The sequence below is a fragment of the Brachybacterium sp. SW0106-09 genome (assembly GCF_001293905.1).
Lineage (GTDB): Bacteria > Actinomycetota > Actinomycetes > Actinomycetales > Dermabacteraceae > Brachybacterium > Brachybacterium conglomeratum.
Window position 1 is genome coordinate 1 of record NZ_BCAK01000019.1, and the last position, 55226, is coordinate 55226.

51 protein-coding genes, 2 tRNA genes and 2 pseudogenes (1 of these 55 running past the window's edge) are annotated in these 55226 nt (G+C 73.0%); 17 read left to right on the forward strand and 38 right to left on the reverse strand.

The genetic code is table 11. The annotated features are described in order from the left end of the window. Window positions 1–123 precede the first annotated feature (123 nt). Window positions 124–822, reverse strand: a complete 699-nt coding sequence (locus tag Y09_RS09540) for a demethylmenaquinone methyltransferase (RefSeq protein ID WP_053917503.1) — start codon at window positions 820–822, stop codon at window positions 124–126. Window positions 823–981: 159 nt separating this feature from the next. Between Y09_RS09540 and serC the strand changes: the two genes are divergently transcribed. Further along, window positions 982–2151: a phosphoserine transaminase gene (gene serC, locus Y09_RS09545; protein WP_053917504.1), complete on the forward strand. Its 1170-nt coding sequence runs from the start codon at window positions 982–984 to the stop codon at window positions 2149–2151. A gap of 302 nt (window positions 2152–2453) precedes the next feature. Here the strand turns inward: serC and Y09_RS09550 are convergent, their stop codons facing one another. From Y09_RS09550 to Y09_RS09605, 12 genes are all read right to left on the reverse strand, one after another. Continuing rightward, on the reverse strand, window positions 2454–2903 hold the full coding sequence (locus tag Y09_RS09550) for a MarR family winged helix-turn-helix transcriptional regulator (protein ID WP_053917505.1): 450 nt from the start codon (window positions 2901–2903) through the stop codon (window positions 2454–2456). Beyond that, entirely contained in the window at window positions 2900–4420 is a 1521-nt protein-coding gene (locus Y09_RS09555; protein WP_053917506.1) for an NCS2 family permease, read from the reverse strand. Before Y09_RS09555 ends, Y09_RS09550 begins: the two co-directional genes overlap by 4 nt. Window positions 4421–4500: 80 nt before the next feature. Next, window positions 4501–5298, reverse strand: coding sequence for a glucosamine-6-phosphate deaminase (nagB, locus tag Y09_RS09560; RefSeq protein ID WP_053917507.1), 798 nt, complete (start codon window positions 5296–5298; stop codon window positions 4501–4503). A gap of 186 nt (window positions 5299–5484) precedes the next feature. After that, window positions 5485–6858 (reverse strand): NAD(P)/FAD-dependent oxidoreductase, encoded by a 1374-nt coding sequence (locus Y09_RS09565; RefSeq protein WP_053917508.1) that lies wholly within the window; start codon window positions 6856–6858, stop codon window positions 5485–5487. Window positions 6859–6936: 78 nt separating this feature from the next. Next, window positions 6937–7890, reverse strand: coding sequence for an exopolyphosphatase (locus Y09_RS09570; RefSeq protein ID WP_053917509.1), 954 nt, complete (start codon window positions 7888–7890; stop codon window positions 6937–6939). After that, the gene (locus Y09_RS09575) at window positions 7887–8465 is read right to left on the reverse strand and encodes a DUF501 domain-containing protein (protein WP_053917510.1); all 579 of its coding nucleotides are present in this window, start codon (window positions 8463–8465) and stop codon (window positions 7887–7889) included. The genes Y09_RS09570 and Y09_RS09575 overlap by 4 nt, the downstream gene beginning before the upstream one ends. Beyond that, window positions 8462–9178 (reverse strand): septum formation initiator family protein, encoded by a 717-nt coding sequence (locus Y09_RS17530; RefSeq protein WP_053917511.1) that lies wholly within the window; start codon window positions 9176–9178, stop codon window positions 8462–8464. Before Y09_RS17530 ends, Y09_RS09575 begins: the two co-directional genes overlap by 4 nt. A 68-nt stretch (window positions 9179–9246) precedes the next feature. Then, window positions 9247–10530: a phosphopyruvate hydratase gene (eno, locus tag Y09_RS09585; RefSeq protein ID WP_053917512.1), complete on the reverse strand. Its 1284-nt coding sequence runs from the start codon at window positions 10528–10530 to the stop codon at window positions 9247–9249. A gap of 147 nt (window positions 10531–10677) precedes the next feature. Then, window positions 10678–11457: a MazG nucleotide pyrophosphohydrolase domain-containing protein gene (locus Y09_RS09590; protein WP_053917513.1), complete on the reverse strand. Its 780-nt coding sequence runs from the start codon at window positions 11455–11457 to the stop codon at window positions 10678–10680. A 10-nt stretch (window positions 11458–11467) separates the two neighbouring features. Beyond that, window positions 11468–15148: a transcription-repair coupling factor gene (gene mfd, locus Y09_RS09595; protein ID WP_082358742.1), complete on the reverse strand. Its 3681-nt coding sequence runs from the start codon at window positions 15146–15148 to the stop codon at window positions 11468–11470. Continuing rightward, entirely contained in the window at window positions 15145–15759 is a 615-nt protein-coding gene (gene pth / locus Y09_RS09600; RefSeq protein WP_010551092.1) for an aminoacyl-tRNA hydrolase, read from the reverse strand. The genes mfd and pth overlap by 4 nt, the downstream gene beginning before the upstream one ends. A gap of 156 nt (window positions 15760–15915) precedes the next feature. Further along, window positions 15916–16554, reverse strand: coding sequence for a 50S ribosomal protein L25/general stress protein Ctc (locus Y09_RS09605; RefSeq protein WP_053917514.1), 639 nt, complete (start codon window positions 16552–16554; stop codon window positions 15916–15918). A 426-nt stretch (window positions 16555–16980) separates the two neighbouring features. Between Y09_RS09605 and Y09_RS09610 the strand changes: the two genes are divergently transcribed. Next, entirely contained in the window at window positions 16981–17196 is a 216-nt protein-coding gene (locus Y09_RS09610) for a hypothetical protein (protein ID WP_234695688.1), read from the forward strand. Between the two features lie 129 nt (window positions 17197–17325). On the opposite strand, the gene Y09_RS09615 is transcribed toward Y09_RS09610, so the two are convergent. The 3 genes from Y09_RS09615 to Y09_RS09625 all read right to left on the reverse strand — a co-directional run bounded on the left by Y09_RS09615 (window position 17326) and on the right by Y09_RS09625 (window position 19954). Then, window positions 17326–18306, reverse strand: a complete 981-nt coding sequence (locus Y09_RS09615; protein ID WP_010551089.1) for a ribose-phosphate diphosphokinase — start codon at window positions 18304–18306, stop codon at window positions 17326–17328. After that, window positions 18303–19811 (reverse strand): bifunctional UDP-N-acetylglucosamine diphosphorylase/glucosamine-1-phosphate N-acetyltransferase GlmU, encoded by a 1509-nt coding sequence (gene glmU, locus Y09_RS09620; protein ID WP_053917515.1) that lies wholly within the window; start codon window positions 19809–19811, stop codon window positions 18303–18305. The genes Y09_RS09615 and glmU overlap by 4 nt, the downstream gene beginning before the upstream one ends. Window positions 19812–19882: 71 nt before the next feature. Beyond that, window positions 19883–19954, reverse strand: a tRNA-Gln gene (locus tag Y09_RS09625). 179 nt (window positions 19955–20133) lie between these two features. Between Y09_RS09625 and Y09_RS09630 the strand changes: the two genes are divergently transcribed. The 3 genes from Y09_RS09630 to Y09_RS09640 all read left to right on the forward strand — a co-directional run bounded on the left by Y09_RS09630 (window position 20134) and on the right by Y09_RS09640 (window position 23355). After that, the gene (locus Y09_RS09630; protein WP_053917516.1) at window positions 20134–20781 is read left to right on the forward strand and encodes a TetR/AcrR family transcriptional regulator; all 648 of its coding nucleotides are present in this window, start codon (window positions 20134–20136) and stop codon (window positions 20779–20781) included. Window positions 20782–20867: 86 nt separating this feature from the next. Further along, complete coding sequence (locus Y09_RS09635) at window positions 20868–21404, forward strand: MarR family winged helix-turn-helix transcriptional regulator (protein WP_053917517.1); 537 nt, start codon at window positions 20868–20870, stop codon at window positions 21402–21404. A gap of 91 nt (window positions 21405–21495) precedes the next feature. Continuing rightward, complete coding sequence (locus Y09_RS09640; RefSeq protein ID WP_053917518.1) at window positions 21496–23355, forward strand: ABC-F family ATP-binding cassette domain-containing protein; 1860 nt, start codon at window positions 21496–21498, stop codon at window positions 23353–23355. Between the two features lie 78 nt (window positions 23356–23433). Here the strand turns inward: Y09_RS09640 and Y09_RS09645 are convergent, their stop codons facing one another. The 4 genes from Y09_RS09645 to Y09_RS09660 all read right to left on the reverse strand — a co-directional run bounded on the left by Y09_RS09645 (window position 23434) and on the right by Y09_RS09660 (window position 28584). Next, window positions 23434–25266: an HNH endonuclease signature motif containing protein gene (locus tag Y09_RS09645; protein WP_053917519.1), complete on the reverse strand. Its 1833-nt coding sequence runs from the start codon at window positions 25264–25266 to the stop codon at window positions 23434–23436. 449 nt (window positions 25267–25715) lie between these two features. After that, window positions 25716–26642 carry a 4-(cytidine 5'-diphospho)-2-C-methyl-D-erythritol kinase gene (locus tag Y09_RS09650; RefSeq protein WP_053917520.1) on the reverse strand — a complete coding sequence of 309 codons (927 nt, stop codon included), beginning with the start codon at window positions 26640–26642 and terminating at the stop codon, window positions 25716–25718. Further along, window positions 26639–27616, reverse strand: coding sequence for a 16S rRNA (adenine(1518)-N(6)/adenine(1519)-N(6))-dimethyltransferase RsmA (gene rsmA, locus Y09_RS09655; protein WP_053917521.1), 978 nt, complete (start codon window positions 27614–27616; stop codon window positions 26639–26641). Before rsmA ends, Y09_RS09650 begins: the two co-directional genes overlap by 4 nt. Continuing rightward, window positions 27613–28584, reverse strand: coding sequence for a TatD family hydrolase (locus Y09_RS09660; protein WP_053917522.1), 972 nt, complete (start codon window positions 28582–28584; stop codon window positions 27613–27615). Before Y09_RS09660 ends, rsmA begins: the two co-directional genes overlap by 4 nt. 326 nt (window positions 28585–28910) lie before the next feature. On the opposite strand from Y09_RS09660, the gene rpmF reads away from it, so the two are divergent. Continuing rightward, window positions 28911–29081, forward strand: a complete 171-nt coding sequence (gene rpmF, locus Y09_RS09665; RefSeq protein WP_010551080.1) for a 50S ribosomal protein L32 — start codon at window positions 28911–28913, stop codon at window positions 29079–29081. A gap of 132 nt (window positions 29082–29213) precedes the next feature. Here the strand turns inward: rpmF and rsmI are convergent, their stop codons facing one another. Next, a complete protein-coding gene (rsmI, locus tag Y09_RS09670; protein WP_053917523.1) occupies window positions 29214–30059 on the reverse strand; it encodes a 16S rRNA (cytidine(1402)-2'-O)-methyltransferase in 846 nt (281 codons plus the stop codon). 96 nt (window positions 30060–30155) lie between these two features. On the opposite strand from rsmI, the gene Y09_RS09675 reads away from it, so the two are divergent. Continuing rightward, window positions 30156–31778, forward strand: coding sequence for a dolichyl-phosphate-mannose--protein mannosyltransferase (locus Y09_RS09675; protein ID WP_053917524.1), 1623 nt, complete (start codon window positions 30156–30158; stop codon window positions 31776–31778). 83 nt (window positions 31779–31861) lie between these two features. Next, window positions 31862–33991 carry a 4-alpha-glucanotransferase gene (gene malQ, locus Y09_RS09680; protein WP_053917525.1) on the forward strand — a complete coding sequence of 710 codons (2130 nt, stop codon included), beginning with the start codon at window positions 31862–31864 and terminating at the stop codon, window positions 33989–33991. A 92-nt stretch (window positions 33992–34083) separates the two neighbouring features. Here the strand turns inward: malQ and Y09_RS09685 are convergent, their stop codons facing one another. The 4 genes from Y09_RS09685 to Y09_RS09700 all read right to left on the reverse strand — a co-directional run bounded on the left by Y09_RS09685 (window position 34084) and on the right by Y09_RS09700 (window position 36807). After that, window positions 34084–34557, reverse strand: coding sequence for an S-ribosylhomocysteine lyase (locus Y09_RS09685; RefSeq protein WP_053917526.1), 474 nt, complete (start codon window positions 34555–34557; stop codon window positions 34084–34086). Window positions 34558–34681: 124 nt separating this feature from the next. Further along, window positions 34682–35236, reverse strand: a complete 555-nt coding sequence (locus Y09_RS09690; RefSeq protein ID WP_010551075.1) for a LysR substrate-binding domain-containing protein — start codon at window positions 35234–35236, stop codon at window positions 34682–34684. Between the two features lie 9 nt (window positions 35237–35245). Beyond that, on the reverse strand, window positions 35246–36100 hold the full coding sequence (locus Y09_RS09695; RefSeq protein WP_053917527.1) for an alpha/beta fold hydrolase: 855 nt from the start codon (window positions 36098–36100) through the stop codon (window positions 35246–35248). After that, the gene (locus Y09_RS09700; RefSeq protein WP_010551073.1) at window positions 36097–36807 is read right to left on the reverse strand and encodes an alpha/beta fold hydrolase; all 711 of its coding nucleotides are present in this window, start codon (window positions 36805–36807) and stop codon (window positions 36097–36099) included. The genes Y09_RS09695 and Y09_RS09700 overlap by 4 nt, the downstream gene beginning before the upstream one ends. Window positions 36808–36887: 80 nt before the next feature. Here Y09_RS09700 and Y09_RS09705 point away from each other — a divergent pair, with 80 nt between their 5' ends. Further along, window positions 36888–37238, forward strand: a complete 351-nt coding sequence (locus tag Y09_RS09705; protein ID WP_053917528.1) for a hypothetical protein — start codon at window positions 36888–36890, stop codon at window positions 37236–37238. A 95-nt stretch (window positions 37239–37333) separates the two neighbouring features. Further along, window positions 37334–38524, forward strand: a complete 1191-nt coding sequence (locus Y09_RS09710) for a Mur ligase family protein (protein ID WP_053917529.1) — start codon at window positions 37334–37336, stop codon at window positions 38522–38524. A gap of 57 nt (window positions 38525–38581) precedes the next feature. On the opposite strand, the gene Y09_RS17535 is transcribed toward Y09_RS09710, so the two are convergent. From Y09_RS17535 to Y09_RS09745, 9 genes and pseudogenes are all read right to left on the reverse strand, one after another. Then, window positions 38582–38863, reverse strand: coding sequence for a hypothetical protein (locus Y09_RS17535; RefSeq protein ID WP_159419649.1), 282 nt, complete (start codon window positions 38861–38863; stop codon window positions 38582–38584). 161 nt (window positions 38864–39024) lie between these two features. Further along, window positions 39025–39097 (reverse strand) — tRNA-Ala (locus Y09_RS09720). Window positions 39098–39188: 91 nt separating this feature from the next. Further along, window positions 39189–40049 carry an inositol monophosphatase gene (locus tag Y09_RS09725; RefSeq protein WP_053917531.1) on the reverse strand — a complete coding sequence of 287 codons (861 nt, stop codon included), beginning with the start codon at window positions 40047–40049 and terminating at the stop codon, window positions 39189–39191. A gap of 96 nt (window positions 40050–40145) precedes the next feature. Beyond that, a complete protein-coding gene (locus Y09_RS17870) occupies window positions 40146–40703 on the reverse strand; it encodes a D-arabinono-1,4-lactone oxidase (protein ID WP_255351676.1) in 558 nt (185 codons plus the stop codon). A gap of 104 nt (window positions 40704–40807) precedes the next feature. Continuing rightward, window positions 40808–40939: pseudogene (locus tag Y09_RS18115) on the reverse strand (FAD-linked oxidoreductase); the annotation flags it as partial. Continuing rightward, complete coding sequence (locus Y09_RS17875) at window positions 40936–41484, reverse strand: FAD-binding protein (protein WP_234695689.1); 549 nt, start codon at window positions 41482–41484, stop codon at window positions 40936–40938. The pseudogene Y09_RS18115 and the gene Y09_RS17875, both read right to left, overlap by 4 nt. A gap of 48 nt (window positions 41485–41532) precedes the next feature. Next, a pseudogene (locus Y09_RS09735) lies at window positions 41533–42728 on the reverse strand (alanine racemase). Between the two features lie 10 nt (window positions 42729–42738). After that, the gene (locus tag Y09_RS09740; RefSeq protein WP_053917532.1) at window positions 42739–43653 is read right to left on the reverse strand and encodes a hypothetical protein; all 915 of its coding nucleotides are present in this window, start codon (window positions 43651–43653) and stop codon (window positions 42739–42741) included. 89 nt (window positions 43654–43742) lie between these two features. Then, window positions 43743–44369 carry a GNAT family N-acetyltransferase gene (locus tag Y09_RS09745; protein WP_053917533.1) on the reverse strand — a complete coding sequence of 209 codons (627 nt, stop codon included), beginning with the start codon at window positions 44367–44369 and terminating at the stop codon, window positions 43743–43745. Between the two features lie 174 nt (window positions 44370–44543). On the opposite strand from Y09_RS09745, the gene Y09_RS09750 reads away from it, so the two are divergent. The 5 genes from Y09_RS09750 to Y09_RS09770 all read left to right on the forward strand — a co-directional run bounded on the left by Y09_RS09750 (window position 44544) and on the right by Y09_RS09770 (window position 47991). Next, window positions 44544–45218: a 5-formyltetrahydrofolate cyclo-ligase gene (locus Y09_RS09750; protein ID WP_234695690.1), complete on the forward strand. Its 675-nt coding sequence runs from the start codon at window positions 44544–44546 to the stop codon at window positions 45216–45218. 72 nt (window positions 45219–45290) lie between these two features. Next, the gene (locus tag Y09_RS09755) at window positions 45291–45626 is read left to right on the forward strand and encodes an FmdB family zinc ribbon protein (RefSeq protein ID WP_053917534.1); all 336 of its coding nucleotides are present in this window, start codon (window positions 45291–45293) and stop codon (window positions 45624–45626) included. Window positions 45627–45706: 80 nt separating this feature from the next. Further along, on the forward strand, window positions 45707–46339 hold the full coding sequence (locus Y09_RS09760; protein WP_053917535.1) for an SAF domain-containing protein: 633 nt from the start codon (window positions 45707–45709) through the stop codon (window positions 46337–46339). Window positions 46340–46399: 60 nt separating this feature from the next. Next, window positions 46400–46822 (forward strand): large conductance mechanosensitive channel protein MscL, encoded by a 423-nt coding sequence (gene mscL / locus Y09_RS09765; protein WP_053917536.1) that lies wholly within the window; start codon window positions 46400–46402, stop codon window positions 46820–46822. 269 nt (window positions 46823–47091) lie between these two features. Continuing rightward, window positions 47092–47991, forward strand: coding sequence for an A/G-specific adenine glycosylase (locus tag Y09_RS09770; RefSeq protein ID WP_053917568.1), 900 nt, complete (start codon window positions 47092–47094; stop codon window positions 47989–47991). A 37-nt stretch (window positions 47992–48028) separates the two neighbouring features. Here Y09_RS09770 and Y09_RS09775 read toward each other — a convergent pair whose 3' ends face one another. The 4 genes from Y09_RS09775 to Y09_RS09790 form a co-directional block, all read right to left on the reverse strand. Then, window positions 48029–48550: an amino-acid N-acetyltransferase gene (locus Y09_RS09775; protein WP_053917537.1), complete on the reverse strand. Its 522-nt coding sequence runs from the start codon at window positions 48548–48550 to the stop codon at window positions 48029–48031. After that, window positions 48547–49389, reverse strand: a complete 843-nt coding sequence (locus Y09_RS09780; RefSeq protein WP_053917538.1) for a DedA family protein — start codon at window positions 49387–49389, stop codon at window positions 48547–48549. The genes Y09_RS09775 and Y09_RS09780 overlap by 4 nt, the downstream gene beginning before the upstream one ends. Window positions 49390–49560: 171 nt before the next feature. Then, window positions 49561–52149: an ATP-dependent Clp protease ATP-binding subunit gene (locus Y09_RS09785; RefSeq protein WP_053917539.1), complete on the reverse strand. Its 2589-nt coding sequence runs from the start codon at window positions 52147–52149 to the stop codon at window positions 49561–49563. Further along, on the reverse strand, window positions 52038–52757 hold the full coding sequence (locus Y09_RS09790; protein WP_234695691.1) for an alpha-L-fucosidase: 720 nt from the start codon (window positions 52755–52757) through the stop codon (window positions 52038–52040). The genes Y09_RS09785 and Y09_RS09790 overlap by 112 nt, the downstream gene beginning before the upstream one ends. Window positions 52758–52948: 191 nt before the next feature. Between Y09_RS09790 and Y09_RS09795 the strand changes: the two genes are divergently transcribed. Both Y09_RS09795 and Y09_RS09800 read left to right on the forward strand, forming a co-directional pair. Next, the gene (locus tag Y09_RS09795) at window positions 52949–54430 is read left to right on the forward strand and encodes a malate:quinone oxidoreductase (RefSeq protein WP_053917540.1); all 1482 of its coding nucleotides are present in this window, start codon (window positions 52949–52951) and stop codon (window positions 54428–54430) included. 61 nt (window positions 54431–54491) lie between these two features. Further along, window positions 54492–55226, forward strand: the 5' portion of a protein-coding gene (locus Y09_RS09800) for a (Fe-S)-binding protein (protein ID WP_053917541.1). It continues 51 nt past the right edge of the window; only the first 735 of its 786 coding nucleotides appear in the window; its start codon is at window positions 54492–54494; its stop codon lies off the right edge, out of view.

Consider the following 55226-nt stretch of genomic DNA (forward strand, 5'->3'; position numbering starts at 1 on the left):
AAGCCAGAACGGCCCTTTTCGAGGTGGCCTCGACCACATCGCTCCCCGCCGATGCGCGCATCGGCCCTGATGCCTATCCTCGCCTCGCCTGTCCGTGCAGGTCAGCGCGAGGATCGAGGGAGGTCAGCGAGCGGGCACCACTCCACGGTGCAGGGCGACGATGCCCCCGCTGAGGTTCCGGTACTGGACCTGCTCGAGGCCGGCCTGTGCGAACCATCCGCGCAGCGCCTCCTGGTCCGGCCAGTCCAGGATCGACTCGGCGAGGTAGTCGTAGGCGTCGGCGCTCGTGGCGACGCGGCGTGCCACGGCCGGCAGCGCACGCAGCAGGTAGTTCTCGTAGACCGCCCGGAAAGGACGCCACGTCGGCGTCGAGAACTCGCACACCACGACGCGGCCGCCCGGGCGCACCACCCGGGACATCTCTGCGAGCGCCAGGCGCGGCTCATGGACGTTGCGCAGGCCGAAGGAGATCACCGCGGCCTCGAAGGAGTCGTCCGCGAAGGGTAGGTGCTGGGCGTCGGCGCCCACGAACGGGACCGGCGCACCTCGTCGGCGGCCCTCGGTCATCATCCCGAGCGAGAAGTCGGCGGCGACCACCTGCGCGCCGGCGCGGGCGATGGCGGCGCTCGAGGTGCCGGTGCCGGCGGCGAGGTCCAGGACCTGGTCCCCCGCAGCGATGTCGAGGGACTCGACCATCTTCTCGCGCCACATCCCGACCTGCCCCATCGCGGCGACGTCGTTCATCAGGTCGTAGCGGCGGGCGATGCCGTCGAACATCGTCGCGACGTCGAACGGCTGCTTCTCGAGATCGGCACGGCTCATGCCCTGATCCTCGCACGGACCGTGCCCCGGGAGCGTCAGCCGGCCCGCACTCCCGACGCTCCCCGGACCGAACGAGGCGTCGAAGCAGGTTCCTGGAAGAATGCCCCCGGGCCGCCTCGTCACCGGGCGGCCCGGACCGTCCTCGTGAGGAGAGCTCGAATGACCGCTGCCAGCACCGCTCGCACCGACGCCCTGCGCGCCCTGACCATCCCCTCGGAGCTCCTGCCCTCCGACGGACGCTTCGGCTCCGGTCCCTCCCGGGTGCGCGATGCGCAGATGGAGGCGCTCTCCTCGGTGTCCCGCACGGTGATGGGCACCTCCCACCGTCAGGCGCCGGTCAAGCAGGTCGTCGCTCGGGTCCGTCAGGGCCTGGCCGAGCTCTTCTCCCTTCCCGAGGGGTACGAGGTGGTGCTCGGCAACGGAGGCTCCACCGCGTTCTGGGACGTGGCCGCCTACGGGCTGATCGAGAAGCGCTCCCAGCACCTCGTGCTCGGCGAGTTCTCGCAGAAGTTCGCCGCAGAGGCCGCCGGCGCACCGCATCTCGCGGAGCCCGAGGTCCTCCGCGCCGAGCCGGGGAGCTGCCCCGCCCCTCGCTTCTCCGAGGACGTGGACGCCTATGCCTGGCCGCACAACGAGACCTCGACCGGCGTGATGGTCCCGGTCGCCCGTCCCGAGGGCGCGCGCGAGGACCAGCTCGTGCTCGTGGACGCGACCTCCGTGGCCGGCGCCGCGCAGGTGGACGTCTCGGCGACGGACGCGTACTACTTCGCCCCGCAGAAGGCCTTCGCCTCCGACGGCGGGCTGTGGCTCGCGATCCTCTCCCCCGCCGCGATCGAGCGCGCGGAGCGGCTCGGCACGGCGCAGGACCGCTGGATCCCGTCCTTCCTCTCCCTCGCCGCCGCGATCGACAACTCCCGCAAGGAGCAGACGCTCAACACCCCGGCGGTGGCGACCCTGGTGCTGATGGCCGAGCAGATCGAATGGATGCTCGCCCAGGGCGGTCTCGCCTGGGCCGACTCCCGCACCCGCACCACCAGCGGCATGCTCCAAGCATGGGCGCAGCGGCGCGAGGAGATCACCCCCTTCGTGACGGATCCGGCGGCGCGCTCGCAGGTCGTGACCACCCTCGACGTCGACGACTCGATCGACGCCACGGCCATCACCTCCGTGCTGCGGGCCCACGGGATCGTCGACATCGAGCCCTACCGCAAGCTCGGACGCAACCAGCTGCGCATCGCGACCTTCCCGGCCGTGGACGAGCAGGACGTCGCCGCGCTGATCGCGGTCCTGGACCACGTGCTCGACCGCTCGGCCGACGCCGTCTCCTGAGCACCTCGCCGGGCCGGACGGCTCCCGCGCGCTGACCGCTGCGCGTCGGCCCGCCCGACCGCGGGGATCACGCGTCCCGCAGACCACGAAGGGCCCCGTCCTCGGACGGGGCCCTTCATGCGCGCGGCACGTGCGAGCGGGGAGTCGATGCAGGGCCGCGGCAAGGCTCTTCGCGGTGCGGGCGGAGGCGGTGCCGCGCTTCTGCGTCGCCTCGCTTCTGCGTCGCCGTGATCCCGGGGCGGCGCCCCGCTCGCCCGCGACGGCATCCCGGCGCCACTGTCTCTGCGTCCCTCCGCGCCCCGTCAGTCCCGCGGCGGGACCAGCGTGCGCCGCAGCAGGGCGGTCGCCTCGCGCAGGCTCTCCCGCTCCTCGGCGCTGATCCCGTCGAGACGGGAGCGCAGCCAGGCGTCCCGCTCCGCGCGGCCGGCCCGCACCAGCTCCCTGCCCCGGTCGGTGAGGGTCACCCGCACCTGCCGACCGTCCTCGGGGTGGGCGGAGCGGCGGACGAGCCCCGCCTCCTCGAGGCGGCCGAGCACGCGGGTCATCACCGGAGGGCTCACGTGCTCGAAGTCGGCCAGCGTCCCCGGGGTGGACTCCTCCGCCCGGTCCAGGTGCGCGAGCACCGAGAACTGCGAGGCGGAGACCGTATGAGAGGCGGTGTGCGAGCGCAGGATCCGCGAGGAGACCAGCAGCAGGCGCTGCAGCTCGGCGGCGAGCTCGGCGATCTCGGCCTCCGCCCCGGGATCGGTCACAGCAGCAGGCCCTCGACCGCGCCGCGCAGGAAGTACGCGACGAACATCAGGGCGATCACGTACATCAACCAGGGGATCGAGCGTGCCTTGCCCCGCACCAGCTTCAGCAGCACGTACATGATGAAGCCGGCGCCCATGCCCACGGTGATCGAGTACGCGAAGGGCATCAGGATGATCGTGAGGAACGCGGGGATCGCGATCTCGACGTCGGTGAAGTCGATGTCGGTGATCTGGGTCATCATCAGGAAGCCGACCATCACCAGCGCCGGGGTCGCCGCCTCGTAGGGCACCATCCCCACGAGCGGCGAGAGGAAGGTCGAGAGCAGGAACAGCACGCCGACGACCACCGCGGACAGCCCGGTGCGCGCGCCCTCGGCGACGCCGGAGGTGGACTCGACGAAGCTCGTGTTCGAGGAGACGCCGCCCATGCCGCCGGCGATCGCCGCCGCGGAGTCGACCACGAGGATCCGCTGGGAGTGCGGGATGTCGCCCTGCTCGTCGACGAGGTCCGCCCCCGCGGCGACCCCGACCATGGTGCCCATGGTGTCGAAGAAGTCGGCCAGCAGCAGCGAGAAGACGATGACGCTCGCGCCGACCGCTCCCGCGGCGGTGATCCCGCTGATCGGGTCGACGGTCAGCAGCGTGGAGAAGTCGGGCAGCTGGACCGGGAGCTCGGAGACGGCCGGGACGTTCATCGCCCACCCGCCCGGATTGCCGGGGCCGTCGGCGCCGGCCGGGGCGAAGGCGCCCAGGTGGAGCACGCGCTCGATCACGATCGACAGCGCGGTCGCGGTGACGATGGCGATGAGGATCGCGCCGGGGACCTTGCGCACCCACAGCACGAACATGAGCAGCAGCCCGGCGACGAACACGAAGGTGGGCCAGCCGGTGAGGGACCCGTCGTTGCCGAGCTGGACCGGGGTGCCGTTCGCGGTCGTCACGAACTTCGCGTTGTACAGGCCCAGGAAGGCGATGAACAGCCCGATGCCGACGGCGATCGCGGTCTTGAGGAAGGCCGGGACGGCGTCGAAGACGGCCTTGCGGAAGCCGCTGAGCACCAGCAGCAGGATGACGACGCCCTCGATGACGACGAGGCCCATGGCGCCGCCCCAGGTCATGCCCGGCAGCGGGACGACGGAGTAGGCGAGATAGGCGTTCAGCCCGAGCCCGGCGGCCAGCGCCAGCGGGAACTTCGCCCACGCCCCCATGAAGATGCTCAGCAGTCCTGCGATGAGCGCGGTGCCGGCGGCGACGGCGGGGAGGTTCGGCTCGGTGCCGCCGCCGAGGTACATCCCGGTCGAGTCCGGGACCGTGCCGATGATCAGGGGGTTCAGCACCACGATGTAGCACATCGAGAAGAAGGTGACGATGCCGCCGCGGATCTCCCGGGGGATCGTCGAGCCGCGTGCGGTGATGTGGAACCAGCGATCCAGGGCGCCGCGCGGCGCCTCGGGGGTCGTGGTCGCGGCGTCGGGGGCTGTGCGAGAGGAGGAGGGGGAGGGATCGGCCTGCTGCATGAGGGCGATCGTATCGGCCCTGCGCCCACCGGGCCCCTGCCGGGGAGGGTGGTCCCGCCCGGGACCCGGTGGTATCGGTCTCAGTGGGAGCGCGCGGCGCGCTCGGCCTCCTCGAGGCGGCGCTCGTGACGGTAGTCCTCGTGCAGCTCGAGGCGGGAGGCGGCGGCCTCGTCGACGACGACGACGACCTCGGGATGCATCTGCAGCACGGTCGCGGGCCAGCGCGCGCTGATCCCGCCCTCGACGAGCTGGGCGATGGCCGCGGCCTTGTTCTCCCCGGAGGCGACCAGCACGATCCGCCGTGCCTCGAGGATGGTCCCGAGCCCCTGGCTGAGGGCCTGGATCGGGACGTCCTCGCGGCTGGCGAAGTAGCGCGAGTTGTCGGCGATGGTCGAGCGGGTCAGGCCCACGACCCGGGTGCGGGAGCCGAGGGAGCTGCCGGGCTCGTTGAAAGCGATGTGCCCGTTGGAGCCGATGCCGAGGATCTGCACGTCCACTCCCCCGGCGTCCCGGATGCGTCCGTCATAGGCCACGGCCTCGGCGTGCGGGTCCTCTGCGGTGCCGTCCGGGGAGTCGACCCTCTCCTCCGGCAGGTCGATGTGGGAGACGAGGTTCTCGCGGATGAAGCGGTGGTAGCTCTGCTCGTGCTCGTCGGGCAGGCCCACGTACTCGTCGAGGAGGAAGGCGCGCGCGTCGGCGAAGGAGAGCCCCTCCTCGCGGTGGCGGCGGATCAGCTCCTGGTACGCGGGCAGCGGCGAGGAGCCGGTCGCCAGGCCCAGCACCGGGCCCCGGTCGCCCGCGCGCTCGAGGACGCGCTGGATCTCGTCGGCGACGACGACGCCTCCGGCCGCGGCGTCCTCCACGATGTGGATCTGCATGCTCCTGCCCCTCTCCGGCCGGGCGCCGGATGCTCTGCGCCGCGCCGCAGCCGCGTGCGCGAACGTGCTCGTATGCGTGACCATCCGAGGATACTCGCTCACACGGGCCTCGAACGTGACGACGCCGCCGCCCCCTGGGGGGCGACGGCGTCGTGTCGGGGGACGCTCAGCGGCGTCCCGCGCGGCTCACTTCTTCTTGCCGGAGCTCGCGGCGAGCTCGAAGGCGGCGCGCGGGGTCTCCGCCTGCGGGATGCCGATGATGTCGCGGCGGGAGACGAGGTTGCCCACCCAGCCAGCGGCGACGGACACCTTACGGCCGATCGTCGGCATCGCGTAGAGGTGGTACGAGCGGGCCATCGCCCAGGCCGGCAGGCCGCGGATGTCCAGCTCCTTCTCGCCGAGCATCAGGCGGCCGACGCCCTTGTACATGCCGAGGGTCGCGAAGACGCCGAGGTTCTTGTGGTAGTAGTCCACCAGCGGGCGGCCCTGGACGGAGCGCGCGATGTTGTCGGCCAGGCGCTTGGCCTGGCGCACCGCGTGCTGGGCGTTGGGCGGGCAGAACTTGCCCTCGCCCGAGGCGAGGTCCGGCACGGCGGCGCAGTCACCGGCGGCGAAGACGTCGTCGAAGGGGCCGTCCTCGCCGTTGACTCGCAGGTCGGGCAGGACCTGGACCTTGCCCATGAGCGGCCCGCGCTCGGTGACGATCGGGAGGTCGGAGGTCTCCTCGTCGAAGAGCACCGGGTTGGGCTTGACGCCCGCGTTCCACACGAGCAGGTCGGTCTCGAACTCGTCGCCGTCGCTGGTCTTGATCACGCCGTTCTCGGCGGAGTTCAGGAAGGTCTCGAGCTTGACCTCGATGCCGCGCTCGCGCAGCTGGTTCAGCACGTAGGCGCGCTGGTCCTCGGTGAGCTCCGGGAAGATGAAGGGGGCGCCGTCGACGAGCACGAAGCGGATGTCGGAGGCGTGGAGGTCGGGGTAGTAGCGCAGGGCATCGCGCACCATGTCCTCGGCCTCGGACACGGCCTCGCCGCCGGCGAAGCCGCCGCCGATGAAGGTGAAGGTGAGCAGGCGCTTGCGGAGCTTGGGATCCTTCGTGGTCGCCGCCTCGGCGAGATTGGCGAGGATGCGATCGCGGACAGCCGTGGCCTCCTCGACCTGCTTGAAGCCGATCGCGTTCTCGGCCAGGCCCGGGATCGGGAGCAGACGCGGGACGGCGCCGAGGCCCACGACGAGGTAGTCGTAGGAGATCTCGAGCTGCTCGCCCTCCTCGGTGTCCACCACCACGGTGTGCTCGGCGCTGCGGATCGCCGCGACGGAGCCGGTGACGACCTTGGTGCCGGTGAGGATCTTGCGCAGCGGCGCGAGCACGTTGCGGGGATCGATGCTGCCGGCGCCGACCTCGGGGAGGAAGGGCGCATAGGTCATGTACGGGCGCGGGTCCACGACGGTGATCGCGACCTCCGCTCCGAGCGTCTTGCGCAGCTCGGACGCAGTGGTCATGCCGACGGAACCACCGCCGAGGATGAGGACATGGGGCTTGCCGCCGAAGGTGTTGGTCATGTACCACAGCCTAGGACCGTATGGTCGCTGAGACAAAAGCACCTCGTCAGGTGGTCACCGCCCCACGCGCGGAGGGTCTCAGGGCGCGTGGTCCAGCAGATCCAGCGCCATCCCGTCCAGGATGTCGTGCTCGCTCGTGCGGGTCTCGGCGATGCCGGAGGCGGCGGCGACGCGCTCGACGATGCGCGACCAGATCAGCGCGCCCGCGCCGATGACGTCGATACGCCCGGGATGGATCACCTGGTGGCGCGACCGTTCCTCGCGGGTCTCCCGCAGCAGCGCCTCGCACAGCGCACGGACCTCGTCGACGGGGAGGGCGGCGCCGTGGGTGACATCGGGACGATAGTCCCGGATCCCGGTGGCGACCGCGGTGACCGTGGTCACCGTCCCGGCGACGCCGACGAGCGAGGCGACCCGCTCCAGCGGGATCGCCTCCGCGGCCTCGTCCAGCAGGGCGTCGATGTCCGCCGTGGCGGCGGCGATCTCGTCGGCGGCGGGCGGGTCCGAGCGCAGGTGGCGCTCGGTGAGGCGGACCGATCCCATGTCCAGGCTGATGCGGTGGGTGGGGGCGGTGGTGCCGAGCACCAGCTCGGTGGAGCCGCCGCCGATGTCCACCACCAGCGCGGGCCCTGCGGGCAGGCCCTCGACGGTGCTGACCGCGCCGCGGTAGGAGAGCTCCGCCTCCTCCTGGCCGGAGATGACCTCGGGGTCGATGCCGAGGATCGCGCGGACGCCGGAGATGAAGTCCTCGCGGTTGGAGGCGTCGCGGGTCGCGGAGGTGGCCACGAAGCGGACGTCCTCGCGGCGCACGCCGTGGTGCTCCACCAGCGCCTGGTATCGGCGGGCGGCGTCCAGCGTGCGCTCGACGGCGACGGGGTCGAAGCGTCCGGTGCGGTCCACGCCGAGCCCGAGGCGGACCATCTCCAGGTGCCGCTCGAGGTCGACGAGGCGCCCGGTGGCCTCGTCGCGCCGGGCGATCAGCAGGCGGATCGAGTTGGTGCCGCAGTCGATCGCGGCGACGGGCGCGCTCATCGTCCCTCCTCGGCCTCGTCGGTGCCGTGCTCGTCGGGGTCGGTCCCGGGCTCCTCGTCCTGGCAGCGGCACACGAGCTCGGGCGCGGCGCCGTCGATCATCGCGAGCACCTGGTCACCGACGAGGTTGATGCCCGGTCCCTCGGCGAGGGACTGGCCCGCGAGAGCGTGGAGGCACTTGACGCGCGTGGGCATGCCGCCGGCGCTGACGTGCGCGACCTCCTCCGCCTCGCCGATCTCGGCGCGGCGCGCGAGATAGCGCTCGTGCGCCGCGCGGTACGGGGCGGCGAGCTGCTCGTCGCTCTCGAGACGCTCGGTGAGCTCGGCCATCAGACCGGTCGCCTCGAGCCGGGAGAGCTCGAGGGTGAGCCAGGGAAGGGTGAGGTACAGCGAGGTCGGGAACGGGGTGCCGTCCTCGAGGCGCGGCGCGGTGCGCACCACGGCGGGGCGCCCGCAGCCGCAGCGCCGCGCGATCGAGACGACGCCGCGCATGTCGCGGCCGAGCTGGAGGCGCATGATCTCGAGGTCGCGCGGCGAGGCAGGCGTCTCGTGGGGAAGGGGGGCGAGTGAGGTCACTGGTCGTCGTCCTGATCGGTGGTGTCGGCGGGGTCCTCGGCCGGGACGTCCTCGTCGGTCGAGCCGGTCTCGTCGGGGATGTCCTCGGGGGTCAGGCGGCTCGAGCCCTCGACGCTCTCCCAGAGGGTCGAGTACCACGCGCCCTCCTTCGCGGCCTCCTCGGCCTGCTGCGCCTCGGTGAGAGGGACGTCCTGGCCGGAGGTGTCGGTGAGGCGGTACTGGGTCTCCCCAGGCATCGCGAACAGGAGGCGCTCGCGGGCGCGGGCGGCGACATAGGTGGGGTCCTCCCACTGCGCGACCTGCTCGCGCAGGTCCTCGACCTCCGCCTCCTGCTGGGCGACCTGGCCCTGCAGGTCGGACAGCTTCTGGCGCTGGGCCACGTAGGAGTTCACGGTCGGCACGAGGGCCGCCAGCGCCACCACGACGAGCGCGACCAGCACGAGGGTGCGGCGCGTGATCGTGATGCCGGGCCCGTCCGGGCCGTCGGCGCGGGAGGGGGCGGTGGCGGGGCGGGAGGCGGCGGCGGGGCCCCGGCTGCGGTCGCCGCCGGTGCCGGCGGAGGCGGACTGCCTGGTCCCGCCGGGGCGAGCGGCGCCGCCGCGGCCGGGGGCGGCCGACGGGCGCGAGGTCGAGCGCGCACCGGTGCGACGGGCCCCGGACGCGGCGACCGGGCGCCTCGTCGATCGCGGGGCGCCCGGTCGTCTGCTGCTCATGCGCTAGAGGATACGGCCTCCGCCTGGACGCGCCGCGCGGGAAACGCGGTGCGCCCGGGCGGCGGCGATCACGCCGTGTAGCGCGGGAAGGCGGAGGCGCCGGCGTAGCGGGCGGCCTCGCCGAGCTCCTCCTCGATGCGGAGCAGCTGGTTGTACTTGGCCACGCGCTCGCCGCGGGCGGGGGCGCCCGACTTGATCTGGCCGCAGTTGGTCGCTACGGACAGGTCAGCGATGGTGGTGTCCTCGGTCTCGCCGGAGCGGTGGGACATCATGGCCTTGAAGCCCGCGCGGTGCGCGAGGTCCACGGCGTCGAGGGTCTCGGAGAGCGAGCCGATCTGGTTGACCTTGACCAGCAGCGCGTTGCCGGCGCCCTCGTCGATGCCGCGGCCGAGGCGCTCGGGGTTGGTGACGAAGAGGTCGTCGCCCACGAGCTGCGTCTTGGTGCCGAGGCGCTCGGTGATGGCCTTCCAGCCGTCCCAGTCCTCCTCGTCCAGCGGGTCCTCGATGGAGACCAGCGGGTAGGCGTCGACGAGCTCGGCGTAGTAATCCACCATCTCGGCGGAGGTCTTCTTCGCGCCCTCGAAGGTGTAGGCGCCGTCCTCGAAGAACTCGGAGGCCGCGACGTCGAGCGCGAGCGCGACGTCCTCGCCTGCCTCGAAGCCGGCCTTGCCGATGGCCTCGACGATCAGGTCGAGCGCGGCGCGGTTGGAGTCGAGGTTCGGGGCGAAGCCGCCCTCGTCGCCGAGACCGGTCGCCAGGCCCCGCTCCTTGAGCACGGCCTTCAGCGCGTGGTAGACCTCGGCGCCGACGCGCATGGCCTCGGTGAAGGTCTCCGCGCCGATCGGCGCGATCATGAACTCCTGGATGTCGACGTTGGAGTCCGCGTGGGAGCCGCCGTTGAGGATGTTCATCATCGGGACGGGCAGGATGTGCGCGTTCGGGCCGCCGACGTACTGGTACAGCGGCACGCCCGCGGAGGCCGCGGCGGCGCGCGCCACGGCGAGGGAGACGCCGAGGATGGCGTTCGCGCCGAGGGTGCCCTTGTTCTTGGTGCCGTCGAGATCGAGCATCGCCTGATCGATCGCGCGCTGCTCCTGGACGTCCATGCCGTGGATCGCCGGCAGGATCTCGGTGATCACGGCGTTGACGGCGTCGAGCGTGCCCTTGCCGAGGTAGCGGTCCTTGTCGCCGTCGCGGCGCTCGACGGCCTCGAACTGGCCGGTCGAGGCGCCGGAGGGGACCGCCGCGCGCTCGAACGTGCCGTCGTCGAGCAGGATCTCGACCTCGACGGTGGGGTTGCCGCGGGAGTCGAGGATCTCTCGGGCGAGGAGTGCTTCGATCAGGGCTGCCATGGGCTGTTCCTTCCTTCGGTGATGAAGTTCGAATCGTCCGGTCGGCGCTGACCGTCCGCCCGACAGTCTAGGCCGAGCGGCGCCCGCCACGCGCCCCCGTGCCCGCGGTTGCGGCCGGAGGGCGCCGACGGCGGACGAGTGCCCCGGTCAGGCGCAGGTGCCCTGCTCGAGCTCGCGGACGGTCCTCGCGAGCAGGGCGCGCAGCGCGGTCTCGGGATCGTCGTCGCGGCCCTCGGCGGCCACGACCAGGTCGAGCAGCGCCCGGCCGAGGTCGCCGCCCCAGTCGCCGGCGTCCTCGGCCGAGGCCGCGGCGTCGGCCGCCGCGAGCAGCTGCTCGAGCCCGCCGGCCGATCGCGCGCGGTGGACGATCTTCGCCGCGGTCTGCAGGGCGGGCAGCTCGGCGGGGATCCCCTCGGCCCAGCCTCGGGGGCGCGTCGGAGCCGCCCCGGAGCTCTCCTGGTCCTGCCGGTCCTGCTGGACCTGCTGCTTCTCCTGAGCCTTGACGGCGTGCCACTGCGCGATGATCTGCTCGACGTCGGCGGGGTCCTCGAGCGCCTGCTCGGGCGCGTCGCCGAAGACGTGCGGGTTGCGCCGCTCCATCTTCGCGACGAAGGAGCGGGCCACGTCGTCCACGTCCCAGGCCGGCTCCTCCTCCTGGCCCACGCGCGCGTGGAAGAGGATCTGGAAGAGCAGGTCGCCGAGCTCGTCAGGCAGCGCCCCGGGGCCGTGGCCGGCGGGGTCGTCGATCACCTCGAGCACCTCGTGGGTCTCCTCGAGGAGGTAGCGGGCGAGCGAGGCGTGGGTCTGCCGGTGGGTCCAGGCGTCGCCGCGCGGCGCCCGCAGCGCCTCCATCACCTCCACGGCCCGCAGCAGGGCGCTGCCGCGCGGGGCGGGATCGGACGGGACGGGGCTCTGCGCGGTGCTCACGGTGGCGAGGCTACTTCCTCGCCGGCCCCGACCCCGCCTCCGCCTGCACGACGGGCGCGGAGATCTGCTCGGCCGCGGAGGGCACGAGCACGCGCAGCACCTCGCGCGCCCACTCGAGCAGCGCGTGGTCGCGCAGCTCGGTGCCGCCGAAGCGGGAGGTCATCGGTCGGGGCACGAGCACCTGGCGCAGGGCGGGCTTGAGCAGCGTGCCCGGGTACAGGCGCTTCATCCGCATCGCGACGGAGTCGGCGGGCTCGAGGTGGGCGAAGCGGATCATCTTCCCCTGGGCCTGGACCTCGTCGACCCCGGCGGCACGGGCGTCGATCCGGAAGCGGGCCACGTCCAGCAGCACCTCCACCGGCGCGGGCAGCGGGCCGTAGCGGTCGGCGAGCTCGGCGCGGACCTGCTCGATCTCGGAGACCTCGCGCACCGCGGAGAGCTTCGCGTAGGCCTCGAGCCGCAGTCGCTCGGAGCCGATGTAGTCGTGCGGGACGTGCGCGTCCAGCGGCAGCTCGACCCGGATCTCCTTCTCCGGCGCGCTCGACTCGCCGCGGAAGGCCGCGACGGCCTCCCCGACCATGCGCACGTACAGGTCGAAGCCCACGCCGGCGATGTGCCCGGACTGCTCGCCGCCGAGCAGGTTGCCGGCGCCGCGGATCTCGAGGTCCTTCATCGCCACCTGCATGCCGGCGCCGAGGTCGGTGTTGGTGGCGAGGGTGGTGAGGCGGTCGTGGGCGGTCTCGGTGAGCGGCTTGCCCGCGTTGTAGAGGAAGTAGGCGTAGGCGCGCTCGCTCGAGCGGCCCACGCGCCCGCGCAGCTGGTGCAGCTGCGAGAGCCCGAAGCGGTCCGCGTTCTCGACGATCAGGGTGTTGGCGTTGGCGATGTCCAGGCCGGTCTCGACGATCGTGGTGCACACGAGCACGTCGAAGTCCCGCTCCCAGAAGTCGACGATCACGCGCTCGAGCTGGTGCTCGTTCATCTTGCCGTGGGCGACGGCGACGCGGGCGTCCGGCACCAGCTCGCGCAGGTGCGCGGCGACGCGGTCGATGTCCTCGACCCGGTTGTGGATGTAGAAGACCTGCCCCTCGCGCAGCAGCTCGCGCCGGATCGCGGCGGCGATCTGGCGGTCCTCGTCGGCGCCGACGTAGGTCAGCACCGGATGGCGCTCCTCGGGCGGGGTCGCGAGGATGGACATCTCCCGGATGCCGGTCACGGCCATCTCGAGGGTGCGCGGGATGGGGGTCGCCGACATGGACAGCACATCCACGTTCGTGCGCAGCGCCTTGAGCGTCTCCTTGTGCTCGACGCCGAAGCGCTGCTCCTCGTCGATGATCAGCAGCCCCAGGTCCTTGAAGCGCACGTTGCCGGTGAGCAGGCGGTGGGTGCCGATCACGATGTCGACGCTGCCCTCGCGCAGCCCCTCGACCGTCGCCTCGGAGTCGGCAGCGGACTGGAAGCGGCTGAGCCCCTTCACGGTCACGGGGAAGCCCGTGTACCGCTCGGAGAAGGTGTCGAGATGCTGCTGGGCCAGCAGCGTCGTCGGGGCGAGCACGGCGACCTGCTTGCCGTCCTGGACGGCCTTGAAGGCGGCGCGCACCGCGATCTCCGTCTTCCCGTAGCCGACGTCGCCGAGGATCAGGCGGTCCATCGGGACCGGCTTCTCCATGTCCTTCTTGACGTCCTCGATGGTGGAGAGCTGGTCCGGGGTCTCGACGAACTCGAAGGAGTCCTCGAGCTCCCGCTGCCAGGGGGTGTCGGGGCCGAAGGCGTGGCCGGGCGCGGACTGCCGGGCGGAGTACAGGCGCACCAGCTCGTCGGCGATCTCGCGGATCGCCTTGCGGGCCTTCGACTTGGTCTTCGCCCAGTCGGCGCCGCCCATGCGGTTGACGGACGGCTCCTCGCCGCCGACGTACTTGGTGACCTGGTCGAGCTGGTCGGAGGGGACGTAGAGCCGGTCGCCGGGCTGGCCCTTCTTCGAGGCCGCGTACTCGATGACGAGGTACTCGCGGGTGGTGCGCTTCGCGCCGGTGCCGACGGTGCGGCTGGTCATCTCCACGAAGCGGCCCACGCCGTGGTGGGCGTGGACGACGTGGTCGCCGGGCCGCAGCTGGAGCGGGTCGACGACGTTGCGGCGGCGGGAGGGCATCCTCCGCTCCTCGCCGCGGCGCGCCCCGGACTTGCCGGTGAGGTCGCGCTCGGAGGCGAGGACCAGCTTCAGGTCCTCGGCGACGAGCCCCTCGGCGAAGGGGCCGACGGTGACGACGGCCTCGCCGGGCTCGACGGGTCCCTCCAGCCGCTCGGCGAAGACGGCCGCCATGCCCTCGCCGCGGAGGTTCTCGGCGGCGTGGCGGGCCCCGCCCGTGCCGGCCATGGTCGCGAGGACGGACCAGCCGTCGGCGCGGCGGCGCTCGAGGTCCTTCGCGGCGTCGGCGGGCTTGCCGGAGTAACCGGGGTGGGTGGACGTGCCGGAGGTGGTCAGGTCGAGGTCGGCGTCGAGGCCGAAGGCGGCCAGGGTGAACCAGGCGCGGCCGCCCTCGAGGGCGTGGCCCTTCGCCTCCGACAGGGGCACGAAGCTCGCCGCCCCCACGTCGATCGGGAGTCCCCCGCCGGCGGCGGCGCTGGACCAGGCCGCGGCGAGGAACTCGTCGGTCGTGGCGACGAGCTCCTCGGAGCGGGCGCGCGCCTTCTCCGGGTCGACGACGAGGAAGCGGGCGCCGGCGGGGAGCACGTCGGCGACCTGCTCCATGCCGTCCACGAGGACGGGGCTGAGGGATTCCATGCCGTCGGCGGCGATGCCGTCGGCGATGCGCAGCAGCAGGTCGCGCACACCGGGCAGCTCCTCGGCGCGGGCGCGGGCGCGCTCGCGCACCGAGGGGGTCAGCAGGATCTCGCGGCAGGGCGGGGCGTCGAGCCCGTGCGGGACGGGATCGAGCGAGCGCTGGTCGGCGACGGCGAAGTACCGCACGTCATCGATCTCGTCCCCGAAGAGGTCCACGCGCACGGGATGCGGCTCGGTGGGCGGGAAGACGTCCAGGATCCCGCCGCGCACCGCGAACTCGCCGCGTTTCTCGACCATGTCCACGCGCACGTAGGCGGCGTCGACGAGCTCCTGCTCCAGGTCCTCGAGGGGGTGCTCCTCCCCCACCAGCGCCCGGACGGGACGGAGGTCGCCGAGGCCGGTCGCGATCGGCTGGAGCAGGGAGCGCACGGGCATCAGCAGCACGTGCACCGGATCCTCGGTCTCCGGATGGGCGATGCGGCGCAGGGTCTTCAAGCGCTTGGCGACGGTGTCGGCGCGCGGGGAGAGCCGCTCATGGGGCAGGGTCTCCCAAGCGGGCAGCTCGGCGACGTGCGCGGTGCCGACGAGGACGCTCAGCGCCGCCCGGAGATCCTCGGCGGCGCGGGTGGTGGAGGTGACCACGACCAGCGGCGACTCGGCGCTCGCGCGACGTGCGAGGTCCGCGACGGCGAAGGGGAACAGCGCGGTCGCGGCGACGATGTCCCCGCCCGGGCCACTGTCCTCGTCCGCGCCGGCGGACTCGACGAGCTCGCGGATCGCGGTGAGGTCGGCGCCCTCGGCGAGGCGCGCGAGCAGCGGGGCGAGCGGCGGGGCGGACCGCTCGACGCCCACGGCATCGGGGCCTGCGCCGTCGGCCCGGCCGGTGCGTGCGGCGTCGGTCGGTGCGGTCATCGGTCCTCCCGGGAGTGGAAGCGCTGCTGAGCGGCGGTGAGGCCCTCGAGGACGACGGCCTCGACGGCGTCGGCGGCGTCCGAGATCAGCAGCTCGAGCGTGCGGCGCTCGGTGGAGGTGAAGGGGGCGAGCACGTGATCGGCGGTGTCGCGGCCGCCCGGAGGCCGGCCCACCCCGACGCGGACGCGCAGGTAGTCCTTGGTTCCCAGCGCCTTGGAGATGTCGCGCAGGCCGTTGTGGCCGCCCTCGCCGCCGCCGCGCTTCAGGCGCACCGCGTCGAAGGGGATGTCGACCTCGTCGTGGACGACGACGACCTGCTCGGGGTCGATGCCGTAGTAGGCGGCCAGCGCCTTCACCGGACCGCCGGAGACGTTCATGTAGGTGGTGGTCTTCGCGAGGATCACCCGCTCGCCGGCGCCGGGGGCGCCGAGGCGGCCCTCCAGCACGACGGCCTGGGCGCGCTTGGCGGCCGCGAAGCGTCCGCCGGCGGCGTCGGCGATGTGGTCCAGGACCATCTGGCCGATGTTGTGCCTGGTCGCGGCGTACTTAGGGCCGGGGTTGCCCAGGCCCACCACCAGGTACGGCCCGGGGCGGCGCTCGCTCACGGTCATGATGCTCCTCGTTCTCACCGGTGCGCGGCGGCGCACGACCCCGGACACCGTACCGGGGCGCCGCGCGATGCGCGACGCCCCGGCAGGCGGTGTGTGAGCAACGGAGCGGACGGGGAGCCGGCGGGCGTCGTGCCCGCGCTCCCCCGTCCGGAGGGGTCACTCCTCCTCGGAGCCCTCGGAGGACTCGGCGTCCCCGCCCTCGGCCTCGGTCTCGCCCTCGGCGTCCTCGTCGACGACCGGCTCGAGGTCCTCCTCGGCCACGCGCGGCACCATGACGGAGACCACGAGGATCTCGGCGTCGGTGACGAGCTCGGCGTCGCCCGGGAGGACGACGTCACCGGCGAAGAGCTGGTAGCCGTCCTCCTTGCCCTCGACGTCGATCTCGATCTGCTCGGGGACCTTGAGCGCGTCGACCGAGAGGGTCAGCGACTGCAGGTCGACCATCGCGACCGCGGGGGACACGGCCTCACCGGCCAGGACGACGGGGATGTCGACCTCGACCTTCTCGCCCTTCTTGACGATGATCAGATCGAGGTGGTTCAGCGAGCGCTTGAGCGGGTGGCGCTGGATCTCCTTGATCAGGGCCAGGTGGGAGGTGCCGTCGGCGAGCTGCAGCTCGAGGAGGGCGTTGGGGTTGCGGGCCGCGAGCGCGGTCTCGTGACCGGGCAGCGACAGGTGCAGCGGGGCCTCGCCGTGGCCGTACAGGACGGCGGGGACGCGGCTCTCGGCGCGCAGACGGCGGGCAGCGCCCTTGCCGAAGTCCTCGCGCAGTTCGACGTTCAGCTTCTCAGCCATGGTGGTGCTCCTCGTGGATGCGGGGCTCGACGATGAGCGACGCCACGGGGCACAGGGAGGGCACGCCTCCCGGAGATCCGCACCGCGTCGATCACGGAGGGGGCAGAACCCCTCCCTCGCCGAAGTGACGCGCAGACACTACCACGCAGTCGTCCCCCCGGCGCCGGGGAATCGGGCGGACGTGAGCGGCCCCGCACGAGGAGGAGACCCAGCACCGCGCCGCCCCACCCCGACCTCCACCCGCCCCGCTCCCCGACGGGACCTACGTCCCTGCAGGTCAGGAGGACGAATAGGTGACCTTGGTCCTCGCGCAGACCGGCCGGTCGGACCTACCGTTGTTCTTGTCAGGACGACACCGCTGACATGGACATCATCGACATCACCGAGATCCGGCACCGACCGGGTCGACACCGAAAAGCACCTGCCGTGAGCGCCGCCGCCGCCACCCCCGCCGCTGCGACTCCCGCCCGCCCCGCCGCCGCCGAGCTGACCGCCACGCGGAAGGCCGGCTGGGGCTACACGCTCCTGGGCGTGACGCGCCTGATGGTCGGCTTCACCTTCCTGTGGGCCTTCCTGGACAAGACCTTCGGCCTCGGCAGGCAGTGGAGCCGCCTCGTCAAGGGCAACCGGTTCCTGATCTGAGCCCCGGCACCACCCCGCCGCATGACGAAGCGGCCCCGTTCCCCGGTGGGAACGGGGCCGCTTCCCCGTCGGCCGCGTGCGGCGCGGGGCGTCGCGCCCGCAGGAAAGGCCGGCCCGGACCGCGTCGGCTCAGACCTCGCCGTCGAAGAGGCTCGTCACCGAGCCGTCGTCGAACACGGCGCGGATCGCCCGCGCCAGGAGCGGGGCGATGGAGAGCTGGGTGAGGCGGTCGAACTGCTTCTCCGGCGGGACCGGGAGGGTGTTCGTGCACACGACCTCGCGCACCTGGGAGTTCTTCAGCCGCTCGGTCGCCGGGTCCGAGAGGATCGGGTGGGTGGTGGCGATGACGACGGAGGCGGCGCCGTTGGCGATCAGCGCGTCGGAGGCCTGGACGATGGTGCCGGCGGTGTCGATCATGTCGTCGACGAGGATGCAGGTCTTCCCCGTGACGTCGCCGATCACGCGCTTGGCGACGGCCTGGTTGGGGCGCGTCGTGTCGCGGGTCTTGTGGATGAAGGCGAGGTTCACGCCGCCGAGCCGCTTGGACCACTGCTCCGCGACGCGGATCCGGCCGGCGTCCGGGGAGACCACGGCGATGTCCTCCTCGCCGTACTTCCTCTGCACGTAGTCGGCGAGGATCGGCAGCGCCATGAGGTGGTCCAGCGGCCGGTTGAAGTAGCCCTGCACCTGCGGGGCGTGGAGGTCCACGGAGATCATGCGGTCCACGCCGGCGGTCTCGTAGAGGTCCGCCATGAGGCGGGCGGAGATCGGCTCGCGGCCGCGGTGCTTCTTGTCCTGGCGGGCGTAGGGGAAGCTCGGCGCGATGGCGGTGATGCGCTTGGCGGAGGCGCGCTTGAGCGCGTCGATCATGATGAGGTGCTCCATCACCCAGGTGTTGATGGGAGCGGGGTGGGACTGGAGCACGAAGACGTCGGTGCCGCGCACGGACTCGCCGTAGCGCACGTAGATCTCCCCGTTGGCGAAGTCCCAGGCGTCCATGGGGAGGACCTCGACGCCGAGCTCCTCGGCGACCTCCTGGGCGAGCACCGGGTGGGCCCGTCCTGAGGCGAGGACCAGTCGCTTCTCCCCGGTGGTGACGATTCCGCTCATCGCTGCTCGTGCTCCTTGTGCTCCTCGGCGGCAGTTCCTGCGGGCGTCTGTGCCGCGGACCCCTGCTCGGCGTCGAGGGCGGCCCGGGCCGCGCTCTCGGCCGGGGTCCCCGCACGGCGTCGCAGGGTCCATCCTTCCATGTTCCGCTGCGAGACAGCGTTCACGCCCAGCGCTCCGGCCGGGACGTCCTTGCGCACGGTGGTGCCGGCGCCGGTCGCGGCGCCGTCACCGATCGTGACCGGGGCGACGAGCACGTTGTCCGAGCCCACGCGCACGTGGCGGCCGACGGTGGTGCGGTGCTTGTTCACCCCGTCGTAGTTAGCCACGATCGTGCCGGCGCCGATGTTGGTGCCCTCGCCGATCTCGGCGTCGCCGACGTAGCTGAGGTGGGGCACCTTCGCGCCCTCGCCGATCACCGCGTTCTTCGTCTCGACGAAGCCGCCGATCTTGCCCTTCGCGCCGAGGTCCGTGCCGGCGCGCAGGTAGGAGAAGGGGCCGACGGTCGCGCCCTCGCCGATCACGGCGAGCAGCGCGTGGGAGCGGACCACCTCGGCGCCGGCGCCGACCTCGGTGTCGCGCAGGGTGGTGTCCGGGCCGATCACGGCCTCGGCGCCGATGTCGCTGGCGCCGTGCAGTTGGACGCCGGGGAGGATCGTCGCATCCTGGCCGATGGTGACGTCGGCGTCGATCCAGGTGGTGGCGGGGTCGACGATCGTGACGCCGGCGCGCATGTGGCGCTCGAGGATGCGGCGGTTCATCTCGGCGCCGAGCTGGGCGAGCTGGACGCGGTCGTTGACGCCCTCGACCATCATCACGTCCTCGGTGACCACGGCCCGCACGGAGCGGCCGTCGGCCCGCGCGATCGAGAGGACGTCGGTGAGGTACATCTCGCCCTGGGCGTTGTCCGTCGTGATGCGGCCGAGCGCGTCGCGCAGCACGGCGAGGTCGAAGGCGTAGATGCCGGAGTTGATCTCGTCGATCGCGCGCTGCTCGTCGGTCGCGTCCTTGTGCTCGACGATTCCGAGCACCTCGGAGCCGTCCTGGCTGCGCAGTATGCGGCCGTAGCCGGCGGGGTACGGGACGCGGGCGCTGAGCACGGTGACGGCGGCGCCCTCGGCCTCGTGGGCGGCGACCAGCTCGCGCAGCGTCGCGGGGTCCAGCAGCGGCACGTCGCCGTAGGTCACCAGCACGGTGCCCTCGCCCGCGGCGACCTGCTCGAGGCCGCACTGGACGGCGCGGCCGGTGCCGGGGATCTCGTCCTGGTCGGCGACCCGCACCTCGGAGGCGTGCTCGGCGAGGTGCTCGGCGACGCGCTCGCGCTCGTGGCGCAGCACGACGACGAGCTCGCCGGGGCCGGTGCCCTCGGCGGCGGTGAGCGCGTGCACGAGGAGCGAGCGACCGCCGATCTCGTGGAGCACCTTGGGGGTGCGGGACTTCATGCGGGTCCCGGCGCCGGCGGCCAGGACGATGACGGCGGCGGGTGCGGTGGTCTCGGCAGTGGCCACGTCGGCAGCTCCTAGAGATCGAGGGTGGGATCGACGGGTGTCGGCCGCGCCGCCCCGGAGGACGGTGAGCGTTCCGCCATCAGGACTCGAACCTGAAACTTCAGAACCAAAATCTGAGGTGTTGCCGATTACACCATGGCGGAGCGCGCCCGTCGCGGAGCGCCTGCGAGCAGGCGCAGGGCACCGCCGGACGGGGCCGACGGGCGCACGGACGCGGGGCGATCCTACCGCCCGGGCGCCCCCGGCCAGCGCCCGTCGACGCGCTCGGGGGCTCCGCTGACCCGCCGGTCACCGTGCGGTCGCCGTGTGGGAGACTCGCCGCATGGCGGAGAACGAGGCCCCTCGCGGTCGGTCGACCCGGATGACGGGCAAGGAGCGGCGGGAGCAGCTCGTGCTCGTCGGCCGGCGGGTGTTCGCCGAGAAGGGCTTCGACATGACCGCGGTCGAGGAGATCGCCTCGCGCGCGAAGGTCTCCAAGCCGATCGTCTACGAGCACTTCGGCGGCAAGGAGGGCCTGTACGCGGTCGTCGTGGACCGCGAGGTCTCCACCCTGCTCACCGCGCTCGAGGAGTCCCTCTCCGATCAGCGCGCCCATCCGCGGATGCTGATGGAGCGCGCGGCGCTGGCCTTCCTCGCCTACATCGACGAGAACGAGGACGGCTTCCGGATCCTCGTGCGCGACTCCCCCGTCAGCCATTCCGTGGGGACCTTCTCCTCCCTGCTCACGGACGTCTCGCGCCGCGTCGAGGTGATCCTGGCGAGGCAGCTGCGGCTGCACAAGTACCCGATCAAGGACGCCGCGCTGTACGCGCAGATGCTGGTGGGCATGGTCGCCTACACCGGCCAGTGGTGGCTCGAGACCCGCAAGCCCTCGAAGGAGGTCGTCGCCGCGCGGATGGTGAACCTCTCCTGGTTCGGGCTGAGCTCGCTGGAGAAGAAGCCCGAGCTGCGCGGGGAGACGAAGGGCTGAGCGTCTCGGCCGGCGCGGCACGTCGCCCGCGTCGCCCGCGTCGCCCGCGTCGACCGCGGCCCGGACCGAGAACCTAGACTCGCCCCATGCCCACCACGCCTGCGGACGACGCCGCGCCGCCCCATGACGAGGTCGACCGCGTCCTCGCGGGCTGGGAGCTCGCGCGCGAGGACCTCGACGTCTCGCCGCTGGCGGTCCTCTCCCGCGTCTCGCGCCTGACCCGGTATCTCGAGATCGCCCGGCGCGAGGCCTTCTCCGAGGCCGGGCTCGAGGGTTGGGAGTTCGACATGCTCTCCGCCCTGCGCCGCAGCGGCGAGGACGCTCTCTCCCCCGGCGCGCTCATGCACGAGACGCTCGTGACCAGCGGCACCATGACCACCCGCATCGACAAGCTGGTCACCCGCGGCCTGGTCTCGAAGAACCGCAGCCCGCACGACGGCCGCGCGGTCGAGGTGCGGCTGCGTCCCGACGGCGTGGCCCGTGTCGACGCCGCGATGGAGCGCCTGCTCGAGGCGGAGCGGGAGCTGCTCGGCCCGCTCGCCGCGGCCGAGCAGGCGGAGCTCGCGGGCATGCTCCGCACCCTGCTGCTCACCTTCGAGTCCGACGACCCCCTCGGAGGCTGAGGCCGGCGCACGGCACCCGGTGAGCGTCCGCTCCCGCGCCGCCCGGCACCCTCCGACCCCGCTCCCCGTCCCCCAGGAGGACCCCACCCGCATGGCTCATCTGCTCGGCACCCAGTCCCTCCACGTCGCGCTGCCCGATCGCGTGCTGCTCGACAACGTCACCGTCGGCATCGACGAGGGCGACCGCATCGGCGTCGTCGGCCGCAACGGCGACGGCAAGTCGACTCTGCTGCGCCTGCTCTCCCGCGCGCAGGAGCCTCACGGGGGACGGGTGACGGTCAGGGGCGGGGTGCGCCTCGGCGTCCTGACCCAGCAGGACGAGGCGACCGTCGGGGCGAGCGTGCGCGACCGCGTGGTGGGCGACCGGCCCGAGTACGAATGGGCCTCCGACGCGCGGATCCGCGACGTGCTCGCGGGTCTGCTCGGCGGCATCGCTCTCGACGCGCCGCTCACGGACCTCTCGGGCGGGCAGCTGCGCCGCGTGCATCTGGCGGAGCTGCTGGTCGGCGACTGGGACGTGCTGCTGCTGGACGAGCCGACGAACCATCTCGACGTCGAGGGCATCGCCTGGCTCGCCGAGCACCTGCGGCGGCGCTGGAGCGCGAAGGACGGCGGGCTCGTGGTCATCACCCACGACCGCTGGTTCCTCGACGCGGTGTGCACCCGGATGTGGGAGGTGCACGACGGGATCGTCGAGCCCTTCGAGGGCGGCTACGCCGCCTACGTCCTGCAACGGGTCGAGCGCGACCGACAGGCCGCCGCGATCGAGTCGAAGCGGCAGAACCTGATGCGCAAGGAGCTCGCGTGGCTGCGCCGCGGCGCGCCGGCGCGGACCTCGAAGCCGAAGTTCCGCATCGACGCGGCGAACGAGCTCATCGCCGGCGAGCCACCCGTGCGCGACACGGTCGCACTGACCCAGCTGGCGACCTCGCGGCTGGGCCGCGACGTGATCGACGTGCTCGACGTCGACGCCGGCTACGGCGACACGACCGTGCTGGAGGACGTGACCCTGCACATCGGCCCGGCGGACCGGATCGGGATCCTCGGCCCGAACGGGGCCGGGAAGTCGACGCTGCTCGCGCTGATCACCGGGGACCTCGAGCCGCTCGCCGGACGGGTCAAGCGCGGCAAGACGGTGACCGTGCGGCAGGTGTCCCAGCGGCTCGAGGGGCTGCAGGAGCATCTGGACTCCCGGGTCAGCGATGTCGTGGGGCGATACCGCACCACGTTCACGGCCGGCAAGGACGAGGTCTCCCCCGGTCAGCTGCTCGAGCGCCTGGGCTTCACCGCGGCGCATCAGAAGGTGCAGGTCAAGGCGCTCTCGGGTGGTCAGCAGCGTCGCCTGGACCTGCTGCTGACGCTGCTCGAGGAGCCGAACGTGCTGGTCCTGGACGAGCCGACCAACGACATGGACACGGACATGCTCGCGGCGATGGAGGACCTGCTGGACACCTGGCCCGGCCCGCTGCTGGTGGTCTCGCACGACCGCTACCTGCTCGAGCGCATCACGGACACGCAGTACGCGGTGCTGGACGGCACGGTGCGGCACGTGCCGGGCGGTGTGGAGCAGTATCTCGCGCTGCGCGCCGCGAGCGAGGAGGCCGCGGCGGGTTCGGCCTCGAGCAGGGCGACCGGCGCGGGCTCCTCCGGCGCTGCCGGCTCCGGGTCCGGGGCGGGCGGCGCAGGGCCCTCCGGGTCCGGCGGCAGCTCCGCGGTTGCCCCTGCCCTCTCCGGCGCCGAGGCGCATGCGGCGCAGAAGGAGCTCGGCGCGATCGAGCGGCGGATGCAGAAGCTCGAGAAGCAGACGGAGTCCCTGCACGCGAAGCTCGCCGGGCACGACCAGTCGGACTACCAGGGGCTGCAGGAGATCACCGCACAGCTGCAGGAGGTCGAGCGGGAGAACGAGGAACTCGAGGAGCGCTGGCTGGAGCTGTCCGAGCAGCTCGGCTGAGCGTCGACGCCCGGCTGAGGTCGGCCGGTGCACGGCACTCGGGATCCGCGATTCCCGGATCTGCTCATCTCCTCCCGACTATCTCCCCCGACTGCCGCGTCGCACGATCCAGTCACCCGGGTAGCCCGGGAGACGGTGGATCCGGTGCGGATCCGGGATGACCGTGAGCCGCAGGCGCAGATCCGTGAGCGCGCGCTGCAGGCTCATCAGATCTCCGGACTCGTCGCTCGCCAGCGGCAGCCTCTCGCGCCCACTGTTCCCAGGGTTGATCGCGTCGCATCGGCGGTCCGCGCGCTCGCCGGTCGTGCGGTGCTCCGTGATCCGCTCCCTCGCCGCATGCTCTGCCGTCGCGGGGCTTCTCGGAACATCGGTGTCGGATGCGCGACTCGCGGATGCGCATCGTCGTCGGTAGGTGCCGAGCGGATCGAGGTTGATCGCCCCGCGGGTCGCGCTGCGGCCGTGACGGGTGGTCCAGCGGACGGTGCGGCGCACGCCGTCCTCGTCGCGGACCACACGTGCGGTCTCCCCGGCGAGCTCCTTCTGGTTGCATGCGGCGCAGAGGCCGTTGCCGTTGTCGAGGGTCGTCGCCCCGCCCTGCGACCAGGGGGTGATGTGGTCGATCTGCCGTATCGGGGCGTCGCAATGGGGTCCGCGGCAGGTCTGGTGGGCGAGGGTGAGGAACCTGGTCAGCGCTGCGGGGAACGCCCGCGATCGTGACTCCACCGCGACCAGATTGCCGTGGTCGAGATCGGCGTAGAGCTGACGGATCGTGAGGGCGAGGCCGGTGTCCTCCTCGGCCTGGGCCGCGCGGAGCATCTCCTCGCGCACGTGGTCGTAGGGCACTGACCCGAACCCTTCGACCAGGGCGGCATCGGCGTGCGCGGGGGCGAGGAGGGACCGGTCGGTGATGACGATCCCGACATCGAGCGTCGTGGGGTCGATGCCGTCGCCGCGGCCGATCAGCGCGTCGGCGAAGAGGTCGGCCATGATCTGCTGGTGACCGCGCCGGTCCCCCTGGGCGCGGGCGCTCTCGGCCGCGACGTCGAGTCCCTTGCGGATCCGAGCGCCGTCGATGCCGGGGACGAGGGCGGTGATCCGCGCCATCCCGTGGTCGGTGCGCCGCACCGTCACGTGCCGCTCCCGCTTCGCGGCCTGGTGGCGCGCGGCGGCACCGGCAGGGTCGAGGGAGTGGAGGATCCTCGCCGCCTCGTCACCCCACTGCTGAGGCCCGCACCCTTCGAGCTCGTCGAGCCGGGAGGTGAGGATCGCATCGACCTGTCGACGCTGCTCCGGGGTCGCCGGGCCCAGGACCGAGCCGACCTTGTGGGCGGACTGCGGGAGCATGCGCGCGGAGGAGAGCGCCGAGATCATCCCGGGCATGCTGCGGACGAGCCGGCGGGAGGTCGCCAGCGTGCGCCCTGCGACCGCGCGGGAGGACTTCAGCGCCCGCGACGCTTCGGCGCGGGCCACCAGCGCGGCCTGCCTGGGGCTCTCCTCCCGTCGGAGGCAGTCCGCCTTCACCGCGTCCTCGAGGTGCACCGCTGTCCGCGCGCGCAGCGACTCGAGCGCTCCTACCAGGCCGACGATGGTCTCGAGAAGCGTCATCGTCCCGTCGATGTCCAGCGAGTCCAGAGGCGCGGAGCCCCGCGCACCGAGCTCGGCGAGGACCTCGCAGGTGGCGAGAAGGTCGAGCTCGCCGATGGTCAGCCGCTCGGCGTCGACCTGGATCGGGCGGTCCGCGCGAGGAGGGAGCTCGCCGGCTGGATCCCCGGACGGGCGGAAGTGCTCCCCGAACGGGCGACCATATTCCCCGGACGGGCGACCATGTTCCCCGGACGGGCGGCCGTGACCGCCGGAGGCGCCGGCGGCACCTTCGGGGATTTCGCGCTCGTTCGAGGATTCCTTCGACATGCCTCTATTTTCGCACAGCCATTCGATGAGGAGAAGACCCACAATGCAGCTACCGGCCAGGAACTTCATAGTGTGGATAAACAGGTCGCAGGGAGGAAAGGTCGGCGTCTGCGGCAAGGAGCGACACCAGCACCCGCCCGCCGACCTGCAAGCCCGCACCCATCTCGGGCCCTCAACTGCGCGTTCGAATCCACGGCGGAATGTCAAGCAGGGTCAATTCCTGTGGATAACTCGGATGCCGCCCACGATCGGCCGCGCCGGATTGTGGACAGCGCACTGTGGAAAACCAATATGTGGGGAGGAACCCTCGACACGACGCGGTGGATGACTCCGCTTCGTGGAGGAACCGTCCATGCCGCACCGGGACGGGGCCGCGCTCGGAGGGGCAGGCCGCAGCCCGGCCCAGCACTCCTCGAGCACGCCCGGAGCAGGGCAATCCGCAGCCCGGCTCAGCTCTCCTCGAGCACGCTCGCGCCGGGCGCCGAGCCACGCGCGATCAGGCAGGACTCCACCAGCCCGCCCTCCGTCAGGCCTGCCGCGATGGTGCGCGCGGCAGCCTCGTCCTCGACCAGCGCGGCGACCGTCGGCCCGGAGCCGCTGACGATCGCGCCGATCGCGCCGAGCCGCTCGGCGGCCTCGACGACCTCCTCGAGCCGGGGATGCAGGGCGAACGCCGCGGCCTGGAGGTCGTTGTGGAGGGTGTCGGCGAGCAGTTCGAGGTTGCCGCCGCTGAGCGCCTGGAGCTGTCGCTCGTCGATCTCGGGTCGCTCCGGCGGCACCCGGCCGCCCGCGAGCACGAGCTCGTCGAAGCGCCGGAAGACCTCCGGGGTGGAGAGGTGCCCGCCGGGGACGGCGAGCAGCCAGGTCCACTCGCCGTGGGTGAGCACCGTGGTGAGGTCCGCACCATTGCCGCGGCCGAGCGCGGTGTGGCCGAGCATCGAGAAGGGCACGTCGGCGCCGAGCCGTGCCCCGAGCGTGCGCAGCGCCTCGGCGCCGAGGCCCAGCCCCCACAGCCGGTCCAGCGCCACGAGCACCGCCGCCGCATCGGCCGAGCCGCCCGCCATGCCGCCGGCGACGGGGACCTGCTTGCGGACGTGGAGCGCCGCCGCCTCCCGCACCCCGCACTCGGTGCGCAGCAGCTCGGCGGCGCGCAGGGCGAGGTTGGTGCCGTCCAGCGGCACCTCCCCCGGCACCTCGGAGGTGATCGCGAGGCTCATCTCGTCGGCGCGGGACGCCGTGACGGTCTCGTAGAGGTCGACCGCCTGGAACACCGTCGCGAGCGCGTGGTAGCCGCGGCCGTCCACGCCGCCGACGTGCAGGGACAGGTTGATCTTGCCTGGGGCGCGCACGACCACCCGTTCGAGGGCGCCGCTCACCCCTCGGCTCCCGTCGCGTCGTCCTCGGGCGCGGGGTCCCCCGTCGGACCATCCGTCGCGACCTCGCCCTCGGCCTGCTCCACCGCGGCGTGCGCGATGGCGCGGAACTGCTCGACCTCGAGGGTCTCTCCTCGAGCCGACGGGTCGATCCCGGCGGCGCGGAGGATCTCCTCGGCGCGTGCCGCGGTGCCCGCCCAGCCGGCGAGCGCGGCGCGCAGGGTCTTGCGGCGCTGGGCGAAGGCCGCATCGATCACGGCGAAGACCTGCTCCCGCTCCGCCGCGGGGCCGAGCGGCTGCTCGTGACGGACCAGCTGAACGAGTGCGGAGTCGACGTTGGGGACGGGCCAGAAGATCTGGCGCGAGATCCGTCCGGCGTGGACGGCCCGGCCGTACCAGGCGGCCTTCACGCTCGGACCGCCGTAGGTGCGGGAGCCGGGCCCGGCGGTGAGGCGGTCGACGACCTCGGACTGGACCATGACCAGCGCCGAGCGGAGCGAGTCGAAGCGCTCCAGCATGGTCAGCAGGATGGGGGTGGCGACGTTGTAGGGCAGGTTCGCGACCAGCATCGTCGGCGCTCCCGCGCGGGGCAGCTCGGGCAGCTCGGTGACCTGGAGGGCGTCGGCGTGGACGAGGCGGAAGCGCTCCTCCTCGACGCCGCGGGCGCGCAGGGTCAGGGGCAGCAGCTCGGCGAGGCCGCGGTCGAGCTCGACAGCGACGACGTCCGCCTGCGTCTCGAGCAGGCCGAGAGTGAGGGACCCCAGGCCCGGCCCGACCTCGAGCACTGCCTGACCGGGCTCGACGCCGGCACGTCCGACGATGGTGCGCACCGTGTTGGGGTCCATCACGAAGTTCTGACCGCGCTGCTTCGAGGGGCGGATCCCCGCGGCCTCGGCGAGCTCGCGGATGTCGCGGTGCGTCAGCAGCAGGCCGGCGCCGTCCTGCTCGCCCCCGCGCCCCTGCTCCCCCGTGCTCATGCCGCGGCCGCCTCGGGCCAGCCGTACACGTCCTGGGTGGTCGCCCGCACGGCGCGGCAGGCCTCCTCGAGGGAGACACCGGTGGTCTCCGCGATCGTCGCCATGGTCAGCGGGATCAGGTAGGAGGAGTTCGGCCGGCCGCGATAGGGCACGGGGGTGAGGAAGGGCGCGTCGGTCTCGACCATGACCTGTCCGAGGCCCACCTCGGCGAGCGCGGCGCGGAGGTCGGTCGCGTTCTTGAAGGTGACGGTGCCGGCGAAGGAGAGGTACCAGCCGCGGTCTGCGCACTGGCGGGCGAACTCCGCGTCGCCGGAGAAGCAGTGGAAGACGGTCCGCTCGGGGGCGCCGTCGGCCTCGAGGATCTCGAGCACGTCGCGGTGCGCGTCGCGGTCGTGGATCTGGAGCGGGAGGTCGAGCTCCTTGGCGAGCGCGATGTGGGCGCGGAAGGAGGAGATCTGCGCCTCGCGGGCGTGCTCGTCCCTGCGGGAGGTGCGGAACCAGTCCAGGCCCGTCTCCCCCACCACGACCATGCCGGGGCCGCGCAGCAGCTCCGAGACCTCGGCGATCGCGGCGTCGAGGCCGATGATCCCGCGTCCGTCGTGGTCGTGGCCGCGGGCGTGCAGCGCCGCCTCGTTGGGGTGCACGGCGACGCCGCCGCGCAGGGAGGGCGGGCAGTCCGGGGCGGCCAGCAGCGCCGCGGTCCAGCGCACCGCCTCGAGGTCGGAGCCGATCGTGATCTGCGCGTCGATGCCGGCGGCGGCGGCGCGGTCCACGTGGTCCTGGACGCTGAGCTGCGTGTCCCCGTCGGCGAAGTCGAGGTGGCAGTGGTTGTCGATCACCGGGGACGGCAGCGGCTCGGGCGCGGGCGGCCAGGAGCGGTCGCGCTTCTTCCCGCGCGGATCGATGTCCTCGCGGTCGCGCACCGGCGGGAGCGCGGAGGCGGGAGTGTTCTCGTGCGGTGACGGCATGCGACCATCGTAGGAGGGTCGCCGCACTGCTCCGCACCGTGTCCTCGGGAGCGCCCCCGCGGCCTGCGGGGCCGACGGCTGTCGCGCTGCCGCGAAGCGCCGCGGAGGCGCCAGACCGGCTGTGTCCTGCACCGCCGGTGTGCTACCTCACGGAGCGCGAGGGCGCGGAATCGATGCGGATGTGGCAAGATGGGTCGTCGTTGCGCGCCCTTTCGTGCACCCGAGCGCCCCGATCGTCGTGTCCCCGGACACTGCAGCGGGTTCGGGTCGCTGCTCGGGACGGACGCCAACGCCGTTCATCCTCCGGACCGTCCAAGGAGCGTCCCATGGCAGTGCCCAAGTTCAAGATGTCCCGTGCGCGCACGCACTCCCGCCGCTCGCAGTGGAAGGCGAACAACGCCGACCTCGTGCAGGTGACGGTCCGCGGCCGCACCGCCAACGTCCCGCGGCGCCTCGCGAAGGCCTACCAGCGCGGCCTCCTCCAGATCGAGGACTGATCCCGCGCGGGCACGGCCCGCGTGCAGGACCTGCGAGAACGCCCCCGGCACCTGGTGCCGGGGGCGTTCTCGCATGCGGGGCCGGCGCGCCACCGGGCGCACAGGCCGCCTGCGCCCTCGCCACCGGCGTCCTCACCGCCGACGGGCGGCGAGCGCGAGGTCGTAGAGCTCGCTCGCGCCGACGCCCTCGTGGACCCGGGCGATCTCCTTCGCGGCGTCCTTGAGCCGCTCCCCCGCGGCCGCCCGCTCGAGCACCTCGTCGACGAGGTCCTCCGCGGAGGCGGCGACCGGCTCGGCCCCGGCGACCACGATCACGATCTCGCCGAGCACCTCGGTGCCCTCCGCCCAACGGGCCAGCTCGGCGAGGGTGCCGCGCAGGATCTCCTCGTGCGTCTTGGTCAGCTCGCGGGCCACGGCCGCCCGTCGGCCCTCGCCGAAGGCCTCCGCCATCGCGGCGAGGGTCGCGGCGGTGCGCCGCGGCGATTCGAAGAAGACCATGGTGCGCCGCTCGCCCGCGAGCGGCTCGAGGGCGCTCGCGCGTCGGCCGCCGCGGCGGGGCGGGAAGCCCTCGAAGGTGAAGCGGTCCGGGGCGATCCCCGAGGCGGCTAGCGCGGTGAGCACGGCCGACGGGCCGGGGATCACCGTGACGGGCAGGTCCTCTTCCGCGGCGGCGCGCACGGCCTCGAAGCCGGGATCGGAGACCACCGGCATCCCGGCGTCGGTGACCACGAGGACCCGCTGCCCGGCGCGGACCGCCTCGAGGAGCGTCGCGGTCCGCTCGGCCTCGTTGTGCTCGTGATAGGAGAGGATCCTCGCGCTCGTGGAGACCTCGAGGTCGGTCATCAGCCGGTGCAGGCGCCGGGTGTCCTCGGCGGCGATGAGGTCCGCGGAGCCGAGCGCCCGCAGCAGGCGCACCGAGGCGTCCAGAGGGTTCCCGATCGGGGTGGCGGCGAGGGTGAGGACTCCGGGCTCGAGCATCCCGCCATGCTAGTGCCGTCGGTGCCGGTCCCCTCGACGCCGTCGGGCTCCGCGTGCTGTCCGTGCCGCGGCCTGCCGATCACCTAGCATGACCGGGTGCGCACCGAGCTGTCCGAGGAGGAGTCCGCGGCGGGGGCCCGTCGTCGTGCGGCCGTCGAGGACGAGCCGGGCGCGCTGCTGACCACCTACCGCCGGCGTCTGCGCGCCGTCGACCTGCCGGTCTCGCGGATGGCCTGGGCCGGGGCGATGGCCGTGTTCGGCCTCGCGCTCGTGCTGAGGCTGTGGGGGCTGGGCTCCATCGGGGAGCTGATCTTCGACGAGACCTACTATGTCAAGGACGGCTACACCCTCACCCAGCAGGGCGTGGAGATGGACTGGCCCGAGGAGCCCGATGCGGCCTTCGAGGCCGGGGACGTCGACTCCTACGAGGAGTCCGCCTCCTACGTCGTCCATCCGCCGCTCGGGAAGTGGCTGATCGGCGCGGGCATGACGCTGCTGGGAGCGGACAGCCCCTGGGGCTGGCGGATCTCCTCCGCCGTTCTCGGCTCCCTCGCGGTGCTGATGCTGACCTTCATCGCGCGGCGGCTGTTCCGCTCCACCACCGCGGGCCTCATCGCGGGGCTCCTGTTCGCCGTGGACGGGATGGCGCTGGTCCATGCGCGCACGAGCCTGCTGGACCCCTTCCTGATGGTGTTCGTGCTCGCCGCCTTCGGCGCGCTGCTCATCGACCGCGACCGGTTCCGGGAGCATCTCGCGCTGACCGCCGCCCGGATGCAGCTGGCCTCCGAGGCGCCGCCCCCGCTCGGGGCCTCGGGCGGGCTGCGGCCCTGGCGGCTCCTGGCCGGGGCGCTGCTGGGGGCGGCCTGCGCGGTGAAGTGGTCGGGGCTGTACTTCGTGGCGGTCTTCGGGATCATGACCGTGCTGTGGGACTGGTGGGCGCGCCGCACGATCGCCCAGCCCCGCTGGTTCCTCGTCGGGCTGGTGAAGGACGCGATCCCCGCGTTCTTCGCGGTGGTCGGCACGGCGCTGCTGACCTACCTCGTCTCCTGGGCCGGCTGGTTCGCCTCCTCGATCGGGTACAACCGGCACCTCGCTGCCGACGAGGGCGTCGCCACCGGCTTCGGTCCGCTCGATGCGCTGATCTCGCTGTGGCTGTACCACCGTCAGGCCTACGACTTCCACGTCGGCCTCGACTCCGAGCACCCGTACGCGGCGCATCCCGCGGGCTGGCTGCTGCAGCTGCGGCCGACGAACTTCTACTACCGCTCCTACGACTACGGGGAGAACGGCTGCGAGGTCGCCCGCTGCGGCGCGCACATCCTCGATGTCGGCAATCCGCTGATCTGGTGGCTGGGAGCGCTGGCGATCCTCGTCGCCGTGGTGCTCGGGATCGTGCATCGCGACGGGCGGGCGTGGGCGTCGCTGTCGGGGATCGTCGCCGGCTACCTGCCGTGGCTGCTGTACACCGATCGCACCATCTTCACCTTCTACGCGATCGCCTTCGAGCCGTGGCTGATCCTGTGCCTGACCTATGTGCTCAGCCTCGTGATCGGTCCGCCGGGCGCGGAGCGGGAGCGGCGTCTTGCCGGAGGGCTGTTCGTCGGCTCGCTGCTGGTGCTCATCGTGATGGTCTCGGCGTTCTTCTGGCCGGTGTGGACCGGGCAGGTGCTGGACGTGGAGCAGTGGCAGTACCGGATGTGGCTGCCGTCCTGGACCTGACAGACCGCGGGCGCGCCGGCATCCCGTGCGGCAACCCCGCAGTCCGGTGCATCACGGCCCCTGCCCGCCGCTACGATGACGCCATGGCCACGGACTCCTCAGCGCTGCGAGCTCTCGCCCACGACCTCGGTGTCAGCACCCGGTACTGGGGGTGGGACGGCACCGAGAAGGATGTCGCGGACTCCACCCTGCACGCGATCCTCGCCGCGCTCGGCTCCCCGCTCGCCTCCGACGAGGACATCGCCGCCGTCCGCGCCCGCCGCGAGCGCGCCCCGTGGGAGAGCACCCTCCCGCCCGTGACGGTGATGCGCGAGGACCGGGCATCGAGCGTCCCCGTGCACGTCGACCACGGCACCCCCGTCACCGTGCACGTCCTGCTCGAGGAGGGCGGCCGGGTCGACCTCGTCCAGGGCGAGGACCACACCCCTGCCCACGACCTGGACGGCACGCTGCGCGGTCGCGCCCGCTTCCTGCTGCCGGAGGGCCTGCCGCTGGGCTGGCATCGGCTGGTCGCCGAGACCGCCGCCGGTCCCGCCGAGGCGGACCTCGTGGTCACCCCGGCACGGCTCACCGTCCACGAGCAGTACGCGGCCCGGCGCGCCTTCGGCGTCCAGGCGCAGCTGTACTCGGTCCGCTCCGAGCGGTCCTGGGGCATCGGCGATCTCGCCGACATGCGCGACCTCGCCGCGATCGCAGGAGCCCGCCACGGCGCGGACTTCCTGCTGGTGAACCCGCTGCACGCCTCCTACCCGACCCCGCCCGTGGAGCCCTCCCCCTATCTCCCGGTCACCCGGCGCTTCACCGCCCCGCTGTACCTGCGGATCGAGGACGTGCCCGAGCACCGCTCCCTCACCGAGGTCGCCCGTCAGAAGGTCGAGCTGCTGCGCGGCACGGTCGCGGACCGCAACACGCGCGGGGACCGGCTCGAGCGCGATGCCGTGCTGGAGGCGAAGCTCGAGGCGCTCGAGGAGCTGTTCGCGGTGCCGCTGACGGCGGGCCGGGCCGCGCTGCTGGACGCCTACCGGGCGCGGGAGGGGCAGGGGCTCGAGGACTTCGCCCTGTGGTCCGCGATCGCGGAGTCGATGCGCGGCACGCCCAGGGAGACCGTGCTGCAGCATCTCGACGAGGCGGTCCTCGAGCAGGCACGGACAGAGCTCGCCGACCGGATCGAGTTCCACGTCCGCGTGCAGTGGTGGCTGGATGAGCAGATGGCCGCCGCCCAGGCCGCCTCGCGCGAGGCCGGGATGCGGATCGGGATCATGCACGACCTCGCCGTCGGCGTCGAGCAGGTCGGCGCGGACTCCTGGGCGCTGCAGGACGTGCTCGCGCGCGGCGCGAGCGTCGGCGCCCCCGCCGACCAGTACAACCAGCAGGGCCAGAACTGGTCGCAGCCGCCCTGGCACCCCGAGCGCCTGCGCGAGGCGTCCTACCGGCCGTGGCGGGACATGCTGCGCACCCTGATGCGGCACGCCGGTGCGCTGCGGATCGACCACGTGCTGGGCCTGTTCCGGCTGTGGTGGATCCCCGAGGGGCACCGGGCGGCCGACGGCGCCTACGTCTCCTACGACCACGAGGCGATGATCGGGATCCTCGCGCTCGAGGCGCAGCGCTCGGGCACCCTCGTCGTCGGCGAGGACCTGGGCACCTTCGAGCCATGGGTCCGGGACTATCTCGTCGATCGCGGGATCATGGGCACCTCGATCCTGTGGTTCGAGTACGACGGCGAGCGGAAGCCGCTGCGCGCCGAGGAATACCGCACCCTGTGCATGGCCTCGGTGAACACCCATGACCTGCCGCCGACGGCCGGCTATCTCGCCGGCGACCACGTCACCCTCCGCCACGAGCTCGGGCTGCTGGAGCGGCCGCTGGACGAGGAGCTCGCGACCGACGCCGCCGGACGCGAGGAGGTGCTGGACGTGCTGCGGGCCGAGGGGCTGCTGGCCCCGGGTCCGGCAGGCGACGTCGAGGAGACGGTGATCGCGCTGCACCGGCACCTGGCCCGCACCCCGTCGATGCTGCTCGGGGTCTCGCTCGTGGACTGCGTGGGCGAGCGACGGATCCAGAACCAGCCGGGCACCGACGAGGAGTACCCCAACTGGCGGATCCCGCTCGCGGACCCGGCCGGCCGGCCCGTCGGCCTCGACGAGATCGCGACCGATCCCCGCACCGCACGGCTGCTCGCCGCGGTGCGGGAGGGGATCGGCGGGCGCTGAGCCCGCTCTCCCCCGCCCGCCGGGACGCTCGACGACGCAGCCCCGCCTCCCGTGATCGTGGGAGGCGGGGCTGCGTCGTCGGCGGGGCAGGCTCAGGAGGCGGTGACGGTGCCCCACTCCTCGCGCGCCTCGAGGAAGGCGCGGGCCGCGGCCTGGGCGCCCTCGAGGCTGTGGTGGGCGCCCCAGCCGCACTGGACCTCGTTCGCGGCGGGGACCTCGTCGGCCGCGAGCAGGTCGCGCAGGGTCGCCTCGAGGATCGGGGCGAAGCCGTCCGCGTCGTGGTCCCCCACCAGCAGCACGTAGAACCCGGTGCGGCAGCCCATCGGGGAGACGTCCAGGACGTCCCCGGAGTGGTTGCGCATGTGCTCGGCCATCATGTGCTCGAGCGAGTGGACCGTCTCGGACTCGAGATGGGCGAGGTTCGGCTGGGTGAAGCGGACGTCGAACTTGGTGAGCACGTCGCCGCCGGGCAGCTCCTTGCGGTCGGCGATGCGCAGGTAGGGCGCGGCGACGGTGCGGTGGTCGAGGTTGAAGCTCTCGACGTTCATGCGGGGCTGCTCGGTCATGGTTCTCCTCTGGTCGGGGGTGGGCGGAGGGGTCAGGGGCCGACACGGCGGATGCGTGATCTGCGCGGTCGGCGGGTGCGGAGGCGCGGCGCTCTGCGCGGCTCGGTCAGCGGCTCGGGCGCGGTCAGCGGCTCGAGCGGGAGGTGCGGCCGCGGACGACACCGACGAACTCCTGACGGATCTCGTCGTCGGCCGCGCGCGGCCAGGCGAGCGCGATGCGTGTCGGTTCGCCGTCCCGCAGCGGGAGGGCGACGGCGTCCTTGCGACGGTGGAGGCGGGCGAGGGAGAGCGGGACCCGCGCGAAGCCGACTCCGCTCGCGGCCACGGCGATCCGCGAGGCGGCATCGTCGAGGTGCTCCTGCCGGATCTCGGTCTGCCCCTCGAGGTCGGCCTCGACGATGTCGTCCTGCAGGCTCAGCACGTCCTCGTCGCCGACGACCACGCAGGCGCGCTCCTCCCACAGCGCCACCCGGTGCAGCTGCTCGCCCGACTGCTCCGGCAGCGGGAGGCGCACGAAGCACATGTCGACCTCGCCGCCGATCAGCGCCTCCGTCTGGCGGGAGAGCGGGACGGGGACGAGCTCGAGCCAGGCATCGCGGCGGCCGGACTTCCAGCGGCGCAGGAAGCGGTCGGGCTCGACGCCGGGCACGAAGCCGACGCGCAGGGTGGTGTGGTGCATGGGACCAGACTAGGGCCCGAGACGGTGCTGGGTCGTCCCGGGGCTCGTCGGTCGTTCGGCGCGGGCGAGGACGCGCAGCAGGTCCGGGGTGAAGCGCTCGGCGCGGACGAGGTTCAGCATGTGGTTGCCGTAGGGCAGCAGTTCGAGCCGGCCCTGCGGGGCGGCGGCCGTGAACGATCGCTCGTGCAGGCGCAGCTGTTCGAGGCGGCCGTGGAGGAAGGTCACCGGCACCGGGATGCGGGACAGCTCGCCGCGCAGGTCCAGGGAGGCGACGGCGGCGAAGGCGGGGGCGACCACGTCGATGTCGGCCCGACCGCCGCGCAGGTAGGCGCGGGCCCCGTCCCGGCCCAGCAGCCAGGTGAAGGGGAAGGCCTCGGAGCCCGTGCGCATCGAGGGCAGCAGGTCGGTGGCGGTGATCAGGCGGGCGTAGAGCCGGGCGGTGAGCGGGGTGGGCTGCACCGCGGCGCCGCACGCGACGAGGGAGCCGAGGACGGGGGATGCACCGGCCCAGTCGGTGCCGGCGTCGGCCCGGTCCGCCGCGCCGAGCCGCGCCGCGGAGCGGATCGCGAGCATCCCGCCGAGCGAGCTGCCGACGAGGTGGACGGGCAGAGCGGTCGCCTCGTGCGCGGTGCGCGCGGCGCCCTCGATGACGGACTGCGCGGCCTCGAGGGTGAAGTTCTCGCCGCGGCGAGCGCCGTGCCCCGGCAGGTCCGGGGCGAGGACGTGGTGGCCGGCGGCGCGGAGCGCGGGCACCTGCGGGTCCCACTGGCTGTGGGAGGTGCGGGTGCCGTGCACGAGCACGACGGGCCAGGGACGTGCGGGCCCGGCAGGGCCGGAACCGACGAGAACCGCGGGGTCGCTCACGCCGGCACCGTCGCCGCCGCGCAGCGGTGCAGCACCTTCGCGAAGCGCTTGGGGCGGGAGAGGTTCGCGATGTGCCCGGCGTCCTGGAGGATCACGAGCTCGCCGTCGCGGGCGGCCTCGACGAAGAGCGCCTCGTGGCGGCGGAAGGGGTCGTGCTCGCCGTTGACGAAGGTGATCGGCACGTCGATCGCGGCGACGTCGGCGAGCAGGTCGAGGGCGCCGATCGTGCGCACCACGGTTCGGATCACGCCGTGGGCGCGGCCGCCTCCGTAGTAGCGCTTCGCGGCCTTGCGGGTGTGGCGCCGGGCGAAGGAGCGGGCGACGCGGGCATCGGAGTCGCCGGGCAGCCAGTCCTTCATCGTCATCCACAGCCCGTACATCCGCGCCATCGCGGGTCCGGGCACGATCGTGCAGTCCGCGGCGACGACGCCCGCGAGCCGGCCGGGGTTCGTGCCGGCGAAGTGGAGGGTGAGATAGCCGCCGAGCGAGAGGCCGACGAGCAGCGGCGGCTGCTGGCAGCGGGAGACGGCCTCGTCGATCGTGGCGAGCGCGGACTCGAGGGTGAAGGGCTCGCCGCGGCGGGCGCCGTGGCCGGGCAGGTCCGGGGCGATCACCTCGTAGCCGCGGTCGCGCAGACGGCGCACCTGGCCCTTCCACATGGTGCGCGAGGAGCGCACGGCGTGGATCAGCACGATGCTCCGAGTCACGGCGTCCCCTCCCCCGGTCCTCTGCGGCCCGTCCCGCACGGAGCGTACCGGAGCTCTCGGAGCGGGACTAGCCTGGGACGATGCCGAGCTACCGCCTCCACCTGCCGATCGGTGCGCTGCGCGCCGGCTCCTCCCCCGCCGACGTGCTCGAGCAGGCCGCGCTCGCGCTCGGCTCCCTCCACCCCGTGGAGCGGAAGGACGTCGAGGCGCCGCTCGTCGCGGGCCGGCGCGTCGGCCGGGTGGTGCTGCGCTTCGGCGTGGATCCGAGCTCCCGGGCGGAGGAGGACGAGTCTGCACGGCGGGCCCTCGCGGCGGTGGCCCGGCATCTCGAGGAGACCGTGTGCGAGGTCGCTCCGGCGAGCGCCGTGGTGCTGAGCCGCGGTGCGGGCGGGCGGTTCCGTCCGATCCCGCCGTCACGCTCCGGGGCCTGATAACGAGTGCCGGGCCTGGGACGGGCCCTGGTCGTGTGGTGGGATGAGAGCGGTGCGCCGTCCGCGCGTGCTGCCGTCGTCCCAGGGGGAGAACGATGATCCAGCCCGTCACCGCACCCGTCGGCCGCCCGCTCGTCAGCGCAGTCACCGGCACCAACGGCAAGACCACCGTCGCGACCGCGACCCTGCAGCTGCTGCGCGCGGCGGGGCTGCGCGCGGCAGGCTGCGACTCGACCGGGATCGACGACGTGCACGGTGCGGTGAGGCCCGCGCAGTTCCGGCGCTCTGCGCAGTTCCTGCCGGACCTCATCGCCGAGCTGGTCGCGCTCGGTGCGGAGGCGATCTCGCTCGAGGCCTTCGTCGGGATCCTCAAGGACGGGCTGCTCGAGCACGTCGAGGTCGACGTGGCGGTGTGCACCGGGCTCGAGCGCGACCATCTCGACGTGCACGGCAGCCTCGAGGCGTACTGGGGCGCGAAGCTGCGCCTGTTCGAGGAGCACCTGCGGCCCGACGGGGTGGCGGTGCTGGCGACGGACTGCGCGCAGGGGGATCTGGTGCGGGACGCGGCGGCGCGGCGCGGGGCGCGACTGGTGACGGTCGGTCCCGGCGGTGACGTGGTGCTCGAGGAGGCCGAGGAGGTCGCCGCGGCCGACGGGGCGGTGCGGCTCGAGGGGGTGCTGTGCGTGGGCTCGCAACGTCTCCCGGTGCTGCTGCCGACGGTGCACGCGGTGGCGGTGATGAACCTGCTGCTCGCGGCGAGCGCGGTGATCGCCCTCGGTGCGGGGCCCGGGACGGTGGCCGAGGCGCTGGCCGGGGTGACTCCTCCCCCGGGTCGGCTCGAGGTGATCGGGCGCCGCGGCGGCGTCACCGCGATGGTCGACACCGCGCACAACCCCGCGGCGCTGCGCACAGCGCTCACGGCGGTGCGGGACCGGACCGAGGGCAGGGTGCTCCTGGTGGTCGGTGCCGGCGGGGAGCGTGACCGGGCCAAGCGCGCCCCGATGGGCGAGATCGCGGCCGAGCTCGCGGACCTCGTCGTCCTCACCGACGACAACCCGCGCCGGGAGCCGCCCGCCCGGATCCGCGCCGAGGTGCGGGAGGGCTGCCCGGACTCGATCGAGGTGCCGCGCCGGGCCGATGCGATCCGCGCCGCCTGGGAGATGGCGCGCAGCGGCGACGTGGTACTGGTGGCCGGCAAGGGCGACGAGACGGAGCAGCTGGTGGGGACGCAGCGCGTGCCGCACGATGACCGGGCTGTGCTGCGAGCGCTGCTGGCACGCGACTGACGGGCTGGACATGACGGTGCGGCGCCCGCTCGTCGCGGACGCCGCACCGTGGTCGACTCAGATCAGGCCGCCATCCGGGTCATAGCCGCCGTCCGGGTCGTAGCCCCCGTCCGGGTCGTACCCACCATCGGGGTCGTAGCCCCCGTCCGGGTCATACCCGCCATCCGGGTCATAGCCCCCGTCCGGGTCATACCCGCCGTCCGGGTCGTACCCGCCGTCCGGGTCGTACCCGCCATCCGGGTCATAGCCCCCATCGGGGTCATACCCGCCATCGGGGTCATAGCCGCCATCCGGGTCGTACCCGCCGTCGGGATCGTAGGTGGAGCGTGCGTCGGTCATGGTGTCCCCCTCTGTGTCGTCGGACCGATGCACGACCGAGTGAACCCGGTCACACGTCGAGGCGCAAGGGACGGGACGGAATCGATGGCGGCATCGCCGCGGTCGTCCCGTTCGCCGACGCGAAGAACCCCGCCGGTCCGGAGACCAGCGGGGTGATTTTGTGGAGCTAGGGGGATTCGAACCCCCGACCTTCTCATTGCGAACGAGACGCGCTACCAACTGCGCCATAGCCCCATGTCGCTCGGCGACCGCATCAGATTAGCACCCCACCAGGAATGCTGTCGCATCGAGGCGGGCCTCTTGACGAAGGTCACAGAGCGGGCGCTCAGCTCCGGACCCGCAGAGCCTGCAGCTCGTCCTGCAGCGCATCGAGCACCTCGAGCCGCCCCTGGCCGGAGCAGGCGACGTAGGCGGGCTGGAGGTGGTCGGGACGCTCGGCGACCTCCTCACCGGGCCAGGTGCGCAGGGAGCCGCCGGCGCGGCGGACGATGTGTAAGCCGGCCGCGACGTCCCAGGAGTTGATCGCGGTCAGCGCGGTCGCGTCCGCCCATCCCGCGGCGACGTAGGCGAGCTCGAGCGCGGCGGAGCCCAGGTGGCGCACCGCGGAGACCGAGTCCTCGAGGGTGCGGACGGCGCCGGCGGCGAACTCCGGGAAGCGGGAGCCCGTGCGCTGGCCGGGGTAGCCGGAGAGCACGAGGGCGTCGGGGGCGGGGCGGGTCTCGCGCGGGGTGATCTCGCGGCCGTTCAGGGTCGCGGGCCCGTCGGCCGCGGCGAAGACCTGGCCGAGCACCGGCGCGTCGATCACGCCGGCGACCAGCTCGTCGCCGATGGTGACGCCGATCGAGATGCAGAACAGCGGCAGGCCGGCGGCGAAGTTGCTGGTGCCGTCGATCGGGTCGACGTAGAAGCTGACCTGCTCGGGACCGGAGTGCTCCGCGGCGGGGCGCTCCCCGCCCTCCTCGCCGACGATGCGGGCGCTGGGCAGCAGGCGGCGCAGCTCGGAGACGATGATCTCCTCGCTGCGGCGGTCGTGCTCGGTGACGATGTCGTGGCTGGAGGTCTTGTACTCGCGGGAGAGGTCGTCGCGGTCGAGGCCGCGGAGGTACTCGGCGGCGGCATGCGCGGCGGTGAGGGCGTGCTCGAGCAGCTGGGCCGGGGACGGGGCGGAGGTATCGGTGGTGTTCATCACCGCCAGGCTAGTCCGCCCTGGTCAGGATCGGGGCGACGGCCCGGAGCACGGACGCCTCCCCTTCCTCGACCGGCCCTCCACGGCATCGCCGGGTCACGTCCCGAGAAGATGGCGCAGCGCAGGGGTCATGAGCTGGCCGTCCGGGTCCGCGGCGCGGCGCACGGCGCGGAAGTCCTCGAAGCGCGGGTAGAGCCGGGAGAGCTCGCGGGCGCCCAGCCAGTGCATCTTGCCCCAGTGGGGCCTCGCCCTGAAGTCGGCGAGGGTGCGCTGGACGAGCAGCAGGTAGGGCCCGGCCTCCTCGCGGTGGTAGCGGTGCGCGGCGATGTACACGGTCTCCCCCTCGAACGCGGTGGAGAGCCAGACGTCGTCGGCCGCGGCCCGGCGGATCTCGAGCGGGAAAGTGACGCGCACGTCCTCGGCCGTGAAGCGGGCGCGCAGCGCTGCGAGCGCCGCCTCGAGGTGCTCGGCCGGCAGCGCCCACTCCGACTCGTGGAAGCGCACGCGGCGCGGTGCGGCGTACGCCGCGGCGGAGTCGTCGACGGTGCGCGGGCCGGCGAAGACGTGGGAGGCGAGCTCGGCGACGGGCCTCGACAGCGGCGGGGCGAGGGCGGCGGCGCGGCACAGCATCTCCCAGGTTCCGTTGCCGAGCACCTCGCGCTGCAGCAGCTCGGCGGCGCGCGGGGACGCTGCCGGGGCGCGTCGGCCGGGAGTCGGCGCATGGTGCGCACGGTCGCGCGGTCGGTGCGGGGGAACCAGAAGATCTCGTGGTGGTCCTCGCTCTCGCAGGTCGCGAGGAACTCGCCGGCGGCCTCGTCGAGGGGCCGGGTGGTCTCGACCAGCTCGAGCCGGTAGGCGGGCACGCACTGCAGGGTCACCTCGAGGATCACCGCGATCGTGCCGAGGCCGAGCCGTGCCGCCTCGAAGAGGTCCTGGTCCGGGTCGGCGAGGTGTCGAGGACGGAGCCGTCGGGCAGGGCGATCCGCAGTGCGCGCACCGTGCCCGCGAAGCCGGTGTAGCGCGCGCCGGTGCCGTGGGTGCCGGTCTGGATCGCGCCGGCGATCGACTGCCGGTCGATGTCCCCCATCGTCTCCAGCGCCAGGCCGTGCGGGGCGAGGAGCTCGGCGACCGTCCAGAGCCGGGTGCCGCCGCGCAGGGTCACCAGGCCGGTCGCGGGATCGGCGCGGACCAGACCCTGATAGCCGTCGAGGGTGAGGAGCAGCCCGTCGGTCGCCACCAGCGGGGAGAAGGAGTGTCCGCCGCCGAGCACGCGCAGCGGGAGACCGCGGGAGCGTGCCTCCCGGAGCGCGGCGGTGACCTCGTCCTCGCTGGTGGGGGCGAGGATCTCGTGCGGGGTGAAGCGGACCGCACCGGACCAGTTGCGGCGCGGTCGGGGGCGGTCGGTGCGCGGGCGGCGGCTCGGGCTCGTCGTCATCGACGGCTCCTTCCGGGACAGGGGCGGCAGGGCGCTGCGGGCCGGGGATCAGAGGAAGGTCCGACCCTCGCCGCGATAGGTGGGCATCGGATCCAGGACCTGCTCGCCCTGGACGGGCAGGTAGTGGGAGAAGTGCTCGGCGGGCTCGCCCGACTTGGCGTGCCGCAGCCACACCGTGTCGCCGACGCGCAGGTCCTCGGCGGCGGGTCCGATCACGGGGGTCTGCACCTCGACGGCCGCCTCCTGCGGGGCGAAGGCGAGTCCGGGCGGATGGGCGATGGTGGGCAGGTGGTCCGTGCCGGGCGGGCCGGAGGCGATCCACCCGCCGCCGAGCACGGTCGCGACGCCCTGGGCGGGGCGGCGCACCACGGAGGTGCCCAGCCACAGCGCGGGCTGCGGGGTGAAGCCGCGGTAATGGTCGAAGAGGCCCGGCCCGATCAGTCCCGAGCCGGCCGCGACCTCGGTGACGGCCTCCTCGGCGGCGCTGGACTCGAGCGAGCCGGTGCCGCCGGCGTTGACGAACTCGAGCGGGACGAGCTCCCGGACGGCGGCGACCACCTCGGCGCGGCGTGCGGCGATCTCGGGGCGGGACAGGCGCTTCATCGCGCGGACCGCGGCGCCGTAGGGGGTGGGGGCGGCGTCGGTGACCCCGGCGATGTGGCCCTCTTAGGCCATCAGGCCCACCAGCCGGAGCCGGGGCCGGGCGAGCACCGCGCGGGCGAGGTCGACGGCCTGGCCCGCCGTGCGCACCGGCGAGCCCAGGGCGCCGAAGCGGATCCCGGGCAGCGGGGCGAAGGAGACGTCGAGCTCGAGCGCCACGCGGATCCTGCGTCCGCCCGTGCGGGGAGGGAGGTCGGCGGTGGCGTCGAGGATCAGGTCCAGCTGCGCGGTCTCGTCGACCATGAGCGTGATCGCGCCCAACGCCTCGGGCGAGGCGGCGAGGCGGCGCAGCGCCCCGCGGTCGGATAGGCGACCAGCACGTCCCGTGCCCCGTGGGCGACGAGCCGCAGGGCCTCGGGGAGGGTGAAGGCGAGGATCCCTGCGATGCCGGGGCGGGCGAGGAGCCGGTCGAGCAGCCCCCGCACCCGCAGCGACTTCGAGGCGATGCGCACCGGGGTGCCGCCGGCGCGGCGGAGGAGGTCGTCGGCATTGGCGTCGACGGCGTCGAGGTCGAGGACCGCGAGGGGCCGCTCGGACCATCCCGCCCGGGCCAGCAGTCCGTCGAGCCCTGCGAGGTCGCGCACCGGGTCCGCCTCAGGCGCGGCGGCGGGCGAGGATCTCGTCGAGGTGGAGGTCCTGGGCGGGGGCGAAGCTCTCCTCGACCGCCTCCGCCTCCTCGACGTGGGCGCGCTCCAGCGGCACGGACTCCGGGAGCATGCTGCGGCGGTGGGCGGCGTGACGGCTGGCGAGGTCGTCGACCTCGCCGCGCAGGGCGTAGGTGGGCCGCGGCACCGGGCGGGGCGTCCACTCCCCCGGCCGCGTGACCTGCTCGGCCGCGCGCTCCGAGGCGGTCTCGAGCACGGACGCGGAGGCGGTCTCGGCCTCCGCGGACGCGGCGGGGTGCTGCGCGGCGGAGACGGCCGACGGGGCGGACAGCTCACGCCCGGCGCTCGCTGGCGCCTGCTCGGCGCGTCGACGCGCGGTCTCGGCCTCGGCCCGCTCCTGACGGGCGCGGGTCGCGGCGCGGGTGAGGCGGGCCCGACGCTCCAGCTCGGCACGGCGCAGCCCCACCAGGAACACGCCGAGCACGACCGCGCCGAGGACCGGCGGCCACCAGGGCAGCACGTTCGCGACCGCGCCGACGACCAGCGCGGCGGTGAGGACGATCAGCCCGATCAGCACCCCGCGCATGAGACGGCGCGAGCGTCCGCGCTCCTCGCCGAGGTCGACGCGGGTGCCGGGGTCGGTGTCGAAGCGGGGCCGACGGGTCGGATCGGCGGGACGCATGAGCAGGCGGTCCTGGGGCATGGGGGTGGTCACCTCGGCAGACGAGCGGCGGGCGTGGACGGCCTCGGAGAGATCCCGGGCCTGGGGCGTCATCCCGGCCTCGTCCGCGGCGCGCGCGCGGCCCATCACCTCGCGACGGGCGGCGGTGCGCGGCAGCGCGTACACCAGCCACAGCAGCAGCAGGCCGCCGAAGAGGACGGCACCGAGATTGATCGACTCCACACCGCCACAGTAATGACACCGATGTGATTCGCCTGGTCACGGAACGGGCGTGTCGGCGAGCAATTCCGTGCGCCGTGCCACCGCGGGGCTCAGCCGGTCGGTGCGGGGCTCGGATGCTCGCGCTGCAGGCGGCGCAGGACCCCGTAGCCGGCGTGGTCGGTCGCGACCTCCTCGGCGGTCAGCGCGAAGACGAGGTGGTCGCGCCAGCCGCCGTCGACGTGGATCGCCGCGCGGCGCAGCCCCTCGGGGCGCAGGTTCAGCTTCTGGACCACGCGCAGGCTCGGCGCGTTCTCGGGCCGCACGGTCACCTCGACCCGGTGCAGGCCGAGCTCGGCGAAGAGGTGGTCGATCACCAGCGCCGCCGCGCGCGGCGCCAGTCCGCGGCCGGCCATTCCCCGGTCCACCCAGTAGCCGAGCACCGCCGAGCGCACCGCCCCGTACTGGATGGGACCCGCGGTGATCTGCCCGATCACCCGTCCGCCGACGACCATCGCGAGCGGGAGGGAGGTCCCGAGCCGCGCCTGCTCGTCGGCCCAGCGGCGCAGGGTGCGGAAGTCCGCGGGCCCGCGCTCGCTCAGCGGGTCCGTCGCGTCCCACGGCCGCAGCCAGTCGACGCTGCGGGCGCGCAGCCGCTCGAAGTCTCCGCGGTCGCGCCGTCGCAGCGGGCGCAGCGTCAGCTCCCCGTCGCGCAGGACCAGGGGCCACACGTGAACCATCGCGTCATCGTAGACGTCCCACGGACTCGCCTGCGCGTTCTCCCGCCGTGTGCGACTCTGGGCCGTGGACGCCCGGCCTCGGCCGATGCGCCGCAGCCCGGGGCCTCCCACCCCCGGGTCGGCGCGCCGGGCGGCGAGCCGGCGCCTGCGCAGGGGCAGAGCGCGCAGCAGGAGATGGAGGCACTCGTGGACGAGCAGCTCGTGGACAAGCAGTCGGAGAAGAAGGCGCTGCGCACGACGCTGCGCGCGGACCGGCGTGCCGTGTACGGCGAGGACCCCGGCCGGCGCTCCCGCGAGGCGGAGGCGATCCTCGCGCATGCCGCGGGGATCGTCGCGGACATCGAGGCGCTGGCCGCACGTCGCGAGGAGGCCGGGGACCCGGCCCCTCGCGTCGCCGCCTTCCATCCCACCCCGACGGAGGCCGACGTGATGCCGCTGGCCTCCGCCCTCGCCGCGCGGGGCGCGGAGCTCGTGTTCCCCGCCGCCGCCGGGCCGGAGCTCGAGTGGATCCGCTGGGACGGGGTCTCCGACTTCGCCGACTCCCCCGGGCGCGGCTTCGGGAAGGAGCCCCGGGGCGAGCGGCTCGGGCCCGATGCGCTCTCCGAGGCGGTGCTGGTGCTCGCCCCTGCGCTCTCCGTGGACCGCTCCGGCACCCGGATCGGGCACGGCGCCGGCTTCTACGACAGGGCGCTGACCACCCTTCCGGCCGAGGCGCGGGTGGTGGTCGTGATCCATCCGCACGAGCTGCTCGCGGCCGGGACGCTCCCCCGCGAGGAGCACGACGTGCCGATCCGCGAGGTGCTGACGGCCGACGGGTTCGTCTCGCTGGTCACCTCCGATCCCGCCTGAGCGCCGCGTGGTCGTAGACTTCCTGCGGCCGCCCGTGCGCGGCCCGCACATCGACCATCCCGGAGGACCCGCGTGCCCACGTACGTCTATGCCTGCAAGAACTGCGGACATCGTTTCGAGCAGTACCAGAGCTTCAGCGAGGACTCGCTGACCACCTGCCCCGAGTGCGCGCAGGAGGCCCTGCGGAAGGTCTTCGACTCGGTGGGCATCGTCTTCAAGGGATCGGGCTTCTACTCGACGGACTCGGCGACCTCGGGCGCCTCCACGGTGGGCGGGGGCTCCTCCTCCGATGGGGCGGGCAGCTCCGCCTCGTCCTCGGAGGGATCGGCCGGCTCGTCCTCCGCCGGCTCGTCCTCGGGCGGTTCCTCGGCGGGCTCCGCCTCGCAGCCGGCCGCCGCGGCCTCCTGACCTCTCCTCCCCATCGCCCCGCCGTCCACTGCGGGGCGCGATCCCTCGCGCCGTCGCGGAGGCGGCCCTAGCGTCGGGGCATGCTCACTCGACTGCTCCCTCACCTGCCGACATGGCGCCGGGCCCTGCGCCGTCGGCGCCGCACCCTGGCCGTGCTCGTCGTGGCCGCCGCCGCGGTGCTGCTGGTGCCCTCGCTCGTGCCGGGCTCGGTGACGGGGACGGAGGTGGTGGTCGCCGCCGAGGACCTGCCGACCGGCACCGCCCTGGAGGCGGAGCAGATGCGCACCGTCGAGGTCGCGAGCTCGCTGGTGCCCTCCGGTGCCGCGACCGCGGTGGAGGACCTCGTGGGCGAGCGCCTCGCCGCCCCGGTCGCCGAGGGCGGCCCGATCCTCTCCGGGGATCTCCTCGCCACCGGCGAGGACTCCCTCCCCGAGGGGACGGCGCTGCTGGCCGTCCCCGTGCCGGACGTGCTGCTGCCGCATCTTCGATCGGGGACGCGGATCGAGCTGCTGATGAGCGATCCCGTGGACGGGTCCGCGACCCGCATCCCCGCGGAGATCCGTTCCCTCTCCGCCGCCGCGACGAGCCCGGGAGCGCTCAGCACAGGGACCGATACCGGTGTCCAGGCGCTTGTCCTCGTGGACCGGCAGCGGTCCGGAGAAGCCGCTCACGCTCTCGGTACGTCGAACGTCACGGTGTCCGTGATCCGCTAGAGTCCGAGCGGGCCGTGACTTCGGTTCTCCCTCATCCCCCATCTTGAGAAGGAACTCCCCATGAAGGGCTTCAAGGACTTCGTCATGCAGGGCAACGTCATCGACCTCGCGGTCGGTGTCGTGATCGGCGGCGCGTTCACCGCGCTGGTCACCGCCTTCGTCGACAACCTCATCAACCCGGTCGTCGCCGCCGCGGGCGGCGCGGACAGCGTCGAGGGCTTCGGCTTCAAGATCTTCGAGAACAATGAGGCGACCTTCATCAACTTCGGTGCGGTGATCTCCGCGGTCATCACCTTCCTGATCACCGCAGCCGTCGTCTACTTCGTCTTCGTGCTGCCGATGACCAAGGCCCGCGAGGCGGCCAACCGTCGCAAGGGCGTCGAGGAGGAGGTCGAGGCGGCTCCCGAGGACATCGTGCTCCTCTCCGAGATCCGCGACCTGCTCAAGACCCAGAACCCCCAGGGCGGCAACCCCCAGGTCTGATCCACCCCGGCGCGGCATCGCCCGCGCACCCCACGACGGGGGCGGCACCGTGCGGTGCCGCCCCCGTCGCCGTTCCCGGGGTGGACGTCGTTCCCCGGGCGGGCCCCGCGCGCGAGACCGGTGCCCGCCCCGGCGCCGGGGCGGGATGCGATACCGTCCCCCGGGTGACCCGCTCCCCCACCGCCCCGAAGGGCACGACCCGCCCCGGGGCGCCCGCCGTCCCGGGCACGGAGGACGAGGCCGCTGCGGCCGGTCCGGACCTCGAGGCGATGATCGAGGCGACGATCGCCTGGTACGAGGAGACCGCCCGCGACCTCCCCTGGCGCTCTCCCGACGCGACGCCCTGGGGGATCCTCGTCTCCGAGGTGATGCTGCAGCAGACCCCCGTGGTGCGGGTGCTGCCGCGCTGGCTGGAGTGGATGCAGCGCTGGCCCGAACCGGCCGACCTCGCCGACGCCCCGACCTCCGAGGTGCTGCGCGCCTGGGATCGGCTCGGCTATCCGCGCCGCGCGCTGCGCCTGCAGGAGTGCGCGCGCGAGATCGTGAGCGCGCACGGGGGCGTGGTCCCCCGCGGCGAGGAGCGGCTGCGATCGCTGCCCGGGATCGGCGAGTACACCGCCGCCGCGGTCACCGCCTTCGCCCACCACGACCGCGCCGTGGTCGTGGACACGAACATCCGGCGCGTCCTCGCCCGCGCCGTCCGCGGCAGGGCGCTGCCGGACCGCTCCTACTCCGCCGCCGAACGGACGCTCGCCACGCACACGCTGCCCGCGGAGCGTGAGCGGTCGGTGGCGTGGAACCAGGCCGTGATGGAGCTCGGCGCGCTGGTGTGCACTGCGCGGACGCCCCGCTGCGCCCAGTGCCCCCTCGCGAGGGTCGGCTGCGCGTGGGTCGCCGCGGGCCGCCCCGAGCCCGAGGAGGACACGCGACGCCGTCAGCCCTTCGAGGGGACGGACCGGCAGATGCGCGGGCGGATCATGGCGCTGCTGCGCGAGCAGGGCGCGGCCGGTCCTGCGATGCTCGCAGCGCTGGATCCCGAGGATCCGGTGCGGGTGGAGCGCTGCGTGCGCTCCCTGCTGGCCGACGGGCTCGCAGCGGTGGCGGAGGAGGCGGGAGGGGCCGCCGCGGCGGGCGACGCCGGCGCGCTCCCCGGCCTGCGTCTGCCCTGAGGCACCGCGCAAGCCCTGAAGCACGGCGCCGACGGGCTCAGGCGCTCCGGTCGAGCTGCTTGATCATGCGGGTGTTGCCCAGGGTGTTGGGCTTGACCCGGGCGAGGTCCAGGAACTCCGCGATCCCCTCGTCCGGGGAGCGCAGCAGCTGGCTGTAGATCTCCGGGTCGACCGTCTCGGCCATCTCCTCGAAGCCGTGCCGTGCGAAGAACTCGACCTCGAAGGTCAGGCAGAACACGCGCTCGAGGCCGAGCTGCACGGCCCGGTCCAGCAGCGCCTCGAGCATCCGGTGGCCGAGGCCCGTGCCGCGCACCGTGTCGGACACGGCGAGGGTGCGCACCTCCGCGAGGTCCTCCCACATCACGTGCAGGGCGCCGCACCCCACCACCGTGCCGTCCTCGTCGACCGCGACGAGGAACTCCTGGACGGCCTCGTAGTAGGAGACGAGGTCCTTGCCCAGCAGGATCCCAGTGTGGGTCATCGGCTCGACGATCGCGTTGATGGCGCGCACGTCGGCCGGGAGCGCGGGACGGATCTGTGCGCCGGTGCCTGAGGTCATGCGGGGCTGTCCTCTCCGTGGACGGTGGTGGCGGCGTCGGCCTCGGCGTCCGCGCCGGGGCCGGCGCCGACGGCGGAACCGGCGCCGACGGCGGAACCGGTGCCGACGGCGGAACCGGTGCCGACGCCTGTGCCGGTCTCGACGGCGGAGCCGGCCTCTGCGTCGGCCTCGGCATCGCGACGCTCGGCATCGCGGCGCTCGGCGCGACGGTCGAGCCAGCGGTGCACGGCCGCGATGATCCGCTCGACCACCAGTGCCATCACGATCGCGGCGACGAGCGCCACGGTGATCGCGAGCAGGTGGTTGTTCTCGAACCAGGCGCCGGCGACCGCGCCGATCGCGCAGGAGTACACCGCCCACACGAAGGTGGACAGCAGCGAGCGGGGCCAGAACAGGCGGTGCGGGTAGTGCACGGCGCCCGCGACGAGGTTCACGGCGGTGCGGCCGAAGGGGATGTAGCGGGCCGTCATGAGGAAGACCAGGGCCCGCTTGCGCAGCCCGTTCTCCGCGGCCTCGACCGCGCGTCGACCCTTGCCCCCGCGCAGGAAGCGGAAGCGCTCCCAGCCGATCTTGTTGCCCAGGAGATAGCCGAGGTTGTCCCCGGTGAAGGCGCCGGCCCAGGCCGCCAGCCCGATCAGGATGATCGAGGGTCTTCCGGAGCTCGACCACAGCGAGGACAGGGACACGATCGTCGACTCGCTGGGGACGGTCGGGAAGAAGCCGTCCAGGGCGGCGAAGGCGTAGACGACGAGGTGGACCCACCAGGCCTCGCCGATCTGGAGGATCCAGTCCTCCAGGACGCCGGTCAGCGAGAGGAGACGATCGAGCAGCTCTCCCATGGGTCCTTCCGGTCAGGGGTCCCGCGGCCCCGTGGGGGCCGCTGCGCTCCGGGACGTGATCCCGTGGCCGGTGATCCCGGTCCGGGAGTGCTCCGCGCTCCGGCGAGCGACCGGAGGCGGGATCGGTCACGGCCCGGCTCCCGCGGACGGGGGCCGGGCCGTGGCCCGAGCTCAGGAGGTGCTGGCCTCCGCGCTGTCGGGCGTGCTGTCGGCGCCGTCCGCGCCGTCCGCGTGGGTGACGTCCTCGGCGCGAGCCTGCGTCATCGACTCCACGTCGACCACATCGGAGATCGGCTCGAGGGAGCCGTCCTCGCCGCGGCGGGCGAAGGTGAGATCGCCCAGCAGGCCCTCACCCTCGGCGTCGACCACGATCTGGTCGCCTACTTGGACCTGGCCGAACAGGATCCGCTCGGAGAGGGAGTCCTCGATGTCGCGCTGGATGGTGCGGCGCAGCGGCCGCGCGCCCAGCACGGGGTCGTAGCCCTTCTCGGCCAGCAGATCCTTCGCTGGCTGCGTGAGCTCGAGCGTCATGTCGCGGTCCTGCAGGCGACGCGAGAGCTTCGCGACCTCGAGATCGACGATCTGGATGATCTCGGTCCTGGACAGCTGCGGGAAGACCACCACGTCGTCGACGCGGTTGAGGAACTCGGGCTTGAAGTGCTGCTTGAGCTCCTCGTGGACCTTCGACTTCATCCGCTCGTAGTCGGTGGAGAGGTCGCCGCCCGCGGTGAAGCCCATGGAGACGCCCTTGGCGATGTCCCGGGTGCCGAGGTTGGTGGTCATGATGATGATGGTGTTCTTGAAGTCCACCACGCGGCCCTGCGAGTCGGTCAGGCGGCCGTCCTCCAGGATCTGCAGCAGCGAGTTGAAGATGTCCACGTGGGCCTTCTCCACCTCGTCGAACAGCACGACGGAGAACGGCTTGCGGCGCACCTTCTCGGTGAGCTGGCCGCCCTCGTCGTAGCCGACGTAGCCGGGGGGCGAGCCGAACAGGCGCGAGGCGGTGTGCTTCTCGCCGAACTCCGACATGTCCAGCTGGATGAGCGCTTCCTCGTCGCCGAAGAGGAACTCGGCCAGGGCCTTGGCCAGCTCCGTCTTGCCGACGCCGGTGGGCCCGGCGAAGATGAACGAGCCGCCGGGGCGCTTGGGATCCTTCAGGCCCGCACGGGTGCGGCGGATCGCCCGGGAGATGGCCTTGATGGCCTCGTCCTGCCCGATGACGCGCTTGTGCAGCTCGTCCTCCATGTTCAGCAGGCGCGAGGACTCCTCCTCGGTGAGCTTCACGATCGGGATGCCGGTGGAGGCGGCGAGGACCTCGGCGATGACCTCCTCGGAGACGGTGGTCACCGCGTCGGACTCGCCGTGGCGCCAGGCCTTCTCCTTCTCCTCCCGCTCGGACTTGAGCTTCTGCTCCTCGTCGCGGAGGTTCGCGGCGAGCTCGAAGTCCTGCCCGTCGATCGCCTCCTCCTTCTTCTTCCGCGCCTCCTCGATGCGGGAGTCGAACTCCTTGAGCTCCGGCGGCGCGGTCAGGCGGCGGATGCGCAGCCGGGCACCGGCCTCGTCGATCAGGTCGATCGCCTTGTCCGGCAGGAAGCGGTCGTTGACGTAGCGGTCGGCGAGGTTCGCCGCGGCGACGAGGGCGGAGTCGGTGATGGTCACCTTGTGGTGCGCCTCGTAGCGGTCGCGCAGGCCCTTGAGGATCTCGACGGTGTGCGCGACCGAGGGCTCGTCGACCTGGATCGGCTGGAAGCGGCGCTCGAGCGCGGCGTCCTTCTCGATGTGCTTGCGGTACTCCTCGAGGGTGGTCGCACCGATGGTCTGCAGCTCGCCGCGGGCCAGCATGGGCTTGAGGATGCTGGCGGCGTCGATCGCGCCCTCGGCGGCACCGGCCCCGACCAGGGTGTGGATCTCGTCGATGAACAGGATGATGTCGCCGCGGGTGCGGATCTCCTTGAGCACCTTCTTCAGGCGCTCCTCGAAGTCGCCGCGGTAGCGGGAGCCCGCGACCAGGGAGCCGAGGTCGAGGGTGTAGAGCTGCTTGTCCTTGAGCGTCTCGGGGACGTCCCCGGCGACGATCGACTGGGCGAGGCCCTCCACGACGGCGCTCTTGCCGACGCCGGGCTCGCCGATCAGGACGGGGTTGTTCTTGGTGCGGCGGCTGAGCACCTGCATGACCCGCTCGGCCTCGCTCTCGCGCCCGATGACCGGGTCGAGCTTGCCGTCGCGGGCGGCCTGGGTGAGGTTGCGGCCGAACTGGTCCAGCACGAGCGAGCCCGAGGGCTGACCCTCGGCGGGGCCGCCGGCGTTGGCCGGCTCCTTGCCCTGGTAGCCGGAGAGGCGCTCGATGACCTCCTGGCGCACGGCCGACGGCTCGGCCTTGAGGCGGGAGAGCACCTTGACGGCGGTGCCCTCGCCCTCGCGCAGCAGGCCGAGCAGGATGTGCTCGGTGCCGATGTAGTTGTGGCCGAGCTGGAGCGCCTCGCGCAGGCTCAGCTCGAGCACCTTCTTGGCGCGCGGGGTGAAGGGGATGTGGCCCGAGGGGGTCTGGTTGCCCTCGCCGATGATGTCCCGGACCTGCTCGCGCACGGCGTCGAGCGTCACGCCGAGGGCCTCGAGCGCCTTCGCGCCGACGCCCTCGTTCTCGTGGATCAGGCCCAGCAGGATGTGCTCGGTGCCGATGTAGTTGTGGTTGAGCAGGCGGGCCTCGTCCTGCGCCAGGACGACGACGCGACGCGCCCGGTCGGTGAACCGTTCGAACATGGTCCTCCCCCATTCGGTGGTGGTGATGGATCGAGAGTACGCGGATCGGGCGGGGATTCCCCGTGTGTTCGCCGCTGGCGTGACGTCTGTTCGCCCGAGGCGATCAGAGGCTCGGCGGCGCCGTCGAACCACAGCTCGTAAAGCTCGCCGTAGTCCGTGCACAGCTCTCGCAGCTGGGCGAGGTAGAGCGCGTCGTAGGCGACGGGATCCTCGTACTCGGGCGCGTGGCGGTCCCACGGGGAGAGGTAGAGGCCGAGCCCCAGACCGTGGCGCCGACAGGCGGCCGCGACCTCGGCGACGAGGTCGCCGTCCCCGCCGCGCCACGGGGAGGAGGAGACGGAGTAGTCGGTCGTCGACGTCGGCCACAGGCAGAACCCGTCGTGGTGCTTCGCGGTGAGCACCACGTAGCGCGCGCCGAGCTCCGCGGCCAGCACAACCCATTCCTCGGCATCGAGGTCCGAGGGGTCGAAGATCTCCGGCGGCAGGCTCCCGTCGCTCCACTCCCGGCCCGCGAAGGTGTTGACCCCGACGTGGAAGAAGGCCCCGAGCCCGTCGCGCTGCCAGGCGAGCTGGGCGGGGGTCGGGGCGAGAGGCGGCATCGTCGGCATGCGCCCATCCCATCACGACGACGCCGACCGCGGGCCCAGGAGCCACCGCACCCTGCGGAGGGCGATAGTCTGACGGGCGAGATCGCCCGGAGGGTGGCCGCGGCCGACGCCGTCATCCCCCGAAGCGGCACCCGAGCCTCGCCCCGTGCGGCGCCCGCACCGGAGCGAGGAAGCATTTCGAACGGAGAGACATGGCAGACCTGGACGTGACCCGCGCGGATGCGGTGCTGATCGGCGGCGGCATCGCCAGCGCGACCCTCGCCGCGATGCTCACCGAGCTCGAGCCGGACTGGGACATCGTGGTCCTCGAGCGCCTGGACTCCCTCGGCGCGGAGTCCAGCGACGCATGGAACAACGCCGGGACCGGGCACAGCGCGCTGTGCGAGCTGAACTACACCCCGCAGGACGTGGACGGCTCAGTCAGCCCCGCCAAGGCCATCGCGATCAACGAGCAGTTCCAGGTCTCTCGCCAGTTCTGGACCCACCTCGTGGAGAACGACCGGATCGGCGACCCCTCCCGCTTCATCCACACCGTCCCGCACATGAGCTTCGTGCACGGGATGGAGAACGCGGACTACCTGCGACGCCGCCACGAGGCGCTCGTCGCCAACCCGCTCTTCGACCGCATGGAGTTCACCACCGAGCACGCCCGGCTCGCCGAGTGGGCGCCGCTGGTCTCCGAGGGACGCCCGGTCACCGAGACCATCGCCGCGACCTGGTCGCCCGACGGCACCGACGTCGACTTCGGGGCCCTGACCCGGGAGATGCTCGACTTCGCCTCCCGCGCCGGGACCACCGTCGCCACCGGCTCCGAGGTCGTGGACCTGCGCCGCATGGGCAACGACTGGGGCGTCATGGTGCGCAGCACGGCCGAAGACTCCCTGCGCGTGGTGCGTGCGCCGTTCGTGTTCGTCGGCGCGGGCGGCTACGCCCTGCCGCTGCTGCAGAAGTCCGGGATCGAGGAGATCCGCGGCTTCGGCGGCTTCCCGATCTCGGGCCAGTGGCTGCGCTGCACCGACCCGGCCGTCATCGCGCGGCACGACGCGAAGGTGTACGGCAAGGCCGCCGTCGGCGCCCCGCCGATGAGCGTCCCGCACCTGGACACCCGGCACGTCGGCGGGAAGCGCTCGCTGATGTTCGGCCCGTACGCGGGCTGGTCGCCGAAGTTCCTCAAGTCCGGCTCCTACACGGACCTCTTCAAGTCGATCAAGCCCTCGAACCTCACCCAGATGATGGCGGTCGCGCCGCCGAACCTCGACCTCATGGTCTACCTCGGCTCGCAGCTCGCCGCGACCACCCACAAGCGCTTCGAGGCCCTGCTGGAGTACATGCCGGACGCCGACATGTCCGACTGGGAGGAGGTCACCGCCGGGCAGCGCGTCCAGGTGATCGCCCCCGACAGGAAGAAGCACGGCGTGCTGCAGTTCGGCACCCAGCTGATCACCGCGGCCGACGGGTCGATCGGCGGCATGCTCGGCGCCTCCCCCGGCGCGTCGACCGCGACGAGCATCATGCTCACGATTCTCGAGAAGATGTTCCCCCAGCGCATCGAGGCGTGGCGACCCGCGCTGCAGCAGATGGTCCCCAGCTGGGGCACCCACCTCTCGGAGGACGCGGAGCTCGCGCACCGCACCCTCGAGCGGACCGCCGCCGCCCTCGACCTCGCCCACTGAGAGCCACCCGGCCTCGCCCACTGCGCGTCGACGACGACGCCTCGCCGCTCCAGGAGAGCTCATGCGGATCTCACTGATGACCACCTGTCTGGTGGACGTGATGGCCCCGGACGTCGCCCGGGCCACCGTCACCCTCTTGGAGCGGCTGGGCCACGAGGTGGTGTTCGACAGGCGGCAGACCTGCTGCGGCCAGATGCACACCAACTCCGGCTACTACACCGAGGCCGCGCCGATCGTGCGCTCCTTCGTGGACACCTTCGAGCCGGCGCTCGATCGGGTCGACGCGATCGTGATGCCCTCGGGCTCCTGCACCGGCTGCGTCCGCGACCAGCACACGCTGGTCGCCCGGCACGAGAGCGACACGGCGCTCGAGGAGCGCGCCGCCGCGGTCGCCGCGAGGACCTACGAGCTCTCCGAGCTGCTGGTGGACGTGCTGAAGGTGACCGACGTGGGCGCGTTCTTCCCCCATTCGGTCACCTACCACCCCACCTGCCACTCGATGCGCTTCCTGAAGGTGGGGCCGCGCCCGCTGAAGCTGCTGCGCGCGGTCGAGGGCATCGAGGTGAAGAACCTGCCCGAGTCCGACACCTGCTGCGGCTTCGGCGGCACCTTCTCGGTGAAGAACGACGCCACCAGCGACGCGATGGTCACCGACAAGGCCGCGAACGTCGTCGCCTCCGGTGCGGAGTTCGTGGTCGCGGGCGATGCCTCGTGCCTGATGAACATCGGCGGGAAGCTGCACCGCACCGGGGCGGCACCGCGGTCGGTGCATCTCGCGCAGATCCTCGCCTCGACG

Excerpts from the sequence above, each read along its gene's own strand:
- Y09_RS09540 (WP_053917503.1), bottom strand. The coding sequence starts at position 822 with ATGAGCCGTGCCGATCTCGAGAAGCAGCCGTTCGACGTCGCGACGATG.
- serC (WP_053917504.1), top strand. The coding sequence starts at position 982 with ATGACCGCTGCCAGCACCGCTCGCACCGACGCCCTGCGCGCCCTGACC.
- Y09_RS09555 (WP_053917506.1), bottom strand. The coding sequence starts at position 4,420 with ATGCAGCAGGCCGATCCCTCCCCCTCCTCCTCTCGCACAGCCCCCGAC.
- nagB (WP_053917507.1), bottom strand. The coding sequence starts at position 5,298 with ATGCAGATCCACATCGTGGAGGACGCCGCGGCCGGAGGCGTCGTCGTC.
- Y09_RS09565 (WP_053917508.1), bottom strand. The coding sequence starts at position 6,858 with ATGACCAACACCTTCGGCGGCAAGCCCCATGTCCTCATCCTCGGCGGT.
- Y09_RS09570 (WP_053917509.1), bottom strand. The coding sequence starts at position 7,890 with ATGAGCGCGCCCGTCGCCGCGATCGACTGCGGCACCAACTCGATCCGC.
- Y09_RS17530 (WP_053917511.1), bottom strand. The coding sequence starts at position 9,178 with ATGAGCAGCAGACGACCGGGCGCCCCGCGATCGACGAGGCGCCCGGTC.
- eno (WP_053917512.1), bottom strand. The coding sequence starts at position 10,530 with ATGGCAGCCCTGATCGAAGCACTCCTCGCCCGAGAGATCCTCGACTCC.
- mfd (WP_082358742.1), bottom strand. The coding sequence starts at position 15,148 with ATGACCGCACCGACCGACGCCGCACGCACCGGCCGGGCCGACGGCGCA.
- pth (WP_010551092.1), bottom strand. The coding sequence starts at position 15,759 with ATGACCGTGAGCGAGCGCCGCCCCGGGCCGTACCTGGTGGTGGGCCTG.
- Y09_RS09605 (WP_053917514.1), bottom strand. The coding sequence starts at position 16,554 with ATGGCTGAGAAGCTGAACGTCGAACTGCGCGAGGACTTCGGCAAGGGC.
- Y09_RS09615 (WP_010551089.1), bottom strand. The coding sequence starts at position 18,306 with ATGAGCGGAATCGTCACCACCGGGGAGAAGCGACTGGTCCTCGCCTCA.
- Y09_RS09630 (WP_053917516.1), top strand. The coding sequence starts at position 20,134 with ATGGCGGAGAACGAGGCCCCTCGCGGTCGGTCGACCCGGATGACGGGC.
- Y09_RS09635 (WP_053917517.1), top strand. The coding sequence starts at position 20,868 with ATGCCCACCACGCCTGCGGACGACGCCGCGCCGCCCCATGACGAGGTC.
- Y09_RS09640 (WP_053917518.1), top strand. The coding sequence starts at position 21,496 with ATGGCTCATCTGCTCGGCACCCAGTCCCTCCACGTCGCGCTGCCCGAT.
- Y09_RS09645 (WP_053917519.1), bottom strand. The coding sequence starts at position 25,266 with ATGTCGAAGGAATCCTCGAACGAGCGCGAAATCCCCGAAGGTGCCGCC.
- rsmA (WP_053917521.1), bottom strand. The coding sequence starts at position 27,616 with ATGAGCACGGGGGAGCAGGGGCGCGGGGGCGAGCAGGACGGCGCCGGC.
- Y09_RS09660 (WP_053917522.1), bottom strand. The coding sequence starts at position 28,584 with ATGCCGTCACCGCACGAGAACACTCCCGCCTCCGCGCTCCCGCCGGTG.
- rpmF (WP_010551080.1), top strand. The coding sequence starts at position 28,911 with ATGGCAGTGCCCAAGTTCAAGATGTCCCGTGCGCGCACGCACTCCCGC.
- rsmI (WP_053917523.1), bottom strand. The coding sequence starts at position 30,059 with ATGCTCGAGCCCGGAGTCCTCACCCTCGCCGCCACCCCGATCGGGAAC.
- malQ (WP_053917525.1), top strand. The coding sequence starts at position 31,862 with ATGGCCACGGACTCCTCAGCGCTGCGAGCTCTCGCCCACGACCTCGGT.
- Y09_RS09685 (WP_053917526.1), bottom strand. The coding sequence starts at position 34,557 with ATGACCGAGCAGCCCCGCATGAACGTCGAGAGCTTCAACCTCGACCAC.
- Y09_RS09690 (WP_010551075.1), bottom strand. The coding sequence starts at position 35,236 with ATGCACCACACCACCCTGCGCGTCGGCTTCGTGCCCGGCGTCGAGCCC.
- Y09_RS09705 (WP_053917528.1), top strand. The coding sequence starts at position 36,888 with ATGCCGAGCTACCGCCTCCACCTGCCGATCGGTGCGCTGCGCGCCGGC.
- Y09_RS09710 (WP_053917529.1), top strand. The coding sequence starts at position 37,334 with ATGATCCAGCCCGTCACCGCACCCGTCGGCCGCCCGCTCGTCAGCGCA.
- Y09_RS17535 (WP_159419649.1), bottom strand. The coding sequence starts at position 38,863 with ATGACCGACGCACGCTCCACCTACGATCCCGACGGCGGGTACGACCCG.
- Y09_RS09725 (WP_053917531.1), bottom strand. The coding sequence starts at position 40,049 with ATGAACACCACCGATACCTCCGCCCCGTCCCCGGCCCAGCTGCTCGAG.
- Y09_RS17875 (WP_234695689.1), bottom strand. The coding sequence starts at position 41,484 with ATGACGACGAGCCCGAGCCGCCGCCCGCGCACCGACCGCCCCCGACCG.
- Y09_RS09745 (WP_053917533.1), bottom strand. The coding sequence starts at position 44,369 with ATGGTTCACGTGTGGCCCCTGGTCCTGCGCGACGGGGAGCTGACGCTG.
- Y09_RS09750 (WP_234695690.1), top strand. The coding sequence starts at position 44,544 with ATGGAGGCACTCGTGGACGAGCAGCTCGTGGACAAGCAGTCGGAGAAG.
- Y09_RS09760 (WP_053917535.1), top strand. The coding sequence starts at position 45,707 with ATGCTCACTCGACTGCTCCCTCACCTGCCGACATGGCGCCGGGCCCTG.
- mscL (WP_053917536.1), top strand. The coding sequence starts at position 46,400 with ATGAAGGGCTTCAAGGACTTCGTCATGCAGGGCAACGTCATCGACCTC.
- Y09_RS09770 (WP_053917568.1), top strand. The coding sequence starts at position 47,092 with ATGATCGAGGCGACGATCGCCTGGTACGAGGAGACCGCCCGCGACCTC.
- Y09_RS09775 (WP_053917537.1), bottom strand. The coding sequence starts at position 48,550 with ATGACCTCAGGCACCGGCGCACAGATCCGTCCCGCGCTCCCGGCCGAC.
- Y09_RS09780 (WP_053917538.1), bottom strand. The coding sequence starts at position 49,389 with ATGGGAGAGCTGCTCGATCGTCTCCTCTCGCTGACCGGCGTCCTGGAG.
- Y09_RS09785 (WP_053917539.1), bottom strand. The coding sequence starts at position 52,149 with ATGTTCGAACGGTTCACCGACCGGGCGCGTCGCGTCGTCGTCCTGGCG.
- Y09_RS09790 (WP_234695691.1), bottom strand. The coding sequence starts at position 52,757 with ATGCCGACGATGCCGCCTCTCGCCCCGACCCCCGCCCAGCTCGCCTGG.
- Y09_RS09795 (WP_053917540.1), top strand. The coding sequence starts at position 52,949 with ATGGCAGACCTGGACGTGACCCGCGCGGATGCGGTGCTGATCGGCGGC.